We start from the raw sequence: 43,008 nt of genomic DNA, 5'->3' as shown, positions 1-43,008 counted from the left end.
CGAAAACCTGGCAAAGTGATGTAGAAACAAGCCATCGCTTGATTGAAGATGAGTTCTATGCCCGAGAAGAATTTACGAGCTATTTTGACTTCTTATGTAAAGCTGCTCAGTATCAGGAGTATTTTAATACCCAGCGGTATAACCGCTACAAAGAAGGTTCTCCACTGGATATATTGCAAGCAATCGAGCCAGCTATAGACAGTGGTGTCTTATGTTTGAAACCTGTCATTATTGACAACCTCTATGGGATGTACAAAGATGTCTTTAGAGCTTTGGCTGCTTAATCCTTGGGGGGGGACCATCTCCCTTCAGATCTCAAATTTAACAATTCTTTGCCAAGTTACTATCTCTCGTTCTCTCTCACCTCTTGATTTTTTTTGTTGATCCGTGTACATAGAACACATCATCTCGAAGGGGAGCTTTTATCCTAAAGCTGAGAGGAAGGTGGAAACCTTCGACCCTTTGAACCTGAACCGGATAATACCGGCGGAGGGATACGGGATAGGTGCAAAAACAAGACCACTTTTGGTGCTTTTTTGTGATGATACATCCCTCCGAACACGGAGGGATTTTTTTGCCCTCCGAAGATTTTGGTGATTCCCGTTAGTCTTTGAAAGGGGTATAGCTTACAGGTAAGGGGCCCTACCCCCCCCCAGGGCTCCCATGTATGTTTACCTGGCCTTTACAGAACCTTGCCGAAGCTAAGGGAATACAATCCTATGGAGGTAATCTGATATGTCTACAAAAAGGAAAGACCCCCTCATCAGTGCACTCATTGTGGAAGAGTATCTGGCAAAATTGAAAAAGGTGTTAGAAGTAGATGTGGCTATTGCAGGGGCAGGCCCCAGTGCCCTTAGCCTGGCAGGGGTTCTTGCAAAAAAAGGATGGAAGGTTCTTGTTCTCGAGGCAAAAAATGAGCCCGGTGGTGGCGTGTGGGGCGGAGGTATGATGTTTAATGAACTGGTTCTGGAAGAAGAATTACAGTCCTTTCTGGAGGAACAGGATATCCGGTACACAAAGAAAGAAGACTTCCTGGTGGTGGATTCGGTTCATTTTGCCTCAGCCCTTATTTATCAGGCCACTAAGGCAGGGGCTGTCATTTTAAACAACGTGTTTGTAGAAGACCTGGTGATGTATGAACAGCGGATCAACGGGGTGGTGATTAACTGGCTTCCGGTAATAAAGGAAAAGATGCAGGTGGATCCTCTGAGTATCGTGGCCTCCTATGTGGTAGATGCCACGGGGCACCCAGCCCATTTAGTACGCCTTCTTTTAAAACGAAATATTCCTGTCGGTTCCCCCACAGGGGACATTCATCCACTCCAGAAACAGGATAACGAGGATAGAACATCGGCAGCGTTTCGGGCCCTCATTCCTCAAGAGATGCCTATGGACGCGGAAAATGGAGAACGGCTTGTGGTAGAACACACCGGCGAGGTCTATCCCGGTCTTTATGTGACGGGGATGGCCGCGGTAAATGTGGGCGGCGCCCCCCGGATGGGCCCTATTTTTGGTGGAATGATTCTCTCGGGATTAAAAGCTGCCAAAATGCTTGAGGCAGCCTTAGGGAAAGGAGGTTCCCGTGACCCAGCTTGAATCGGCCTGTAAATCGATTCTTACAAAAGAAATGGAAATCTGTGCGGCCACAGAACAGGTTCCTCCTGCCCTTGTTCTGAAAAAACTTCAAACGGGACAGGCCGTGCTCCCTAAAAACAAGCGGCATACTCTGGAGCGGCCAATGGTAATTGGCGAAGGTTTCTCCGTAAAGGTGAACGCCAACATCGGAACCTCCCGGGGGTATTCTTCCCTGGAAGAGGAACTTGCAAAGATGGAAGTAGCCATCGAAGCCGGGACGGATGCCCTTATGGTGCTTTCTACCTGGGGGGACTTACAGGGACTGCGCCAGCGTATCGTGGAGCGCAGTCCCGTTCCTGTAGGTTCTGTTCCCATCTATGATGCGGCGGTTAAGGCCTACAGTCAAGGGAAACGGGTTATCGATTTTTCGGAAGAAGATTTTATCGAGATGGTTCGGACCCACGCAGAGGATGGGATTGATTTTATGACCATCCATGCGGGAATAACCCGGCGGGTATTGGATTGCCTCGGTGGGTTGCGCCAGGGGGCTACCCATCATCGGTATCGTAGATATATCCCGATGGTCAGTCGCGGGGGTGCCATTCTCGCTGGCTGGATGCGGCAAAACAAACAGGAGAATCCCTTTTATCGTCATTTTGATGAGATTCTTGATATCGCCAAAGAATACGATGTGACCCTAAGTTTAGGAGATGGCCTGCGGCCAGGGGCAATTCACGACGCCACCGATCAGGCCCAGCTTGAAGAACTGTTTGAACTGCAGCCCCTTGTTGAACAGGCCTGGGCCCATGGTGTCCAGGTTATGATTGAAGGACCGGGCCATGTTCCCCTTGATGAAATAGAAACCAATATAAGAGTCATGAAAAAGATAGGAAAGGGAGCCCCCATTTTTGTCTTGGGTCCTCTTCCTACCGATAGAGGGGTGGGATACGATCATATCGTTGCTGCCGTAGGGGGTGCCCTCGCAGGTTTTTATGGGGCCGACTTTCTTTGCTATGTCACTCCTTCAGAACATGTGTCTCTCCCTGGTGTAGCCGAAGTCCAGGAGGGGGTTATAGCAGCCCGCATCGCCGCCATCATTGCTGATGTGGCCAGGCATCACCCTCGAGCCCTTGCTCTAGAAAACCGAATGGCCCTTGCCCGGTCCCATCTCGACTGGGAAGAAATGTTTGCTACAGCCATCCACCCTGAAAGGGCCCGCAAATATTATGAGGAACGGCCCTATCAAGAAGAGGGCTGTTCTATGTGTGGTCCCTTTTGTGCGATACGGATAGGGGAGTCTTTGGGGAGCTAACATTAGGGTACTACAGCGGCCCCGTTATTCTGCCTTTATCCGCAGGGCAGCGCTTCGCCGGTGGGCCTCCAGGCCTTCCGCCCGGGCAATCCGTTCGGCCGCTTCATAGGCTCGAGAAACCGCCTTTCCTTCGGTGCATCGGAGGGTCGTTTGGGTTTTCAGGAAGTGCCGAACCGAAAGCCCGCCGGTAAAGCGGGCGGTCCCTCCGGTCGGAAGGGTGTGGTTTATCCCCGCCGAATAGTCCCCCAACACCTCTGCGGTCATGGGCCCAATGAAAAGGGATCCGTAGTTATACAGCCCTTCAACCCAGGACTCAGGATCGGACACATGGAGTTCCAGGTGTTCAGGGGCAATCAGGTTGGCTATCTCCTGGGCTTCCTCTTTACTGGAATAGATCACCATGAGCCCCCCCTTCTGTAAGGAAGCCCGGGCAATATCGGCCGTCGGGAGGGTCTGAACATGCTCTTCTAACGCCTGGGATATCTCTTCCGCCAGTTTCTGAGAAGGAACCAGCAGTCGGGCCCGGGCATCGGGATCATGTTCTGCCTGGGCCAGGAGATCCGCCACAATAAGAGAGATGGATGAAGGGTTCCCCCCTTTAAAAGACTCCCCCTGGCGAAGGGTTCCCGGAGGAGTCCCCACCGGGCCTTCCCCTTTTTTTGTGTCAGCTGCTTCTGTTCCATCCCAGATAATCAGCACATCCGTGGGGCCCGCCACAAAATCAATGCCCACCCGCCCATACAGCAGGCGTTTTGCCGCCGCCACATACTTATTCCCCGGTCCTACGATGAGATCCATCCGCGGGATATGCTCCGTTCCCCGGGCAAGGGCCGCAATAGCCTGGGCTCCGCCCATGGCATACACCCCCTGAGCCCCGGCCAGGGCGGCGGCGGCCAGAATACGGCGGTCTGGCAGTCCAGCCTTGCGGGGAGGAGAAACCACAAAAATCTCAGGGACCCCCGCCACCACCGCCGGGATAACCCCCATCAGCACCGTCGATACCAGGGGAAAGCGGCCCGCGGGCACATACACCGCCGCCCGACGGACGGGAATCACCCGCTGGCCCGCCATAAGGCCTTCGCCGAGGGGAACTTCAAAATTCTGGAACTGGGAGCGCTGATATTCCGCAAAGGCCCGGATCTGGGCCGCCGCAAAGGAAAGACTTTCAAACAGATCCGGCTCTTCCTGTTGAAGTTTGGCAAGGGCATCCTGCAGTTCCCCGGCAGGAACCTGCCATGAAGAGGGCACAAGGCCATCAAACTGAGCGGTATATCGCTTTAGGGCCTCTTCCCCATTCACCCATACATCTTCAATAATTTTGATAACCCTTTCGTCTACCCCTGGATCAAGTAGGGAAAAATCTCCCTCCTGTTCTACCCGCCAGTACTGACGAAATTCTTCAAGGCCACAGATACACCTCATCGGATTTCTATGCCTCCCCTACTCTGTATACTCTTTTAAGGCCCGAACCAAGGCAGCCATTTCTTCGTCCGTACCTATGGTGATCCTCAGGTATTCCCGAATGCGGGGAGCATCCCAATATCGAACCAGGATACCCCGCTCTCGAAGGTAGGCATACACCGCCCCAGCTCCTGAAGAAGCCTTCCCGCTGGGGGGACAGGCAAAGATAAAGTTTGCCGCCGAAGGAAGCACCCTATAGCCCAAACCCTCTAAAGACTGGACAGTCCACCGTCGGGTCTCGATTATTTTCTTATTTGTATCGTCATAGTAGGCCTGATCCTCTATCGCCGCCTGGGCCCCTGCCAGGGCAAGCCGGTCCAGCGTATAGGAATTAAAGGAATCCCTGATTCGCCGTAGGCCTTCGATAAGGCCCGGGTTCCCCATCGCGTAGCCCACTCGCAGCCCCGCAAGGGAACGGGATTTGGACAGGGTATGAACCACGAGGAGATTATCCAATTCCACTACCGCCGAAACAACACTTTCGGCCCCAAAATCCACATAGGCCTCATCCACGAGAAGCACCGCCCCCTGTCGCTGCTGAAACAGGGCCAGGGCCCTCACATCCCGGGCAGGGAGCGCCCGTCCCGTGGGGGCGTTGGGATTAGCCAGCACGATGCCCCCGTTTGGTCTCTGAAACGCCTCGAGGGGAATAGAAAAATCCTCTGCCACGGGGATAGTCTCGTAGGAGATTTCCCACAAATTCGCATAGACCGGATAGAAACTGTAGGTTACATCAGGGAAAAGCAGCGGCGCCCGGGTGGGCACAGAAGGGATCTTAAGACCCTCTTCCTCGGAAACAAGGGGATGTTCTCCAAAGAAGGCCCCAAAGGCGAAGGCAAGAATTTCGTCCGATCCATTGCCGACAAACACCCATTCAGGCCCTGGCAGGGCATACCGTCGGGCAATGGCTTCCCGCAGGGCAAGACAGGTGGGATCAGGATAGAGTCTCAGTGTGTCCGTAGCGGCCTTACCAATCGCTTCCAGAACCCGGGGAGAAGGAGGATAGGGGTTCTCGTTGGTATTCAGTTTGATGTACCGTCGCTCCCGGGGCTGCTCTCCCGGAACATAGGGAGCAAGACTCCGACAGCGGACGTTCCAGTAGGGACTTTCCATAGAACAGGACTCCTTATTTTTTGTGCCTTCTTTCCAGCTCTCGCAGCACCTCCGCCACGGATACGCCGGCACGGCTCATCAAGACCGTGGTAAAATACAGGAGATCCGCCACTTCCCAGACAATTTCCTCATGACTCTGGGCAGTACAGACCTCTTCGGCCTCTTCACGGACCTTGTCTCGCACCAATTCATCATCTAGACTGGCGGTGTACGAGCCTGGCCGGGGATTACGCAACCGTTCTTCAACGATAGACTGCAACAGTTCCCAGGTGTACCGTTGATCCCCGAAGCAGGACCAGCTTCCCCGATGACAGGTAGGGCCCACGGGGGCAACGGTGGCCAGAATGGCATCCCGATCGCAGTCGGCCCGCATGCGGATAAGATCAAGGGTGTTGCCGCTGGTTTCTCCCTTCATCCACAGGGTATTGCGACTGCGGCTGTGGAAACACAGCTTATTCCGTTTAAAGCTTTCTGCCACCGCTTCCCGGTCTGCATAGCCGAGCATCAGTACCTGGCCGTCCGGCGCCTGGGCTATCACCGGCAAAAGCTCCCCCTTATCCCAGGCAAGGCTTGCCACAAAGGCGTCGGCCAGGCCCACCTTTCCCGTATACAGGGCCATCCCGAGTTGCACGTCACAGCCCAGGCGGGAGAGGGCTGTTATTTCTTCAAGGCTCTGGACTCCTCCGGCGACCGTCACCTCGCACCGGACGGCCTGTTTCAGGGCCCGGACGGCCTCCAGATCTATCCCCGTCATGGTGCCTTCCCGTTCCACACAGGTATACAGGAGTTCCCCCGCGTAGGCCTGGACCGCCTGGGCCGTTTCCACAAGGGGAAGCCCCGTGGGGGTCTTCCATCCATCCACCACAATTTCTCCATTTCGGGCATCCACCGCAACGATAATCTTTTCAGGGCCAATCTTCTTTGCCAGCTGTTCTAAAAATTGATGGTTTACGCCAAATTCGCCCCCCTCCTTTCCGGCCCCCTTCCGTTCGGAAATACGGAACGCCACCGATCCAACGATGATTTTTTTGGCGCCGAGGCTCACGAGTTCCTTTGCCTGATCTACCGTTCGGATGCCACCTCCGACCCGGCAATCTCCGAGGGGAAGCAGTTTTTTAAGAAGCGGGCGGTTATCCCCCTTTCCCATGGCCGCATCCAGATCGATCAGGGCGATTTCTCCATATCGATCGAATTCCCTCGCCAGGGCTTCCGGGTCGTCCCGCTCAAGGACAAGTTCCTGGCCCTGCCGCAGTTGCACAACCTTTCCATCTTGAATATCAATTGAAGCTACTACCATCGAATGATTACTCCCTTCTGTTGCACATAGGTTTTTATGTCCTGAATGGTGGTCTTTCCAAAATGGAGCATGCTCGCCACCAGGGCGGCGTCGGCATTCCCCCCCTGGGGATCCAGGGCGGCCACAATCTGATCCAGCGTTCCTGCGCCCCCACTGGCAATCACCGGCACCGGCACGGCCTCCACAATCCGGCGGGTCAATTCCAGATCATAGCCTGCCCCCGTTCCATCCGCATCGATAGAATTAAGGAGTATTTCTCCCGCCCCCCGTTCTACCGCTTCGATGGCCCACTGAATGGCGTCGATCCCCGTATCTTCCCGGCCCCCCTTGGCAAAGGCGTGCCAGCGGGGTTCATCAGAAGCAAGCTCCCCTTCACGCTGGCTCCCGGGGAGGACCACCCGCTTTGCATCGATAGAAAGGACCACACACTGGCTTCCGTACGCCCGGGACATTTCGGTAAGGAGCCCCGGATTCCGCAACGCCGCGGTACAGACCGATACCTTATCGGCCCCCGCTTCCATGGCCCGATGCATATCCTCAAGGCTTCGAATGCCACCGCCTACACAGAGGGGAATAAATACCTGCTGGGCTACCTGGCGAACCACGTCCATGAGGGTATCCCGGCTTTTGTAGGAAGCCCCAATATCCAGGAAGGTGAGTTCATCGGCTCCCTGTTCGTAATAGCGCCGCGCCAGTTCCACCGGGTCCCCCGCATCGCGGATACCTTCAAACTTTACGCCCTTCACCACCCGCCCATCATCCACATCGAGGCAAGGGATAATCCGTTTAGCAAGCATCCAGGGGCCTCCTCCCTCTTAACGCCGGGAAATCATTCCCGGGACCCATACACACAGCAAGCACTGTCCTTCGCATTATATCCGGCCCCCTCCTTGAGCATAGTGACGTAACCAGCCATCCAGCAGAGCAAGCCCCAACGGTCCCGACTTTTCCGGATGGAATTGCACAGCCGCAAGGGCACCCCGCTCAATGGCAGAACAATAAGGAAGATAATAGTCTGTCCAGGAAGCAATAACCGAAGGGTCCTGGGGCTCCACATAGTAGGAATGGATAAAGTAGTAATACCCTTCCGAGGGGAGCCCCTGAAACAGGGAAAGGCCCCCTCTTTCTTTATTGGTCCGGGCCGTATTCCATCCAATCTGGGGAACCTTTCTTCCCGGAAAGCGTTTTACCTTACCCGGGATAAGCGAAAGGCCCCGGACTTCTTTTCCATCCACCGGAGGGGCTTCATCACTTGTTTCGAAAAGGAGTTGAAGCCCAATACAAATACCAAGAAAGGGCCGATCCCGGCTAATCCACTCCTGAATCGCCCCTGCATATCCAGACTGATTCAGGCTTTCCATGGCGGTCGCAAAGTGGCCATCTCCGGGGAATATAAGGGCCGTAAAGGGGGGACGATCCGAGAGGAGTTCCTCCGGGCCCCGGACAAAACGGGCGGCATACCCCAGATGGGCCAGGGCATTCATCACCGACCCCAGGTTTCCGGCCCCGTACTGCAATACCCCAATCATGCCAGGACCCCCTTGGTAGAGGGAATCCGATGTTGTTCCCGGGGATCAATCGTAACCGCTTCCCGCAGGGCCCGGGCGGCGGCTTTGAACAGGGCCTCTATTTTGTGGTGATCACTGCGGCCCCGGAGGATATCCAGGTGGAGTGCGCAAGCTGCGGTGCTTACGAACCCCTGCCAGAAATCGGTCACCGTATCGGTCTGGAAGGAGGCGCCCCCCGATACCAGGGGAATACCGCTGAGGGCCCCTTCGAACACCAGGTAGGGCCGACCGCAGAGGTCCACCGCCGCCCGGGCCAGGGTTTCATCCATGGGATAGAGACAACTGCCCACCCGCCGGATGCCCCCTTTATCGCCCAGGGCCCGGGAAAAAACCGTTCCCAGAACGATGCCCAGATCTTCCACCAGGTGATGTTGATCCACCTCAAGATCCCCCCGGGCACGGACCGTGAGGTCAAACAAACCATGCCGGGCAAAGGTGGTCAGCATGTGGGTCATAAACCCAATGGGACAATCGATTTCCGCCTTACCTTCGCCATCCAGATTAAGGCTTATGAAAATATCGGTTTCACCGGTTTTCCGATTCCATTCCGCCGTTCGAGCCATGGACACCTCCCTTTAATAAAAATCCAGCTTACCTTTTGAATCAAAATAAAAACTCCTCTGCCAGACAGAAGGAAAGCGACCGCTCTCTTCTATTAAGGAACCACCTTTCGTAGTTCATACTCTACAATATCGGTAGCCCCCAGTCGTTTTAGTTTGGGAATTAAAAGGGGAACCTCCTGTTTGTTCACCGCAATCTTTACCGCATAGCCATCATCTCCATAAAGGGGAGCGATCGTGGGACTCCGCATGGCAGGAAGCCCTGCCACCAGTTCCGGAAACCGAAGTTTGGTGACATTCATCTCGAGCATCACCTTTTCTCGGCCATCTAGTACCGCATGGAACAACATGGCCAATTCCTCAATCTGGGAGCGCTTTTCGGGATCTTCCATCGCCTTAGGAGAGGCCACAAAACGGGTACTGGACTCCATGATGGTACCAATAATTTTAAGACCATTATCCTTTAAGGTTTGGCCAGAGGAGGTATTGTCCACAATCATGTCCGCATCGTCGGGGGGGAATACTTCGGTGGCCCCATAGGTCCGGAGTATACGGTATTGATAACCCTGGGCATTCAGCCATTCCTCGGCAAGGTGCACATACTCGGTGGCAACCACGATTTTCTTGTTCCTCAGCGCCCGGTCATCCATCTCATGGGGAACCGCCGCCACGATACGGACCCTATCAAAGCCCAGGTCCATTACCTCCACCACCTCGGATTGGGTCTCTTTAATCCAGTCGATACCCGTAAACCCCGCATCATGACTCCCCAATTCGAGGAGTTCCCCCACATTCTGGGGCTTCATCACCTTACCATCAAGCCAATCCGCTCCAATGGAGGGACGATAGGTCCGGTCAGACAGGGTTATCGGTATGCCCGCTTCGGCAAACAGCTTTGCCACATTATCGTAGATCCTTCCTTTAGGGATAAGAATCCGCAGTTTTCCCATTCTATAACTCCTTCCTCTTTCTTCAACAACCTAACTTCTTAACAAGAAGCTTGTCCCTGGCGGAAACCCGTTATACGCATCCCCCGGGGATATAAAAAAAGCCGTAGACCCATAGAGTCCACGGCTTATAAGTACCACCGGTACCGTCCCAGACGGATAGGACCCTATGCATCTCCCGAGAAAAAAGAATGATGATGGTGATGATGGCAGTTCCTGATCATAAGGGTCCGTTTCATACAGAGGATTCTATACATATACGAATAACCTGTCAATAGCTGTATAATTATGCAGCCCATATACAAAAAACAGAAAGACCTCTGGCCTGGCGACTTTTTTCTAAAGATCCCCTGCGAGGACAACTTTATTCCGACCTGTTTCTTTTGCATCCCTGAGGGCTCCGTCTGCCCGTTCCAGAAGCATCTCCAGAGTAGTACCATCTCGGGGAGCCAGAGCTATCCCTACGGAGGTATGAATCTGTATAAAATTGTGAGGGGTCTCTGCTGGCGGGCTGGCTTTTTCCGGATGGATTGGGTCCTGGGCCCCCTCCAGGGCTGGAAGAAGGATCTTTAAGGATTCTACCATTTTTCGCAGCCGTTCTCCGAGCACCCGGGCGCCCCTGGCATCCGTATCGGGCAAAAGAATAGCAAACTCATCCCCCGCAAGGCGGGCGGCCACATCCGTGTCCCGGAGCACCCGCGTAAAAGAACGGGCCACCTCTTGAATAACCAGATCGCCCATTCTGGACCCAAAGTGTTCATTCACCTCATGGATGCGGTCTAAATCTACCATCACTACCGCTAAAGACCGTCCGCCTCCAAGGCCATGGGAAAGGCGGTTCCGAAGGTTTTCTTCGAAGAAACGGCGATTATACAATCCCGTAAGAGGGTCGGTAATTGCCCGGTGACGAGCGGCTTCGCCCCAGCGGACAAGGTCATTTAAATACCGGGAAGACTCATCAAGCCAGCAGCTCATCACCTTTCCAATAGAAGTAAGGAGCTTCAGAGATATCATGGGATGCTCAAACACGAGGCGAAAAAAATCGATTCCCTGCAGCACCAACAGATCCGAATCTTCCAGGGCGGTACAGGTGGCAGAGCGCCGTTCCTGTTCTATGACTGCCATCTCGCCAAAGAATTCGCCGGGGCCAAATTCATGGATCGTCCGGGGATGTTTTCCTCCCTGCTGGATGGTAGCGGCAATTTTCCCTTCCAGGACAATAAACATCTCTTTTCCTTCTTCCCCTTCGGTAAAAATTACCTCTCCCTTTTTAAAATGACGGCGCTCAAGAAAGGCCAGTACCGCGTTGAGTTCTAGGTCCGTAAGGGTAGAAAAAAGGGGGCATCCTAAAAGACGCCGATAAGGGAGAGGAATATCAAGACCCATGCAGAGTTCCTCTGATTTTTAAGAACCTTTCTTTTTTGTATTCCATCGCAGGCCCCATACTCATAAAACTTAACAGGGAAAGGCCGGGTAGACCCCATTGCCCCCCTCCTGCCAGCGGTTCATAAGTGTATCATACACCGTTTGGGCATACTCCTTCCACAGAGCAGGGGAATCTTTTTTTTCTTCCCCCCATAGTCCATACACCACGGTGGCAGAAAAAGTAAAGGTAGTACCATCGGGCAACCCAACAGGAGGAATCTGGAGAAATCGCTGGTAAAGCTCTTCCGCCATACTCCGAAGGATAGTGGGGGAACAACCGGGTAAAACCAGGGCTGTTTCATTGCTCTTAAGGCGTAGGGCCCAGCCTTTACCGTAATTCCGCACGAGGTATTGCAGAAGGGCCGCAATTTTTACCATCGCCTCGTCCCCCGCACTATGACCACAGGAGTCCACCAACACCTTAAAGCGGTCCGGCTTTGTCATGATAAGCCCCACGGGCATACTGAGCATCTGGGGGAGCTCTTCTTCAAAAAAGGTCCGGTTCCATAAACCGGTACCGGGGTCCTCAAAGGCCTGTCGTTGCAACTCCTGAACCCAGGGGACATTTCGAGAGATAAGCCGCTGGGTTGTTCGAATTCGATTTGCAATCATCGCCAGAGACTGAAGGAGAACTCGAGCCATGGTAGAAGGATACTGACGGGTAATGTCCGCAAGGGAAAAGCGGGCCGCGGGGAAACAGATCAGATCCGTCTCTTCTACCGTTTCTGCAAAGGCATCATACCGCCCCTGACGGGCAAAATCAAAATCTCCCACCGTATCCCCCGCCGTAAAAAGGGCGAGTTCTTCCTCTCTTCCCTCCTTTCGTTTAAACACCCGTACGGTTCCCCGAATAAGGATATAAAAACGGGTTGCCGTCTCACCGGGAGAAAAAAGGGTAACCCCCGGTGGAAGGGTAAGTTCCTCTGAAAGGGTACACACACACTGAAAATCATCGGGTAAGAGTCGGACAAAAAGTTCTGTTTTTTGTAACAACTGTTCCCCTGCCTGAGATACCATAAATTCATCATATAGTAAATTAAAAATTTTAAGTAGAGGGATGGTCGAATTTTCATTCTTATGTTTTTCCTGTTCCCTAGTTTCTGAAAAAATGATACAATAGATGCAGTAGCATTACATAAGGAGGATTTCCTCATGGCGTTTTCGTTAAATACCTATCCTATTGTGTACCGGGCTCGATATACTGCCACTGGCTGGCAAGAAGAATATCTTGAAAAACCCCATAAAACCCCTCAGGAAGAAGAAAACCTCCCCGAGGCAGAACGGGAAAAGCTTGCGAATAGCCGAAATTACTATGATGATATGCCCCTGGTTAACTATACCACCCAGTATGGGCTTGGCTGTTTCGAAGGGCTTAAGGCGCTTCCTCAAAAAGACGGAGGGCTTGCCATTTTCCGCCCCGACCAAAACGGCCGCCGTTTTTCTCGTTCCATGGCGGGGCTCCTGATGCCAGCCTTTCCGGAAGACCGATTTTTACAGGCTGTTACAGAGGTGGTGCGAAGAAACGCAGCCATTGGTTTTCGCCCCCACTACAAAAAAGAATGGGAAAAAGATAGCTTCATGACCGCCGACTCGATATATATCCGTCCCTTTAGCTATGCAGAGGGGGGCATCGGGGTGGCTCCATCGAAATTTCCCTACGTCATGGTGATTACTACCCCTGTGAGCGCCTACTTTTCTGCTGAACGGAGCCGGGCCACTACTACCAATCGCATCCGGGCCACCCCCAATGGGACTGGCTGGATAAAAGCCGCAAGCAACTACGTTATTTCTACCCTGGCTAAGTACGAGGCAAATAAGGCGGGCTTCATGGAGTGTATCTTTTTAGATGCCCGGGAACAAAAGTACCTCGAAGAGGGTTCATCCTGCAACATTTTTGTGTACTTAAAGAGCGGGGAACTGGTAACCCCCGAATTGGGGGACACCATTCTTCCTGGTATCACCCGGGCCAGCGTGATAGAACTGGCCCGCGACATGGGAGTGCGGGTAAGCGAACGAAAGCTTTCTATAGAAGAGGTTCTTTCAGAAGGGGCCGAATGCTTCGTCACCGGCACGGCGGCGGGGGTAACCCCTATCGAAAGCCTCCACCACCAGGGAAAGGAAGTCATCTTTAATGGAGGCAAGGTGGGCGAGCTTACCGCTACCCTGCGGGATACCCTTAAGGGGATTCAGTACGGCACCCTTCCCGATACAAAGGGCTGGATGCTGCGGGTGTAAGCCTCAAGGATTGTCAGGGAAAATTGTCAGGCGGCGCCCTCCGAAAATGGAAGGGGCCGCCTTTTCCTTTTTTAATAGAGCGAGCCCGGAATGTGGTCTTTCAAGAACCGAAAGACCGCGGGGAACCACAGTTCCGGGTGGACTGCGGCGGATTTTGCATGAACCGCATCGGGAACTATAAGGAGTTCCGTGGGTCCCACTGCGGCCTGTTTTCGTGTCTGGGCCATGTGCTCAGACATCCAGGTAGGAACATAGGTGTCCTCTTTTCCATGCACAAGCATGATAGGGAGGGGACTCTGCAAGATGGCATTCTGCGGCGAAGCATCTTCCAGCCGATAGCCCCTCAAAAAAGAAAGAAGGACATTAACTCCCCAATGAATAGGGGGGATGAGCAGCGCCGGTATATGGGAAGCCTTAAGACGTGCGTCAAGTTCTTCCGCCGCAGAACTATAGGGACAATCCGCAATGATGGCCTGAACCTTCCACTGTTCCGGGGAGGTCCCCTGCGGTGCCGCAAGGGGGGCATACTGCAGTACCGTGGCAGCCCCCATGGATTCCCCCACTAGAACCAGGGGGAGCCTCTGGTTTCCCATCCGTTTTTTGAGCCAGGCTACCACATCATCTACCACATATTTTTCATGGTATCCAAACGAAGGACATCGCTGAATCCCCTGGGGGCTCGCCCCATGAGCGGGAAGGTCGATGGCCAGAACAATCCATCCTTCTTTCAGGAAGCCCTGCATGTATTTCACCATGCCGTACCAGGTCCAGGTAATTCCATGCACAAAGAGGGCAACCCCAGCCACGGACTTTTTTGCCGGGGAATATTCCTGTGACCCCTGGGGAATGGTCCGCGGGTCGAGGTAATGCCCTCGTACCACGCTCTGACTATAGGGGGAAAAAATTTCTACCTCTTCCCAGGGCAAGGCAAAAATAGCCTCCGTATATTCCCCCTCTTCGAGCCCCCAGTTTTTACAGTATTCAGAACTCCGGATACGGGGATGAAACATCGCCCGATAGGAATATATCGAAAGGCCCAGAATAGAACAGGCCACCAGACCCCCAAGGATAAGGATCGTTGCCATCACACTCGTCATACCGGTACTCCTCATTGCTGTTTACTGTAACGCACCTCTCCAAAGGGGTCAAGTTTAACGCCCCCCATATTGAAAGGGAAGAAGTTTATGATTAGATTCAAAGGTATGAACCTTTTTGATGCTATCGCTCAGCGATACAGTGTTCGTTCCTTTCAGGACCGGCCGGTAGAACGGGAAAAATTGCTTTCTATTTTTTCAGCCGTCCGGCTTGCGCCATCGGCCCGAAACGCCCAGGAATGGCGCTTTATCGTGGTTACCGACCCTGCCCTGCGGGAAGAGGTGGCCCAGGCGGGGGGACAGCCCTTTTTGCGGCAATGTCCCGTCATTGTGGTGGCCTGCGCGGTAACCGATCGGCGACTCATGCGGTGCGGCGAAATGGCCTATCCCATCGATGTGGCCATTGCGATAGATCATCTTACCCTCGCCGCTACCGCCATGGGACTGGGAACCTGCTGGATCGGCAGTTTTGATCCCGAACCGGTCCGAAAAACCCTCGGGATTCCGCCAGAGGTTCCGGTGGTGGAATTGGTTGCCCTGGGCTATCCGGCCGGGGAAGGACCGGCTCCGCAAAATAAGAGTCGCCTTCCCCTGGAAGAGATCCTCTGGGAAAATGGCTGGCAAAAACCATTCCGATAAGCCGTGGCCCCCAAAGGGGGCTTGGAAAAGAGGTAAAGGGGAGACCTCCGTTTTTTAGCTCGCCTTATCGAGCGGTGGTCCGTCGTTGTCGGTATCATCATCCCGGAAGGGAGACTCAGAAGAAGCAGAAAAGGCTGCGAGATCAAGCAGATAGCGAACCTTATTCAGGGCAGAAGGAAGGGCCTGTCGCAACGGCAAACGATGCCCTGTTTCAGCGGGCATAATACCAAGGGCGAGGGCAGTATAATCGGCCATAACGGGGGGCACTCCCCTAAAGAGGGAAAGGAGGGTCTCTTCTCCGTAGGTTACACCTTCGTACCCCTCCTGATATTTACAGGGCCTGAACCGGACCCGGCCTTTCTTGTCCCGATCTCCCGCATAGGCAAAGAGCCTGCAGATCAGGGGACGACCCTCATACACCGTACAATGATAGGGGTTGGCGGAATCCGCCAGGAAACAGCCGGAAGAAGGTGTTTCGAACGAAAGAGTCCCAAGTCGTTCCCGTTGATTCTTGAACATCCATACCGCCAGGTACAGGGCCTCTACTTCCAGCACATCCGGCTCAAAGGTTTCGCAACATCGGCCACATCCCGGGGGACAGCGAAAGGGGCTCTTTTCCTTCCAGGTTTCTTGAGCCCTGGTTATCTCTTCATACAGGGCATGCAGGGCCAGAACACTTTCCGCCACCAGGCTTCCTTCGAGCCCGGCTGGCAGTATTTTTTTATATCCCTTGGGTTGCAATACATCCATGCAGCACACCACCATACAAGCGCTTTGTTTACTTACACAACGATCTTTTCAGCGGAGGGTAGCTCATTTTTACCTGAAATACCCCTTCCTCGTCTAGCGAGCAAGGGGTATGCATCATCATTTTTTACCCATCAGGGAAGGGAACCCATCAGGTCCTCTCCAATAAGCTTCTGCCCTAACTGACGACGGGCAGCCTCTACGGCGGCTTCATCATTTCCCGCCACGGTACTGGCCTGTTTTACGGTAGAATACAGGAGAGCCCCCGTGCTCAGTTCCACAACCTTTACTTCCGCGGAAACGGTGGCAATCTTCTGGGTGCCATCGGCCCGTATCCCTGCAATGCGGGTGGTCCCATAAATAAAGCGATCCGCTTTGCCAGTTAAGGTTTTCCTGGCCAGGGAAAGAATCGCCGTATCGTCGGACCCCATAATTTGTTCGGCCGAAAGGGGGGCAACGCTCAGCCTAAATCCATTGCCGGTAAGACTTTGCAAAAGGGCACTGTTGGTACTCTTTATCTCTCCTTTCCCGTCCTGGTTGATATCCACAATAAGAACCGCCGTGGGAACAGTCTTGGCCCGGGATATGACGGTGTACTCAAAGGTAACCCGTTTGGCCGCAATAGCATCCTCTAAACTTGCTACCAGGTTCTGATATTTATCCGGGATACCGTAGAGGGCTTCCATCTCCGCCGAAAGGTCGAGTCGCATGGTAAGCTGGGCCTTTCCAACAAAATCCGGCCGGGGATGATCAAAAAGCACTTCCCCCCGCTCGTTGCTCAAGAGCTTTTGAGTGCGGGTTACCATTCTGCCATTTGGCTGGCGGCCCTGGTAACTTACCAATACCGTAACCCCCGCCAGGGGTTTTCCACTCACCAGCACCTGGGCTTTAAAAGGCTCGGCGAAGGTTCCACCTGAGCTTGTCTCGAGGCGGTCATTCAGTTTCCGCACCTCCAGACGGGCAAGGGCTTCTCGGGCATTGTTAAGGTTCCGTTCAAGTTTGATCGCCGCATTATCGATGTTTGCCCCTGAGGCGGCTACCGCGGCGGTGATGAATTTCCGAACCGCCCCAATCACATCCCCCGCAGCAAGGAGTTCCTGCCCTTCCCGTTCGGGAACCGCCACGGCATCGATCTTCTCCTGGAACACCGCCTGGATTCGTCGCTTTTCTGCCTCCAGATCCTTGGTAAGATAGCGCCCCAGGATGTAGACCGTTACGCCATTTGGTTTTTTCAAGACGTATCGTTCTGCTACCTGGAAGCCACTCATGCGACTCGTGGAACTTTGTTTTACGGTTTGGACCAGTTCTGCCTGAAAACTATCCAGGGTTGAACGGGCAGTGGCGGTGGACTCCGCGGTCACCGTGACTCCAATATAGCGCATTATTTCTGCCACGAGGCTTGCAGTTGCCGCCTCGGTAGCCTGAACTTCTCCGTTCACGGGGCCATCCGCATATCCCACAAAGAAGGTGTATCCATCTCTGGGGGCCGGAGTCTCGATGGTCCAGGCTGGCGGCGGAGCGACCTGACTCTGAGAAGAGGCCGGCGCACTCGCACAGGAAAAAACCACAAGGGCCCATGCCCACAGGATTGCCTCTGAAATCAACCGTATCTTCGTATGTCTTTTCATGACCTTTCCTAAAAAAAAGGGCGGTTCCTCTTTCGATAGAACCGCCCGGGTGTACGCTTTAATGTAGCCCTGGCAACGCCCCGGGAGCTACATCACTACCGGCTTAGAAGCCCTCGTAGAAGGCCTGTTTTACCCGATCCACCGCGGTCTGCTGTTCCTTGGTAAGGGGTTTGTCAGGCTTTACCCCATTCAGGACAGCATCGATTTGCTGTTTAAGGGTATCCTTGTTGATAACCACCAGCACATAGTAATCGTACACTTCCCGGTCAACGGTTTTCCCATCCGGTTTAAAGTACCGCTTAAGTACCCAGAAATCTGCCTCTTTGCGGGCCCCGGAATAACTTGCATCGCTGGCGGCCTTTACCACGTTTTCAAAGTAGCGGCCATATTCGTCATCGGGGCTCCCTGCCGCAGCACCGGCGAAGCGGGCCTGTACCCGAGTAGATACCATTCGGGCAATTTCCTGAGTCACCGAGAAGCCCGTGGCCCACTGTTTCAGGGCATTCAAATTGGTACCGTTATCTTCTGCCACAAAGCAGTAGAAGTCCTTATATTTGGGAAGAGCCTCTATATCGCTCAAACCACCGCCGTTCATGTACACTTCAAGCCATTCGGGGATAGTTCCACCCAGGGCCATAGTTTTGTGATCTACTACCACATAGTTTGGCCCCTTTTGGGGAACTTCCGCCGGCTTTTCTGGAGTGGCGGCCGGTTGACTGGCACACCCTATGAAAATCCCTACCGCCAACACAGCTAATACTGCGAATACTAACCGTTTCACGCTCTACCTCCCTATACCTCTATTTAATTTTTAGAACCTCAGGGGTTCTTTTATAAACGTACCACAGAGAAGACCATTTTTCAGGGCCAATCAAACGGAGAACTTTTTCTCCTCAGACCCCTTATGGTCCCCATATGTCGGCCCTCCGAAAGTTTTAAGTTTCCGACGAGCCATTCTTTTTACTTAATGTTAATTCCCCGTGTTAAAAGTTATAGTTTTTCCCCGGGTGTATACCCAATAGGCATTTTCCATTCCCGGAGTCTTTTCAAAGGCACTATAACAGGCATCTTCCAAATCAGAAAGAGAACCAAAGAAGTATACATCCATAATCGTCTGATCCGCCGCGCTGGGCCCCATCACAATTTCCCGCACCCGGCTGCGGAGATTCCTCCGGAACGTAGAAACGGCCCGGGAATCGGGAGTTTTCTGAATAATAACCTGATAGCGAATCCCGTTTGCGTAACGGTTCCTGAGAACATTCACCGAATCCCGTACCACCCGTCCCATAAGCTGAGCAGTCCCCGCCGTTAAAGCATTCAGGAGCGCATCCTCCTGGGAAGAGGTACTCACCGAGCGATCGGTCCGGTATGTTACTGACCCAAGGAGTTCCGCCGTAGAAGGATCATACATGTTGGCCGTAAAATTCGCTTCCCCATAGTGACGATTGTTCTCTGTAAAGGACCGGGGACTACAATCTAGTTCGACGTATATATCGGCCCCCAGTTTCTGCGCTATGTACTGAACAAGGGACATAGAAGCCCCTACTTCTGCTTCGTAGGCAGATCGCTGGTCTTGCATATTCTTAACTAGTTGGTCATATTGCACCACATCGTAGCCCTGACGTAACAGGTATTCATTCCCCTTGGTTAAGATGGACCGTTTCTGGAATTCCGAAACCTGGGCGCCCTCTTTCATGACCACCATGTATTTAAGCCGTTTCAGATAATTTTCAAAAAACTGTTTTTCCCGTGGGGTAAGTTCTGCTGGTGGCTCCACCGGGCCGGTATCCTGGGTGGTAAGGCCAGTGCTTGTGCCGCTTTGCGCCGTTGTTGCCGTATCGGTAGCAGCGGCCTGGGCATTCGACTGGGCGGTTCCATTGCTAGAGGCGGGCCGTTCCCCGGTAATTAACGACTCGGCCCTCTGGCGGGCATCCGACTTAGGAGCAGTTTGACCGCTTCCCGAGGAAGCAGGTTGCTGTTCTGCAGAAGCAGGGGAACTTTCCGGCGTACTCACACAGGAAAGAAATCCCACAAGCAGTATCCCTGCTCCCATCCAGAGTATCTTTTTATACATTGGTATTCTCCTCCCTCGTTGTTATCAAATTGTATAACAGCGCCAGGGATTTTTCAAATAGAGGTTTTATTTTTTTATTTATTTTTCGTAAGAAAGCCCAAATTCATCTACTATCACTACAGGGAAACTGGGGATAGGCTCTGATCCTTCCTCAGAAGAAGGGCCTTTTCCTGAACCAAGAACCACCTGCCCTGCCATTTCTTGGGTCGCTTTGTCTGGTTTTGTAAACAAAAGATAAGAAGAAGCATCGTACCATTGACATTGAAGCAGGACCGTCTCTCCTTCTTCTGAAGGAGGAATTTCGACTCCGAGAGGGCTCCCTTTCTGTTTATCCAGGGAAGAATTGTTTTTATAACTTACGGTAATCCGTAACTCCGATATTTCATCGATTACCGTATCCGAGGGAAAAGGAATGCGTAGTTCTTTTTTTTCAGAACCATACATCGCTTCTACAATCAAGGCTGCTTCTTTAAACCGAAGGGTCATTAAAAGCATTCCTTCTTGAATTGTCGCCCAGATCCCTTCTACATCTTTACTATAAGGAGAGAAGCGCCACTGGTAACGATGCGACACCGTTTCTTGCTTCTTTAGATAGGAAGTCGTATCGAGTACATATCGATCCTGGGATCCTATCACCATCCCATAGGAATTTCCCCGGCCTTCCCACCGGGGCTCTGCCTGCCCAGAAGAAGAACGCCAGAGAGGCTTTTTTGTAACCGCATCTTCTAAATTCCCCTCAAAACGAGAAAGAACTTCATAGGGATAGTCCCTATCCTGTAATCCAGGCTTGGTTGCCTTTTTAGAAACAAACACACTCATCTTCTGGGTAAGGTAGGGGGGATTCGTTAACCCCATTTTGAGAGGATGCTCCGGATATATCCGGGCCGTGAGGACCACCGTTCCTTCCTTACTGGGGGTTTGCCAGAAGAAAGCATGTTGTCCACCCTCTATATACCCCTCAGCTATTTTAGTGGTTCCCCCATACCATTCTATGTACGGAGTAAGTTCCTTCCCCGCACTAAATGAAGTGTTTATCAAAATAGGAAACTCCGGAGGAACCATGGGATAGGCAGAACCAGTGCCAGGAGGATAGGTTCTGATACTTTTAACAGCAAAATTTTCCTTCCCAAGATAATAAAAATCATATTGAGACGTACCAAGGGCACCTTCTTCCCCCTCCACCACACAGACCATGCGATACGGCCCCGGAAGGAGAGTAAGCGGAAGAGAAAAGGGAGAAAAAGAAAAGGATTCAACCGAAGAAATAGCCCCTTCTTTTTTCTGGGTCATACTACTCGCATTTACGGGATAGGTTAGGGTGTCCCCTATCACCTTGTTTTTTGTATCAGTAATTTGAATTGTCACTCCCCGCATCGAAGCATCAGAAAGATTAAGAGAAACCAGTGAAGGAGTAATAAGAGTACCTTCCCGGATCAACCACCCTTCTGCAGAGAGGGGTGCCTCATACTGCATAGTAACTTTATACGCCGGATCTGTGGTCAGAAAGTCCAAGGTCTCTCCACAGCCAACGAGAAATAGAGAGAAAGAGAAAAACAGAAAATCTCCAAAATCTCTAATTTTTTTCATTTCCAATTTACTATTATAAACTATTTAATCATTTTTTTCCATATAGAAGACTAAAAATTGGTGGGTTAACAGGCCAGATACTGAGGTAGGTACCCGGTGGCAACATTTCTTCGTTCAGTATAAAGCTGAACTTGCATAATGGGTTTGTCCCTGAAACAGTCTAATTTCTTAAAACCCTCATTTCCTTCTTAATAAGGGTACACAGTTGATGACAGGTATACCAAATTCAACGAACCATTGCCAGCGGCTAAAGAAACGGGTACAATAGCCCCATGCGCGCCACTCGGGCAATCATTCATCTAGAGCATTTTAAAAAGAATCTTGAAGCGATTCGCCAAAAAATTGGTCCCCATCCTTTTATATGTCTTCCCGTAAAGGCCGATGCCTACGGCCATGGGGCCGTTCGAATAGCCATCGCGGCGTTACAAATGGGGGTAAAGTACCTGGCCGTGGCCTCAGTCCAGGAGGGTATAGAACTACGCCAGGCGGGCATCGTAGCACCCATTCTCCTTTTTTCTCTCCCCATTCCCGAAGAAATCCCCGATTTGGTACGGTACCGTCTTACCCCTCTTGTCTCGGATGGAGAATTCTGCGATGAATTCGCCCGCCATGTGGCAACCACCGGGGAATGCCGGCCAGTCCATCTTAAAATCGATACAGGAATGGGTCGTATTGGCTGTCAGACCCAGGAAGCACCATCATTGGTACAACGGATTCATGCCACGGGGGTACTTCGCTTAGAAGGAACAGCCACCCATTTTGCGGTGGCCGATTCCCTTTTGCCAGAGGATATTCAATACACCCAAAAACAGATTCGGGCATTTAAAGAAGCAATCGAGCGCATTCGAGATAGGGGCTACGATCCGGGCATCCTCCATGCGGCCAATTCTGGAGCGGTAGTTCTCCACGAAGAGGCCTATTTTGACATGGTTCGTCCCGGCCTTTTAGCCTATGGATATCCACCGATAAAAGAGCGGGCAGGCTCAGTGCCTGTTCGGCCAGTAATGGAGCTTCAAAGCCGGGTCGTGTTTATAAAAAGGGTTCCTCAGGGCACATCCATCTCCTATGGGCGAACCTGGCAGGCTCCGCAGGATACCACCATTATTACTATCCCTGTGGGATATGCCGACGGCCTGGTACGGGGCCTTTCGGGGAAATTTTCTGTGTTTATCCGGGGGGCTCTGTACCCACAGGTAGGTCGCATTTGCATGGATCAATGCATGGTTGATGTGGGGCCGAAGGCCACCATACAACGTTGGGATGTGGTAAGCATCTTCGGGGGACCCCTACCCTGTCCAAGCGCCGCCGATCTGGCGGAACAGCTCGGCACCATTCCCTACGAAATCACCTGTGGTATTAACAAACGGGTACCCCGGGTGTATGTGGAATGAACCGGATTACGGCATTCAACGCTGATCCCTCTTTTGAAACACAAGAGGAGAAGCTGAACACCATATGCAAGGAGTAAAGATACCTATGAAGGCACCGCAAACCCTCCCCCTGCTCTCCGACATCGAGATTTCCCGACGCGCCCCCATTCAGCCTATTGAAACAATCGCCCATCAGCTAGGAATTCCCCGCGACATGGTAGAACCCTATGGCCGATACAAAGCCAAAATCCGATTAGAAGCCATTTCAGAACAAAGGGAAGCCCATTATAAAGGGCTTCAGGGAAGGTTGCAGGATGGTTCACCACAACGAAGGGCCCACTACATTGATGTAACTGCCATTACCCCCACTCCCCTCGGGGAAGGGAAAACCACCACCACCGTAGGCCTGGTACAGGGATTGGGATTCCTGGGGAAAAAGGCCGTGGCAACCCTGCGGCAACCCTCGCTGGGCCCCACTTTTGGGATAAAGGGGGGCGCCGCCGGGGGCGGTTACAGCCAGGTAATCCCGATGGAAGACATAAACCTGCATCTTACGGGGGACATCCATGCGGTGGCGGCGGCCCACAACCTTTGTGCCGCCGCTATCGATGCCCGGCTCTACCACGAGAATCGCTGGTCCGACAGTTATTTTGAAAAAATAGGCCTTTCCAAACTGCACATAGACCCCACTCGCATTCTCATTGGCCGGGTGGTGGACATGAACGACCGAGTACTTCGACACGTGACGATTGGCATGGGTTCCCCGGAGGATGGGCCCCTGCGGGAAAGTCATTTTGATATTGCCGTGGCCAGCGAGGTAATGGCCATCCTTGCCCTGGCCAAAAACATAGCGGACCTCCGGCAACGGATTGGTAAAATGGTAGTAGCCTACGATACCAAGGGGAAGCCCCTGACCGCCGAAGATTTCGGTGTGGCGGGAGCCATGACCGCCCTTCTGCGGGATGCCATAAAGCCCAATCTCCTTCAGACCCTGGAAGGCCAGGGAGCCTTTATCCATACGGGGCCCTTTGCAAACATCGCCCACGGCAATTCATCTATCCTGGCGGATGAACTGGCCCTGCAGTATGCGGACTACGTGGTAACAGAAAGTGGCTTTGGGGCCGATATGGGGTTTGAGAAATTTGCGGATATCAAATGTCGAACCTCGGGCTACACCCCCGATGCGGCGGTTCTTGTCTGTACCGTCCGGGCCCTGAAGGTCCACGGGGGAGGACCGGCGGTGGTGGCCGGGAAACCTTTGTCCGATGTATATAAAGAAGAAAATCTAGAATTGCTCAAAAAAGGCCTGGTCAATCTGGAAGCCCACCTGCGCATTGTCCAGCGCTTTGGGATTCCCGCGGTGGTTGCTATTAACGCCTTCCCCACCGACACGGAAGCCGAATGGGAATGTATTCGAGAGGCCGCTCTCAGAGCAGGAGCCTTTGACGCCGTGGTAAGCCACCATTGGGGCCGGGGTGGCGAAGGGGCCGCAGAACTGGCCGCGGCGGTGGTACGGGCCTGCGAGACCCCCTCAACGTTCCGCTTCCTGTATCCGCTGGAGTGGTCCCTGGAACAAAAAATAGAAACCATCGCCCGGGAAATTTACGGTGCCGATGGGGTGGACTACACCGACAAGGCCCGCGAGGAACTAGAACACCTGGAAAGCAAAGGCTACGGGAACCTTCCCATCTGCATGGCCAAGACCCAGTATTCCCTTTCCCACGACCCCGAATTGAAGGGCGCCCCCAGGGGCTGGCGTCTTCCCATTCGGGAGCTGCGCCTTGCGGCAGGGGCAGGTTTTGTCTATCCCCTGTGCGGGGACATCACCACCATGCCGGGGCTCCCCAGCAAACCCTCTTTTATGAACATCGATATTGATGAACAGGGAAACATCCAGGGACTGAGCTAGTATCGTCGGGGCCTCCCGAAAAACAGGGCCCAAAAAGTAGGCAGCCTTTCCTAATCATTATCTGTGGAGGAAGGAAGGGGGCCTGGCCTATTGCTCCCTGATGAAGAGAGATAAAGGGGGGCCCCACTTTTTTCCTCCCTAATGGAGACATTTTCCTCTCTGATGCAGAGATACAGGTCCGCCGGTCCTTCCCCCTGGAGAAAGAGAGGGAGCGCTTTTTTCCTCCCTGATTAAGAGAAAAAGGGCCGTCGGTCCTTCCATTCCAAAAAGCCAGGGGACTACAGGACAACTAAAACCCTGGCATATCGTAGAGGCCCCCCGCATTTAGCACGTCGGTCCAGCCCGCGTTTTTAAGAAGCTTTGCGGCCAGGGCACTGCGAGAACCGGAGGCACAATACAGAACCACAGGACGGGTCTTCGGCTCCAGTTCCGAAAGACGCGACATAAGCTCATGAACAGGAATATTGATGGCCCCCGGATAGGCCTCATCCATGAATTCGTCCACGGTACGAACATCCACCACCAGGGCGCCCGCTTTAATTTTTTCTTCAACTATGTTGACAGCCATCTTACACTCCTCTCTTATCATTTCGTTTATCATTTTGTTGGTACGGCCTGTACGGCCGCTTTTCTAAAAGGCCAAGGGCCTCGAATTTTGGTGGGGTTTTTCTCTCCCCCACGAGGCAGGCGGAACATCGTCCTGAGGCTCCGCCTTCATACACTACGTTACGCTTCAAAAGGCACCGAATACCGGAGCGCCGCCCACCCTCCGGATATGCTTGCTACCTGGGACCACCCTTTTTGCAGGAGAATTCGGGATGCCAGGTGCCCTTCAAAGCCACCGGCAGAGATAAACCGCACCGGCCGATCCCGGGGAATCTCTTCGAGCCGATCCCGCAGTTCATCTAAGGGGATGTGCAGGGCCGAGGCCATATGTTCCCGGGCGTATTCCCCATAGGTACGAACATCCACCAGAAGGGGCCGCTGCGATTCCTCTCTGGCAAGCTCCTGGACCACCTCGGATACCGATATGGTGGGGCTATACCCATCAAGACTATTCTGGGCCACAAAGGCCGCCATGTTGATAGGATCATTCGCCGAAGAATAGGGAGGGGCATAGGCAAAATCGAGTTCCCCCAGATCATCAATAGAAAGGCCTGCAAAAAGCGCTACTGACAGGGCATCGATCCGTTTATCCGCACCGGCCTTTCCGTAGGCCTGGGCGCCCAAGAGCTTTCTGCTCCTTTCATCGAAGACCAGGGTAAGCAATAGATCCTCCGCTCCCGGATAATAGGTGGCGTGGTGGGCCTTCTGAATGGTGACTTCCCGGGCGGAAAAGCCCATCCGTCGGGCCGCCGCCAGAGAAAGCCCCGTAAGGGCGGCGGTTTCGTCAAAGACCTTAACCACCGACGTTCCCAGGGCACCCCGATAGGCCCGTGGCGCAGGATGCTCCTTCGGAAGGGAGGCCTGGTCTTGAGAAAGGGCCGAATTCCCGGCGTGGAAAGCCGCCGCAGCGGTGTTTCCCCGGGCGGCGGCCCCTTCCAGAGCAGTTCCCCTTACACGGGCCACCATGTTCGTAGCCGCAAGCCGCCCCTGCCGGTTCGCAGGCCCCGCCAGGGGAATCCGGACCTTTTCTCCCGAAACACGGGAAACAATCTCCACCATATCGCCGGCCGCCCAGATCCACGGGTCAGATGTCTGGAGATACTCATCCACCAGCAGGGCTCCCGTGGAACCAAGGGCAAGGCCCGCATCCTTTGCAAGCTCCACATTGGGCCGAACCCCCACCGACAGCAACACCATATCGGCGGGGACAATGGTTCCATCATTTAATTGAACCGACCCCTCCTGAATCGCCGCGACTCCCCGGGACACATATACCCGGGCGCCGGCCTCTTCAAAGCGTTCCTGAATTTTCTTCCCGTACAGATAATCCATCGGCGGCATCAGATGGTCCGTCAGTTCCACAATGGTTACCGAAAGGCCCCGCTGGATAAAGGCTTCTGCCGTTTCAAGCCCAATAAAGCCCCCACCGACTACAACGGCTGTTTTAGGATTTTTCGTTTTAAGGAACGCAAGAATCCGATCCATATCGGGAATGGTCCAGAGCTTAAAAACATGGGGAAGCTCCACCCCCGGTAAGGGCGGAATCACCGGCGTGCCCCCCTGGGCAAGGAGTAAGGCATCGTAGGGGACTTCTTCAAGTTTATCGGGGTCCGACCCTGGCTGGGTGCTACGGACCTGCACTTTTTTAGCGGCCCTGTCAATGGTTACCACCTCTGTCGAAAGCCGGACGTTCACCCGATACCGGCTGAAAAACCCCTCCGGCGTCTGGAGTAAGAGCTTACTCCGCTTTTCGATATCCCCCCCAATATGGTAGGGCAACCCACAGTTAGCAAAAGAAACATAGGGACCCCGTTCAAGGAGCACTATTTCCGCATCCTCATCAAGCCGACGGATCCGGGCTGCGGCGGTAGCCCCCGCCGCCACACCGCCCACAATAACGTACCGATTATTCGCCATAAATCGCTGGATCTCCTCTGTAAATATATAATAAAATATATATAATTTGATATATATAGTCAAGGTTATTTCATTTATTGACCCAAATCAGAATAGAGCGTATATTCAGGTAATTAGTATTGAGAGAAGGAGTAACCATATCGATGCCATATAAGAAGTATGTTCATATGCAAGAACAGGAAGAAGATACCGATCAGGAAGCACAGAACATGCCGGGACCGGATCCACTCCTGGCACGGATGCTCAAGACCCGGACCATTCTTCTGTCAGGAGAAATAAACAAGGAACTGGCAGAACGAACGATCCGCCAGTTGTTGTTGCTGGAAGACATGGGAACCGATCCTATTCGGATTTTCATCGACTCCCCCGGCGGCGATGCCGATGCGGGATACGCTATTTTCGATATGATCCGTTTTGTGAATCCCCCCGTATGGACCATTGGGATGGGCCTGGTCGCCAGTGCGGCCGCCCTGGTGTTGCTTGCGGCCCCCCGGGAACGGCGGGTAGGACTTCCGAACAGCCACTATCTCATTCATCAACCCCTGTCGGGTATCCGGGGAGTGGCCACGGATATCGAAATCCATGCCCGGGAAATTGAAAAACTCCGGGAACGGATAAACCGGCTTATCGCAGACGAGACAGGACAACCGGTAGACCGGGTGGCCCGGGACACAGACCGGGATTTCTGGATGAATGCGGAAGAGGCCCTTTCGTACGGACTTATTTCCCGAATTATCCAGAACCGCAAAGATTTAGAATCGTAACGCCCAGGGGCTTATAGTGTAACCAAAGGATGATTCAAAATGTTATATACGCATAACTTTCACAAGGTAGGATTTGAAGGATGACAAAATATCTCATCACCATAAGTGTGTTCTGGTGCGCCGTGCTCGGCGTTCTTCCTGCCCAGCAGGAGGTTCCCGTTCCGGCGATGGTTTTTGTGGAAGGGGGGACCTTCTGGCAAGGGAGTAAAGAGGCTCCCTACAGTTCAAACGAACGGGCCCATCGAACTACCCTTTCTTCATTTTATATTTCCCAAACGGAGGTTACCCAGGAATTGTGGACCGCCGTAATGGGAACCAATCCTTCCCGTTTCTCCGGCAAGGATCGACCCGTGGAAAATGTAAGCTGGCTCGATGCGGTTAAATTCTGCAATGCCCTGAGCGAACGTCACGGCTATACCCCCGCGTATACGATTTCTGGATCGACGGTAGAGTGGAACCGGGAAGCCAATGGCTACCGACTACCCACCGAGGCAGAATGGGAATATGCAGCCCGGGGGGGTATAAAGGGGGCCATCACTGAGGAACCCCTTACCCGTTCACCCTACTCAGGCGGTTTTGATATAAACCAGATCGCATGGTATGACGCCAACAGCGGGAAAGCCTCCAAACCGGTGGCCACCAAAGCTCCCAACGAGCTGGGTATTTACGACATGAGCGGCAATGTGTGGGAATGGTGCTGGGATTGGTATGGCGAATATCCCAGCGGCGAGGTAACCAACCCCACGGGACCGGAGAAATCCACCGGCTACCGGGTATTGCGGGGAGGGGCCTGGTTTACGCCGGCTAAGCTTACCAGAACTACCTACCGCTACTGGAACACCCCCACCTTTAAAAGCAATTCGGTGGGCTTTCGTATTGCCCGGAATGCGGATGAAGAGATCCGGCTTTCCCTTCCCGCCGAGTTATCGGTAGACCCCTATCAAATCCTGTCGGCACCGGTAAAACATCCGTAAGAAGATTGAATCCAGGGGAAACACCCCGGTCGGCGGCGGCCCAGGAACAAGAACAAAGATCCTCGGGGGACTCTGGGAATGACGGTCTTTGATGACAGAGGGGCGGGCGGCGGCCCTGGAACAAAAGCCTCGGGGGCTACGGTAATGACGACCCTTGATGAAAGAGGGAGCGGCGGCGGACCCTTATCAGGATGGCCCTGAGGCAACCCCTCCGCTATTCGGCCAGGGCCACAGCCATGCCGGCCCGGGGGATTAAAAAAAGAGCAGGGGCGCCTGGAGTTGTCGCCCTTGAAGAGAGACCAGGGGAGCCTGGGGCTGTTGCCCCCTTGAAAAGAGACAAGGGTGCCTAGAATTGTCACCTTTGAAAAAAACCAGGGGTACTCATAGGCCCCTTTTTACAGGGTCTGGAGTTTTTCCACCACCTCCGAGAGAAGGGGCAGGAGTTGTTTCTTTCGGGAAACCATATCCTGTAGGAGATACACCCCCTCTTCTACCTTTGGGAAGGGTAACAGGGAAACAAAGGCCCTATCACCGGTAACAAAAAAGAGGGAATTGAGTTCTGTCACGTCGGTCACCATAAGGCCACTGAACAGGGCCTTTTCGGCCTTCCGCAGCCCTTCCAGTTCCTGGAGAATTTCGCCCTTTCGGCGTACCAATTCTTCCGGTGCATCGGTTTCGACCTGACTCACCGTAAAGTGCAGGCTCCCCTCATCATATTCTTTCATATCCATCCGAATAAGTTCATCCGCCGGCCGGGCATTAATCGTACTGGACGCAGCCATAAGGTCCTGCCCCAGGCTTTGAATATCCAGCCCCGTAATCGAAGCCAGGTATTCGGCCGCCTCCAGGTCCACCGGGGTGGTGGTAGCCGACTGGAGTACCAGGGTATCCGCCAATATTCCACACAGAAGGATAGAAGCGGTCGGCCGATCGAGCGGAATCCGTTCTTCCCGATAGCGGTTGGTAATCAGGGTACTCGTGGCACCCACGACTCGATTGATAAAGGTGATAGGATAGCGGGTAGAAAGATTTCCCAGCCGGTGATGATCGATAACTTCTAGAATACGATAATTTTCTATGCCTTCGATAGCCTGACTGGGCTCGTTATGATCCACCATAATCACCTGAACCTGGGGTTCTTTGATAAGATCCCCCTCAGAAAGGATGCCCACTACCTGGCTCGCATCGTTTACCACCGGGACACAGCGGGAGATAGACTGGCTCAGGGCTTGCCGAACCCGACGAACCGGCTCCCGTTCATGGACAGGGGCCACCGACTCATCCCCCATAAATCCCACCGGGGTAGAATAAATGATAAGCAAGGAGGTAGAACTTGTATCAAAGGGGCTTATCATCACAGAAACCCGACGGGCCTCTGCCAGGGCTATCAATTCCTTATCGATGGTATTGCCGTTGGTAATGATAAGGGCCCGAACCCGCCGTTCGATACAAAACCGCTGGATATCTTCCCGATCCCCCACAATCACCAGGGCATTTTCGGGGACCTCCGCCTCCAGGTGACGTTGAAAGGTGTCTCCCGCCAGGGCCGCCACCACCACCGGAGAAGGTCGAACGTCCTTCTCATCAAAGAGGGTAAGGGGCTGAGCCCGGAGGGTAGTCAGTAACAATTGGATAGACGTCGGAATCGCCGCTTTTTTATGGGGATTGATTTTTTTAAGGATATAACGGGCGAAGGCATTGTAATGCAACAGGCTTCGATAGGTCCCGTCGGCGTTCACGATGGGAAGCACCTTAAGGCCATCCTGTTCCATCCGTTCCAGGGCCTCCCAGAGAGAAATATCGGCCGTCACCGTCACCGCCGGTTCTGAGAGATAGTACCCCACCTTTGGGATAAGGTCTGGCAAATACTCCGGAATGGGCACCCCGAAACGAGTAAAAATATATTCCGTTTGGGGATTGATTTTTCCCGCCCGGGCAGGTCGATAGTTCGTAAACCCCTGCAATTGCTTAAGCCGGGCATAGGCCGCGGCGGACACCACCGAATCCGTATCGGGATTTCGATGACCAAGAACATACACTATGGATTCCATACACTCCGTATCCTTATCCCTGAATGGTTTTGGCACTATACAAGCTGATACTGGGGCCCTCAAAAAGCATCGTGCCATCCGGATAGGGTTTCCCATGGGAAACCAGGGCTTCCCCTTTCTGAAGGGCAGCCTCCAGTAGAGGCGGGGTCTTTATGACGGCGCTTTTCCAGTCAGAACCTGCCTTTCCCCCCGGGCTAAGACGAATAGGCCGCCGCCGCAGGTTGATAAGTCCCTGGATAGTACCACAGCGGCTAAAGAGATGGTAGACCTCGCGTGCTAAGGCCTGAACACCGTATTCATAGCCCGCAAGCCTTTCGTACAGAGAAAGGACGCGCCCCGTAAAATCCAAATCCTCCGGGGTAAGCCGGCGGGGGTCGTCGGAAACCATGAGCTGGCTGCCAAGGCAGAAATTGACCAGGGCGATAAGTTCCTTCTCGTTCCAGGAAAGGCTACAATTTTCGGAGCGAAAGAAAATCACGTCCGGGTCGTTTAAAAAAAGGGTCCCGTTCAGGTAGGAGCGGCCGATGGTATCCAGCAGGTTTACCCGGGCGGCGGGGCGGCCTACGTGGCCAATAAGGCGTACCTTGGGCCACTCCCAGTGTTCCCGGGTATCCGCCCCAATACGGGAAAGGGGGAAATAGGGATAGGACTGCCCAAAGGGAACGCCGCACCCAAGGTACGCCACGGGCCTGCCCCTGCCGTCCTGAACCCGGCGGGTGAGGATCTGGCAGGCCCGATGGTACCACTGGTAGGCCGCCCCGCCGCCGCCGAAAGCCCCGTGTAAGAGCCCCGCATACATGAAATCCAGCTTAAGATACCGGAAGCCCCATCCATCAATAATGGTGTCCATGAGCTGCGAAAGGTAGGCGAGCACCTCCGGCAGGGAAAGATCGAGGGTATAAAACCTTCCATCCCACTTGTCGTTAAAGCCCGCCACCACGGGATCGCCCTTTTCATCCCGCAGAAGCCAGTCGGGGTGTTTATGAAACAGCTCCGCCCGCCGGGTTACCAGGAAAGGGGCTATCCAGAGCCCGGGGATATAGCCCCGCTCCTCAATGTCCTGAGCAAGGGGCTTTAATCCCCGGGGGAATTTTCGCTCATCAATCTCCCACTGACCCACCGCCCGTTCCCATCCATCATCAATCTGAAAAACAAGGGGACGGTTTTTATCCAGATAGTATCGTTTAATGAAGTTATCGTTCAAAGAGAGATCTTCTAAGTCCTGACGAATAAGGGCTTCGTCGATGTGGGTGTAATGGTTATACCAGGACTCATAGCCCCCCGGCAAAGCATCCGGGGCAGTAAGGAAGGCAAGGGTATGAAAATTATGGTCCTGGCGGTACAGGGAACGAAGGGTATCCTTCAACAAAAAATAATCAGGAGCAAAAAAGAGGGAGAGCTCCGCAAGAATATCGCCGGCTTTCCAGGTTTTTCCCCTGGCAAAGATCTCTATAGAAACCCGCCGGGCCCGGGGACATATCCGGTATGTGGTAGGGGGGAAACGACTGCCTTCTTTACTAGCCAGAACCACATACTGAGAGCCCCTTCGAAAATACACGATCCAGTGTCCAACAATCTCTCCTCTGGCCGGAGCATCCCCATCCCGATTGGTAAAGCGTATCAGTTCCGGCACCACCGCAACCTTCCGGGGAAGCACCTCTCCCGGCCCCAATTCCCATCCCGCCGACCAGGACTGCCAGCCCCCTGGATGCACCACCAGCTCCCGGGAATTGGAGAAAAAATCCGCTGCCCCTTCTAATTCCCTCACCCAGGAAGCTAGTTCATCATAGGAAAAACTATCCAGGAGATGACCATACTCATCTACCGTGTGTTCTCCTGTGGCCATATATTGAAGGGTGATTCTTTTTTGATCTGAGCCCACGTCTTTCGTCATAAGTCTTTTTATATTAGGTATTTCCATTTTTTCCTCCTTTCTGGTAGTATACACGGGGAAGATAAAATCCTCAATGTTAATCAGGAGAAAAGAATATACCCATGATACAACTCGTGGCTTTTTTAGGGAATCCTGGCAAAGAATATGAGAAAACCCGTCATAATGTGGGCTGGCTTTTGGCAGAGCGACTTTCTTTTTATGGTGACCTTTCCTGGCAACGGAAACACCAGGGACGCCTGGCCATCCTCGAAAAGGAGAAGCTGCTATCTTTAACAGAGAAAAACACCGGTATACCAGAGGGAAAAACTGGGGGCGGCATTTCTCAATCCCAAAAGGGTCCCTCGCCGGCCACGGGCGCCCATCATACAGCGGGTACCTCCCAGGCCCATTCTGCCGCCAGCCCTACCAGCGGGGGTTCAGATATAAAAGGCACCCTTCCTTCCAGGATTTATTTTCTTTTTCCTGAAACGTACATGAATCTTTCGGGGAAATCGGTACGAGCGGTGGCGGATTTCTATCGGATTCCCCATAGCGAAATTCTCGTGGTCCACGATGAACTTGAACTTCCCTTTGGAACCATCTCACTCAAATACGGTGGAGGGCTTGGGGGACACAATGGGCTGCGGTCGTGCCGGGCCGAATTAGGAACCGCCGATTTCTGGCGCCTGAGAATCGGCATTGGCCGACCGGAACATCAGGATATCGCAGGGTACGTGCTTTCTCCGTTTACCCGGGAAGAATCGCAACTCCTTGCCGACATACTCCAGCAGGTAGCCCGTCTTCTCGAGGCGTTGCTTACATCTGGCCCCGAACAGTTTGTACCCGAGTGGAATAAAAAGAAGGTAATTTCGGTATAGAAACCAGGGGGCATAAATAAAACGAGGTACCTGCTGGGGCTTTCAGTATCCACTCCAGTACCAAACAGAACAAAAACAAAGAGAAAATCATTTGCTTTCTCCCTGTCCATCTTTTATATTTTTATAGCAGGAGGAAGCCTATGAACAAAACTGGTTCTGGCTCTCTGTCAAGCATCGAAAAAAGCCTTACACTACTAGAAGAACTTTCTTCCCTCGGTATTGATTACACCAGGATAAAGGACCTCTGGTCCCGGATTAACGAGGAATTGGCCGAGGCAAAGGCGGCCTCGGAGGACCTCGCGGTCCTTAAGTCCCGTATCGCCCTCATGGAGGGGAACCACCAGGAAGTACCCATCCAGGACCAGGTAGATTTAGCAAAGGCCCACCAGGTCCTGGAGCGAGAACTGGGGGACCTGTTGTTCGCTATCATCGATGTATGCCGTTTGCTTCAAGTGCATCCCTGCACAGCCCTTGAGGCCGCCAACAAACGGATAGAGCGCAGCCTCGACTATGTCCGCACCTACTGCAGCAAAGAAGGGCTGTTCCCCGCCCTGTTAGATCCTAAAACCCTGGAAAAACTCTGGCAGGAAGGACAGCGGATTACCTACTTGAAACACAAGGCGCCCCCTTCCCCAGAGGGGGAAAAGGTTATTCCCTTCTCGGCGGATATCCGGTAAGGGAGAGAGAAACCGGCCTTTCTATTTCTGATGGGGGCTGGTGGCCCCCTTGACTGAAGGGGCCCCTTCCCTTCCTAATGATTTTATGAAAGAACCATCACACGAACATACCCAGACAGCCTTTGGGGAACTCTATCGTATCATTCAAACCCTTCGGGGACCTGGCGGGTGTCCCTGGGACCGGGAACAGAGTCCCGAAAGTCTGCGGGGAGCCCTTATCGAAGAAACCTACGAGTGCATCGAAGCCATCGATACAAAAGACACTGCCCATATTCGAGAAGAACTGGGAGATTTGTTTTTACTCGTTACCATGATTGCCTACATGCACGAACAGGACGGGGCCTTTTCGGTGGCCGAAACCCTGGAGGAAATTGGGGCAAAACTGGTACGGCGACACCCCCACGTCTTTGGTGAAAGCACCGCCCGCACCAGTGCGGAAGTCCTGGATCAGTGGGCCCGCATAAAGGTTGAACAGGAAGGCCGGGCCCCGAAAAACTCTCTTCTGGACGAGGTTTCCCGGGCCCTTCCACCCCTGGAACGGGCCTACAAATTACAAAAGAAGGCCGCTAAGGTGGGCTTTGACTGGCCTCAGCTGGAGGGGGTGTGGGAAAAAATCCATGAAGAAGAGGAAGAGGTGCGGGCCGCCATGGCGCACGCCAGCCAGGCCCCCAGCCCTGAACAGCAGGGTCAGCTGGAAGAAGAGTTGGGGGACCTTCTTTTTGCGGTGGTAAACCTCTGCCGCTATGTGCAGGTAGACCCTTCGGTGGCGTTGCAGCGGGCCAACATCAAGTTTACCGAACGCTTTAAAGCGGTGGAACGGGGCATGAAGGCCCTGGGGCTCCCGATGGGGCAGGAACATCTTGCCACCATGGACCGCCTCTGGAACGAAACGAAGGGCTAGTCCACCAGCGGTACCTCTGGCCCGCAGTTTTGTCGCCCCCGCCGGCAGCATCCTTGACTCGCAGCCCCAGACCCTCCGTACAGGGGGCAACGTTCTGGCTACGCGGCATTCCTCCCTGGGGGCGATGCCCTAGCCAGGGGGCGCCTCTCAGAAGAGGCGCACTTTCATTTTTTAACAGAGAAAAAACCGACCGCATTGCGGATCAGGTCAAGGGGCGCAACCGGCACGACATCCCGCTCTTTTTAATAGGCCTTTAGGATCTCCAGGATTCGTTCTTTTTCGATGGTCCTGAGAAAGTTTGCAAGCCGCGGGCCCTGGTCTTTCCCTATCAGGGCCTGGTAGGCTGCCCGGAAAAGGGTTTTCCCATCCATGTTGTGTTTTGCCGCCACCGCATAAATGGCCTCCCCACAGGTTTTATCATCCGGGAAGGTTTCGATTCGCAGGACCACATCGTCCCGGAGGGAACGAACTGCGGCAAGTTCTTCGGGGCTGAGATCCGCCCGTTCTCCCGCAGGCCGCAGTCGATAGCGGAAATCCTCGGGGGCACATTCCTGAATCCAGTACCAGGCGCATTCACAGCGGCGCCGGAAGGCGGGGATTTGTTCTGGCTTTATGTCAGGCAAGCGGGCGAGTACCTTTTCGATGTCCCCATCCGCAATCTGGAGCAGGTTACAGAGATGGCGGAAGGGTACCTGATAGGCCATCATTGGCGGCATGCCGGGCTGTACCTGGGAAAGCTCGTAAATGCGCCGTTCCTTCAAGAAGGTTTCTTCGTCCTTTGCCTGTTCTACCCCCCAGGCGATTCGCTCGGTCCTATCATAGTCTTCGTAGATTTTAATCACATCCAGGTCGAAGGAAATAGAAAACTCCGTGTTGGGACGGGTCCCCGCAAAGAGGTAGCGGGTCACCTCGGGGGTATACACCCGAAGCACATCATACAGGTCAATGACTTTTCCCTTGGAGCTACTCATTTTGCCGGGGGTACCCTTAATGCCGATGAAATCATAACGGAAGGTTACCGGTGGCTGCCAGCCATACACATCCTGGACCACATGCTTGGCCGTATCAAAGGAACCGCCCTGACTGTGATGGTCCTTTCCTGCGGGTTCAAAATCCACCTTTTCGTAAGCCCAGCGCATGGGCCAGTCCACCCGCCAGCCGAGTTTTACCCCCTTCGCCGTGCGGAGATCCACCGTTTCGGTATTTCCACAGCTAGTACAGTGATAGGTAAGACCCCACTGGCCATCCCAGCCATCTATCTCGGTGGTATCCCGGTTACAGGAATGGCAGAACACGCTCACGGGCCACCATTCCCCTTCTATCTTATGATCCTCGTCCCGATATTTATCCAGAATCTGCCGCAGGGTCTCCCGGTACTCCAGGGCTCGCCGTATCCCTTCGGCATACATCCCCGCCCGATAACGCTGGGATTGGTACAGGTACTCCGGTTCTATTCCCACCACAGGTAGAATGGACTCTACATCCCGTTCATGATGACGAGCATAGCTTTCGTCCCGTCCCCAGGGGTCGGGCACCATAGTAATAGGGAACCGAAGGTATTGGGCCAACAGTTCCTGCTGGGGCATATTCAAGGGAACCTTCCGAAACACGTCGTAATCGTCCCAGGAATATATAAAACGAACCTTTTTTCCCCGATCCCGCAAAGCCCGAACCACGAGGTCCACCGAAATAATCTCCCGAAAATTTCCGATATGCACCGTTCCCGAAGGGGTTATCCCGGAAGCACAGGTATAGAGCTCTTTTTCGCCCTTTTCTCGAATAATCTTTTCTGCGGTTTGATCCGCCCAATGCACGCTGAGTCTATCCATAACAGGGGGATTATACCGAATCAGGGGGAACTCGACAATGGGAAAGAAAATTCTACGACCGCCCCGTTATCGGTATACCACTGGAACTGGCCCTTGAGTTGTTCCATAAGGCCCTTCATCAGAGTAAAACCGAGGCCCCCCTTTGTCTGGGGAGAAAAGTCCTCGGGGAATCCCGGGCCGTTGTCTCGAATCTGGATTACAAATGATGGGTTCTGACGGGAAAGCAGGACCCGTATCATGCCGGTCCTTCCCGGGGAAGCGCCGTATTTTACCGCGTTCATGGTTGCTTCAAAAACCGCCAGGGCACAGGGGATGGCCCGAACCATATCAAGCTCGCAGTCATCCCCTTCAATCTGTACCTCTATCATTTTCGAAGCATGGGATGCTACCAGGTATTCAAGCAAATCGGTAAGATAATTTTTAAGGGAAATAAATTCCAGCGAACTAGATTGGTAGATCTTTTCATGAACCAGGGCCATGGTTTGAATCCGGAGGGTACTTTCTTCGATAAGGGCCGCATCTTCGGGGGCCACGAGGCTATCAATCTGTAAATTAAGAAGGCTCGAGATAATCTGCATGTTATTTTTTACCCGGTGGTGAATCTCCCGGAGTAGTATTTCCTTTTCCCGCAGGGATTGCTCCAGGGCCCGATTCGCCGCGGCGTATTGTTGCTCCCGTTCCTCGACTTTCCGGGACATGATATTAAAGCTTTCTATAAAGCTATTTAATTCTTTAAAGGGGGTGGGATGCATAATTTGCCGGTAGGTTCCCTCCTGGACCTGACGGGTTTCCTTTTCCAGAAGAGAAATAGAATGGAGCAGCTTCCGACCTAAAAAAGCACCGGTGATAGTCGCAAAAACCAGGGCCAGCAGTAATCCTACAAGGGTAATAAATAAGACCTGGAATTGGGTAGCAAAGGCATGGCGAACCGATTCGGAGATAATAACAAACCAGTCGGGTCCGGGAATAAAGCGGACCGAACTGATGATTTCGGTTCCCAAAAAGGTATGACGATAGGTCCCTTTTCGTTCCCGCTGAGCCCAGGAAAAAAGATCCGTATCGGCGATAGAAAACTGTTGTGTCACAAGCCGCTCATCCTGATCGGCAATCACATTACCGTAACGGTCCACCAGGGAAAGGTACACCCTATCCTGCACCATCGCCGCGGGGAGCTTGGAAAGCCAGCCCAGGTTAAGATACCCCGCGATCACCCCTCCGGTGACCCGGAATGCGATAACGAGGGAAGGATCGCCGGTGATGGGAGAAATAAAGGTCCGGGAAAACACTGGTACCCCATTCTTTCGGCCCAGGGCCTGGCTAAAATAGGGTTGGGAGGAAAAGTCAAAACCCTCGTACCTTCTTTCATGGGGAACCGCCACCCGCACCGTTCCCCCCTCATCCAGGAAAAAGGCGCTTTCAAAAATACCACTGCCGATGAGACTTGCTTCGAGAATGGCACACTGGCCTTCTTCCAGGGTAGGCAACCGCCCCAAAAAGGTATGGTACAAGAAACGGCCCGCATCTTGAATCGATTGTTCCATCATAACCGCCACACTTGCGACGATAACCTCGTTTTTTTGCAGAACCGTTTTCTGAATTCCTCGATTTATGGACACCAACACTGCCACCGAAATACTGACAAGGGGCACAATGATTACCAGGGCAAATAAAAAAACCAGGGTTTTACGAAAGGATGCGGTCATGTTTCTCTTCTCATATTATCTTTTAGAAGTGACAAATTGTCCATTCCGTACTTCCAGAATATGCAATTCCGTCACCGGGTCCCCATAGGGATCAAAGGAAATTTTTCCCTGGGGTCCCTGAAATTCTTTTATCTGTAGAATATTTTCTTTTATGTGACGGGCACTTCCCCGTTTCAGGGCCTCCACCAGGATCCGCCCCGCCAGGTACCCTTGAGAAGCGGCAAAATCCGGCGAAACTCCATATGTTTCTAGATAGCGTTCTTTAAAAGTAAGCCATTCCGGATTTGTCGCAAGCGGATTAAAGGGGACACAAAAGCGCATTCCTTCGACGGCGGCTCCACCATTTTCGATAAGGGCCTGGCTCATCCCCCACCCGGTTCCCAACAAAGGCACGGCCAGGCCAGCCCTTCGCAGGTGCTGGGCCAGGAGGGCTGTATCAATACTGGTAGTTATGAGAAGGATTACCTCTGGTCGATGCTGCCGGGCCGCTTCCACTATCGATTGATGGGACTTTTCTTCCCTTGGGACATATCGGAGCGACTCCACCCGGGCAGATTCGTTCTTTTCTTTACATCCTTCTTCATAGGTTCTTATAAAATTACGGACTATGGTACCTGAAAAGGCCTCATTCGAAGCATCAAACACCACAAGGGCCCGGTGGTAGCCCTCCTCTACCGCAAGAGAGGCAAGGGCCTGGGCCTCCTGGGTACTGGGGGCCACCACCCGCAAGAACATATCATCTTTACCGCTCAGGTCAGGGGTGCTCACGGTGGGACTTATCAGAGGAATTGTCCCCCCATTTGCCTCGGGCACAATAGCCATGGCCATACTGCTCGTCATGGGCCCCACAATAGCCACCACATGGGAGGCTACCAGCCTCTTATAGGTCCGACGGGCTTCTTCTGGATCCTGCCTGTCATCCTCTGCGATAAGTTGAAAAACAACACCGGCCATTTCTTTGTTCTTGTTTGCCTCCTCCAGGGCAAGCCGAAGCCCATTGCGGCCTGCAATACCCAGGTCCGCATAATACCCCGAAAGGCCCCCGATAAAGCCAATCTTTACCGTTCGGAGCCCACAACCAACCAAAAGGAGTATGATACCCCCCAATCCCAGGTACAGAAAAAAACGAACGACTTTTTGATGGTACCCGCACTTTTCTTTTTTCATTATCGGCATACGCTCCTTGTAGTATGATAGGGATAGCAGGGCCAAATCCCAATCGCCGAAATCCTGCCCTGCGACAGGATAAATTCAGACCCTTCTGTAATCATAGTATAGTCTTTCACTTTTTTAAAATATCAATTTTCTCTACTTTCTCCAATATCTCCAACAGTGAGAAAAACAGAGAAAAAGAAAAGCGCTCCCCAGAGACGGGGGATCCGCTTACCATAGATCCTTATAGAGGGCGATAAATTCTATCGGTGAATACACGGGCAATTTAGCTTCTACATAGTCACTGGTGTTTCTTGTTACAATACCGTCGCATTGGTTTCGTACCGCCGCAAAATATTGAAGGGCATCTTCAAAGTCATTAAAACTAGAGGCTAAAGCATCGACGACATCCGCCTGTTCAACAGAAATAACGGTAAGATACTTTATGATTTCCGATATAAACTTCCTTGCCTTTCTATCGCCACCGGCCTTTCTTAATACATAATAAAGATTGGTAATTTCATTAGAGGTTACAAAACCAAGGGCTTTGTAATTTTCCAGGAGGCTAATACCAGTTTGCTTGCCTCAACAAAGGGAACGCGGGCAAAGGCCACATCAAGGAGCAGGTCCGTATCAACCAGGATTCTCCGGATCATAAAAATTTCTCAGATAAGGCTTCTTCTAATTGTTCTCTATACTCTTTGCCATCATCAGGAAACATACCAACAAGCCCCTCGGTTATGGGAGCCGTAATCGAGGTTACCCCTGGATATCCTCCATGAAGATGTACTATGGTACGCAGATAGTCTTCCACAATACGAGAAAGACTTGCCTCCTTCTGATAGGCAAGCTTCTTTGCTTCTGTAACAACCGAACTATCCATTGTTAACGTAAGCTTACCCCGCATACAACACCTCACCCGTATAATATACCAAAAAACTACGTATATGTACAGATAAGATTATTTTTTGATATAGTAAGGAACAATCTTCTCTTTGGGCTATCCCCACAGGTATACCGGCCCCTTTCCCCGCCCGGGGGCACTGCGGGCCCCTGCCAGCTCAGGCTGCACAGCCCACCCCCATAAAAAAGGGCCCCCGAAGGGGCCCTCTCCCATAGGAACATGGCTAACATTTCCAACGAGATTTTTCTTTATGCCCGTACTTCCAGGGGGTCCTGAATCACCACCCCCTCTTGATACAACACAAGCGGGTCCAGATCGATACAATGTTCCGGGTCATATGAACCATCCAGGGTCCACGCAAGGGTATGATTCAAAACAGTACAATTTTCTCGATAAAATTTCTTGTCCTCCAAAACTTTAAAAACCCCTTTCCCTACCAGATGACCCACATTATATTTTTTTATAACCCCATTATTAAAGTATATAACCACATCATAATTATCCTGAGGAAGCACCTGAATCACCTGTATCATATCCGTTCCCCCTATTCTAAAGGTAAAATATGAAGGATCTCCCTGTTTTCTTTTGCCCGATTCCAGTTATTAAGTAGTTCTCCCCTATGCAACGTTACCCATTTTTCCACCAGCTGAAGTTGTTTTAATGGGAAAACCCCTTTTAATACACTTCCCTCCAGAATATGAACCATAATATGGAATCCATTATACTCCGCATGAAAATGAGGCGGGACATGGTCATTCCAATACATATAAATCTTGATACCATAAAATTCACTTATAAGGGGCATTTTTCGCATACCTATTACTTTTTTAGTATACTTCTTTCTTTTAGATTTTGTATAGTTTGCCTCATCATTACCATAGAAAGCCCTCTCTCCCCCGCACCATTAGCTTCCCCCCTTTCCCCGCCCGGGGGCACTGCGGGCCCCTGCCAGCTCAGGCTGCACAGCCCCATACACATAACACACACACATAAAAAAAGGGCCCCCGGAGGGGCCCTTTTTACTTATTAGGCGTTTACCTTAGAACCAGTATTCAAGCCGAACGGGGACAGCCCAGTCAAACTTGGAACCACTGGCAAGCCCCTGGGTTCCCTGGAAACCAGCTCGGACATACCCATTGCCATAGCTCAGCCGGAGATAGGCACCACCCTGGATCTCGCGGCTTGCTTCCACGAGGGCGTTAAAGAAGCCGAATTCAGCCCCGATAGAGTAGGGGTCGGTCAGCTTGTAGGTAAGCTGGGCAGAGAAATCAAGGTCCGTATCCTGGCTGTTTCCAAAGGCGGTGAAGAAGCGGCCCATAACCCCAAGGGCATCGGCGCTGTAGCTTACCGCACCGGAAGCGCTGTGCTGGGCCTTACCAAGGGCAAACTTAGCACCCACATCCGCATTGAGGTTTTTAACAGCGGTCAGCTGGAACGCAACCTGCACAAAGCGAGCATCATCATTATCGGAACCAAGGTACTGTACCCGGGCAAGCCCCACATCCGGAATGGTGTAGCCCGCACCGGCCTGGACGTTCTTCATAACCACTTCGGCGGTTTTATCTTCATCCTTGGTATTGGGATCAAGGGCAGCTCCTATATAAAGGCCTTCCACAGGGGTCAGGTTAATAAGGGTTCCCATCGTAGGATAGAAGCGCTTGAAAATCGCATCTTCATCACCCGCAGAACCAATAAGCTGGTGCCCGCCGAGCTTACCCCGGAGCTTATCCCCCTGGACTTTCCCGAGTTCAATGGTGAGCATGTCATTGATCTTTGCCCAGATCTTGGCCTGATCACCAACACCAAGGGTATTACCACCATTCGAATCGATGTTCAGGTTAAAGCCCATGTTGTCGGACTTGCCCGCGAAGTTAATACCAACCCGGGCTCCACTTGCCCAACTGGGACCGCTATACATTACTACGGTGTCATTGGTGGTGTTGGACCCCGTAATAAAATCGATCCGTCCCCAGCCGCCGACGGTGATCTCAGCAAACGCCATGGTTCCCACCAGGGACAGCACAAGGAGAAATACAAGAGCCTTCTTCATGTTAAGAATCCTCCTTAAAATGACAAGGGGGAGCAATCTACGATTGCCAGGTTCCCCTTTATCTTGTTCCTAGTATATCAGCCGATTTTTAAAGCTGTCAAGTTCTTTTTCTGGATAATTCATGGTGTGTTAAGAGACATGGTACCCCCCTGGGCCTACCCCGATCCAACGGATAGGGATAGAATAGG

39 protein-coding genes, 1 pseudogene and 1 riboswitch are annotated in these 43,008 nt (G+C 52.8%); of the genes and pseudogenes, 12 read left to right on the top strand and 28 right to left on the bottom strand.

The features are described from left to right. The 3 genes and pseudogenes from C5O22_RS13515 to thiC form a co-directional block, all read left to right on the top strand. Positions 1–284, top strand: a pseudogene (locus C5O22_RS13515) (helix-turn-helix domain-containing protein); the annotation flags it as partial. A 118-nt stretch (positions 285–402) separates the two neighbouring features. Next, a riboswitch (TPP riboswitch) is annotated at positions 403–513 on the top strand. 222 nt (positions 514–735) lie between these two features. Next, positions 736–1,596, top strand: coding sequence for a sulfide-dependent adenosine diphosphate thiazole synthase (locus C5O22_RS08560; RefSeq protein WP_132780917.1), 861 nt, complete (start codon positions 736–738; stop codon positions 1,594–1,596). Next, positions 1,583–2,887, top strand: a complete 1,305-nt coding sequence (gene thiC / locus C5O22_RS08555) for a phosphomethylpyrimidine synthase ThiC (protein WP_132780915.1) — start codon at positions 1,583–1,585, stop codon at positions 2,885–2,887. Before C5O22_RS08560 ends, thiC begins: the two co-directional genes overlap by 14 nt. 24 nt (positions 2,888–2,911) lie before the next feature. Here thiC and C5O22_RS08550 read toward each other — a convergent pair whose 3' ends face one another. From C5O22_RS08550 to C5O22_RS08510, 9 genes are all read right to left on the bottom strand, one after another. Continuing rightward, complete coding sequence (locus C5O22_RS08550) at positions 2,912–4,309, bottom strand: histidinol dehydrogenase (protein WP_132780914.1); 1,398 nt, start codon at positions 4,307–4,309, stop codon at positions 2,912–2,914. Positions 4,310–4,327: 18 nt separating this feature from the next. Then, on the bottom strand, positions 4,328–5,461 hold the full coding sequence (locus C5O22_RS08545) for a pyridoxal phosphate-dependent aminotransferase (protein WP_132780912.1): 1,134 nt from the start codon (positions 5,459–5,461) through the stop codon (positions 4,328–4,330). Between the two features lie 13 nt (positions 5,462–5,474). Further along, entirely contained in the window at positions 5,475–6,758 is a 1,284-nt protein-coding gene (gene hisE / locus C5O22_RS08540) for a phosphoribosyl-ATP diphosphatase (RefSeq protein WP_132780910.1), read from the bottom strand. Further along, positions 6,752–7,555: an imidazole glycerol phosphate synthase subunit HisF gene (hisF, locus tag C5O22_RS08535; RefSeq protein WP_132780908.1), complete on the bottom strand. Its 804-nt coding sequence runs from the start codon at positions 7,553–7,555 to the stop codon at positions 6,752–6,754. The genes hisE and hisF overlap by 7 nt, the downstream gene beginning before the upstream one ends. A gap of 75 nt (positions 7,556–7,630) precedes the next feature. Beyond that, positions 7,631–8,287 carry an imidazole glycerol phosphate synthase subunit HisH gene (gene hisH, locus C5O22_RS08530; protein ID WP_132780906.1) on the bottom strand — a complete coding sequence of 219 codons (657 nt, stop codon included), beginning with the start codon at positions 8,285–8,287 and terminating at the stop codon, positions 7,631–7,633. Next, entirely contained in the window at positions 8,284–8,889 is a 606-nt protein-coding gene (gene hisB / locus C5O22_RS08525; protein ID WP_132780904.1) for an imidazoleglycerol-phosphate dehydratase HisB, read from the bottom strand. The genes hisH and hisB overlap by 4 nt, the downstream gene beginning before the upstream one ends. Before the next feature lie 92 nt (positions 8,890–8,981). Further along, on the bottom strand, positions 8,982–9,836 hold the full coding sequence (gene hisG / locus C5O22_RS08520) for an ATP phosphoribosyltransferase (RefSeq protein ID WP_132780902.1): 855 nt from the start codon (positions 9,834–9,836) through the stop codon (positions 8,982–8,984). Between the two features lie 336 nt (positions 9,837–10,172). Further along, positions 10,173–11,219 (bottom strand): GGDEF domain-containing protein, encoded by a 1,047-nt coding sequence (locus C5O22_RS08515; RefSeq protein WP_132780900.1) that lies wholly within the window; start codon positions 11,217–11,219, stop codon positions 10,173–10,175. Between the two features lie 69 nt (positions 11,220–11,288). Beyond that, the gene (locus C5O22_RS08510) at positions 11,289–12,275 is read right to left on the bottom strand and encodes a diguanylate cyclase domain-containing protein (protein WP_132780898.1); all 987 of its coding nucleotides are present in this window, start codon (positions 12,273–12,275) and stop codon (positions 11,289–11,291) included. 135 nt (positions 12,276–12,410) lie between these two features. Between C5O22_RS08510 and ilvE the strand changes: the two genes are divergently transcribed. Continuing rightward, a complete protein-coding gene (gene ilvE, locus C5O22_RS08505; protein WP_132780896.1) occupies positions 12,411–13,493 on the top strand; it encodes a branched-chain-amino-acid transaminase in 1,083 nt (360 codons plus the stop codon). Between the two features lie 71 nt (positions 13,494–13,564). Here the strand turns inward: ilvE and C5O22_RS08500 are convergent, their stop codons facing one another. Further along, on the bottom strand, positions 13,565–14,590 hold the full coding sequence (locus C5O22_RS08500; RefSeq protein WP_165910467.1) for an alpha/beta hydrolase: 1,026 nt from the start codon (positions 14,588–14,590) through the stop codon (positions 13,565–13,567). A gap of 87 nt (positions 14,591–14,677) precedes the next feature. On the opposite strand from C5O22_RS08500, the gene C5O22_RS08495 reads away from it, so the two are divergent. Then, a complete protein-coding gene (locus C5O22_RS08495; protein WP_243692915.1) occupies positions 14,678–15,226 on the top strand; it encodes a nitroreductase family protein in 549 nt (182 codons plus the stop codon). A gap of 54 nt (positions 15,227–15,280) precedes the next feature. Here C5O22_RS08495 and C5O22_RS08490 read toward each other — a convergent pair whose 3' ends face one another. The 5 genes from C5O22_RS08490 to C5O22_RS08470 form a co-directional block, all read right to left on the bottom strand. Beyond that, positions 15,281–15,991 carry a YkgJ family cysteine cluster protein gene (locus C5O22_RS08490; protein ID WP_132780892.1) on the bottom strand — a complete coding sequence of 237 codons (711 nt, stop codon included), beginning with the start codon at positions 15,989–15,991 and terminating at the stop codon, positions 15,281–15,283. A 116-nt stretch (positions 15,992–16,107) separates the two neighbouring features. Then, positions 16,108–17,601 (bottom strand): hypothetical protein, encoded by a 1,494-nt coding sequence (locus C5O22_RS08485; protein ID WP_132780890.1) that lies wholly within the window; start codon positions 17,599–17,601, stop codon positions 16,108–16,110. A 103-nt stretch (positions 17,602–17,704) separates the two neighbouring features. Then, the gene (locus C5O22_RS08480; protein ID WP_132780888.1) at positions 17,705–18,382 is read right to left on the bottom strand and encodes a hypothetical protein; all 678 of its coding nucleotides are present in this window, start codon (positions 18,380–18,382) and stop codon (positions 17,705–17,707) included. Positions 18,383–18,571: 189 nt separating this feature from the next. Next, on the bottom strand, positions 18,572–19,675 hold the full coding sequence (locus C5O22_RS08475; RefSeq protein ID WP_132780886.1) for a DUF6175 family protein: 1,104 nt from the start codon (positions 19,673–19,675) through the stop codon (positions 18,572–18,574). 78 nt (positions 19,676–19,753) lie between these two features. Next, positions 19,754–21,148 carry a hypothetical protein gene (locus tag C5O22_RS08470; RefSeq protein WP_132780884.1) on the bottom strand — a complete coding sequence of 465 codons (1,395 nt, stop codon included), beginning with the start codon at positions 21,146–21,148 and terminating at the stop codon, positions 19,754–19,756. Between the two features lie 386 nt (positions 21,149–21,534). On the opposite strand from C5O22_RS08470, the gene alr reads away from it, so the two are divergent. After that, positions 21,535–22,653, top strand: a complete 1,119-nt coding sequence (gene alr, locus C5O22_RS08465) for an alanine racemase (RefSeq protein WP_132780882.1) — start codon at positions 21,535–21,537, stop codon at positions 22,651–22,653. A gap of 85 nt (positions 22,654–22,738) precedes the next feature. After that, a complete protein-coding gene (locus tag C5O22_RS08460) occupies positions 22,739–24,541 on the top strand; it encodes a formate--tetrahydrofolate ligase (RefSeq protein ID WP_132780880.1) in 1,803 nt (600 codons plus the stop codon). 289 nt (positions 24,542–24,830) lie between these two features. Here C5O22_RS08460 and C5O22_RS08455 read toward each other — a convergent pair whose 3' ends face one another. Together C5O22_RS08455 and C5O22_RS08450 are read right to left on the bottom strand one after the other, a co-directional pair. Beyond that, positions 24,831–25,109: a rhodanese-like domain-containing protein gene (locus C5O22_RS08455; RefSeq protein ID WP_132780878.1), complete on the bottom strand. Its 279-nt coding sequence runs from the start codon at positions 25,107–25,109 to the stop codon at positions 24,831–24,833. A 158-nt stretch (positions 25,110–25,267) separates the two neighbouring features. After that, on the bottom strand, positions 25,268–27,064 hold the full coding sequence (locus C5O22_RS08450; RefSeq protein WP_132780876.1) for an FAD-dependent oxidoreductase: 1,797 nt from the start codon (positions 27,062–27,064) through the stop codon (positions 25,268–25,270). Between the two features lie 167 nt (positions 27,065–27,231). Between C5O22_RS08450 and C5O22_RS08445 the strand changes: the two genes are divergently transcribed. After that, positions 27,232–27,828 carry an ATP-dependent Clp protease proteolytic subunit gene (locus tag C5O22_RS08445; RefSeq protein WP_132780921.1) on the top strand — a complete coding sequence of 199 codons (597 nt, stop codon included), beginning with the start codon at positions 27,232–27,234 and terminating at the stop codon, positions 27,826–27,828. Between the two features lie 80 nt (positions 27,829–27,908). Beyond that, positions 27,909–28,802 (top strand): formylglycine-generating enzyme family protein, encoded by an 894-nt coding sequence (locus C5O22_RS08440; protein WP_132780874.1) that lies wholly within the window; start codon positions 27,909–27,911, stop codon positions 28,800–28,802. Positions 28,803–29,197: 395 nt separating this feature from the next. Here C5O22_RS08440 and C5O22_RS08435 read toward each other — a convergent pair whose 3' ends face one another. Further along, positions 29,198–30,853, bottom strand: a complete 1,656-nt coding sequence (locus tag C5O22_RS08435) for a putative manganese-dependent inorganic diphosphatase (protein WP_132780872.1) — start codon at positions 30,851–30,853, stop codon at positions 29,198–29,200. A gap of 13 nt (positions 30,854–30,866) precedes the next feature. Further along, on the bottom strand, positions 30,867–32,774 hold the full coding sequence (locus C5O22_RS08430) for a glycoside hydrolase family 36 protein (RefSeq protein WP_132780870.1): 1,908 nt from the start codon (positions 32,772–32,774) through the stop codon (positions 30,867–30,869). Positions 32,775–32,848: 74 nt separating this feature from the next. On the opposite strand from C5O22_RS08430, the gene pth reads away from it, so the two are divergent. From pth to mazG, 3 genes are all read left to right on the top strand, one after another. After that, complete coding sequence (gene pth, locus C5O22_RS08425) at positions 32,849–33,604, top strand: aminoacyl-tRNA hydrolase (RefSeq protein ID WP_132780868.1); 756 nt, start codon at positions 32,849–32,851, stop codon at positions 33,602–33,604. A gap of 140 nt (positions 33,605–33,744) precedes the next feature. Further along, the gene (locus tag C5O22_RS08420) at positions 33,745–34,281 is read left to right on the top strand and encodes a nucleoside triphosphate pyrophosphohydrolase family protein (RefSeq protein WP_132780866.1); all 537 of its coding nucleotides are present in this window, start codon (positions 33,745–33,747) and stop codon (positions 34,279–34,281) included. An 85-nt stretch (positions 34,282–34,366) separates the two neighbouring features. Beyond that, on the top strand, positions 34,367–35,182 hold the full coding sequence (gene mazG, locus C5O22_RS08415) for a nucleoside triphosphate pyrophosphohydrolase (protein ID WP_132780865.1): 816 nt from the start codon (positions 34,367–34,369) through the stop codon (positions 35,180–35,182). A 242-nt stretch (positions 35,183–35,424) separates the two neighbouring features. Here mazG and lysS read toward each other — a convergent pair whose 3' ends face one another. The 9 genes from lysS to C5O22_RS08375 form a co-directional block, all read right to left on the bottom strand. Then, on the bottom strand, positions 35,425–37,011 hold the full coding sequence (lysS, locus tag C5O22_RS08410) for a lysine--tRNA ligase (RefSeq protein ID WP_132780863.1): 1,587 nt from the start codon (positions 37,009–37,011) through the stop codon (positions 35,425–35,427). Positions 37,012–37,031: 20 nt separating this feature from the next. Then, positions 37,032–38,714 carry a sensor histidine kinase gene (locus C5O22_RS08405; protein ID WP_132780861.1) on the bottom strand — a complete coding sequence of 561 codons (1,683 nt, stop codon included), beginning with the start codon at positions 38,712–38,714 and terminating at the stop codon, positions 37,032–37,034. A 15-nt stretch (positions 38,715–38,729) separates the two neighbouring features. Continuing rightward, positions 38,730–39,881 carry an ABC transporter substrate-binding protein gene (locus tag C5O22_RS08400; RefSeq protein ID WP_165910465.1) on the bottom strand — a complete coding sequence of 384 codons (1,152 nt, stop codon included), beginning with the start codon at positions 39,879–39,881 and terminating at the stop codon, positions 38,730–38,732. Positions 39,882–40,097: 216 nt separating this feature from the next. Then, positions 40,098–40,385, bottom strand: coding sequence for a PIN domain-containing protein (locus C5O22_RS13775; protein WP_347812560.1), 288 nt, complete (start codon positions 40,383–40,385; stop codon positions 40,098–40,100). An 11-nt stretch (positions 40,386–40,396) separates the two neighbouring features. Beyond that, positions 40,397–40,522, bottom strand: coding sequence for a hypothetical protein (locus tag C5O22_RS13755; RefSeq protein ID WP_279432195.1), 126 nt, complete (start codon positions 40,520–40,522; stop codon positions 40,397–40,399). Then, complete coding sequence (locus tag C5O22_RS08390; protein ID WP_132780857.1) at positions 40,519–40,773, bottom strand: DUF6364 family protein; 255 nt, start codon at positions 40,771–40,773, stop codon at positions 40,519–40,521. The genes C5O22_RS13755 and C5O22_RS08390 overlap by 4 nt, the downstream gene beginning before the upstream one ends. A 245-nt stretch (positions 40,774–41,018) precedes the next feature. Further along, the gene (locus C5O22_RS08385; protein ID WP_132780855.1) at positions 41,019–41,303 is read right to left on the bottom strand and encodes a DUF2442 domain-containing protein; all 285 of its coding nucleotides are present in this window, start codon (positions 41,301–41,303) and stop codon (positions 41,019–41,021) included. A gap of 11 nt (positions 41,304–41,314) precedes the next feature. Next, complete coding sequence (locus C5O22_RS08380; RefSeq protein WP_207895368.1) at positions 41,315–41,584, bottom strand: DUF4160 domain-containing protein; 270 nt, start codon at positions 41,582–41,584, stop codon at positions 41,315–41,317. A gap of 225 nt (positions 41,585–41,809) precedes the next feature. Continuing rightward, positions 41,810–42,820 (bottom strand): hypothetical protein, encoded by a 1,011-nt coding sequence (locus tag C5O22_RS08375; RefSeq protein WP_132780853.1) that lies wholly within the window; start codon positions 42,818–42,820, stop codon positions 41,810–41,812. Between the last annotated feature and the right edge of the window lie 188 nt (positions 42,821–43,008).

It is taken from the genome of Treponema sp. J25, assembly GCF_004343725.1.
GTDB lineage: Bacteria > Spirochaetota > Spirochaetia > Treponematales > Breznakiellaceae > J25.
Note: the sequence above shows the minus strand (reverse complement) of the source record. Positions and strands in the feature narration are given on the sequence as shown.

What these genes read in the sequence shown, in the direction of transcription:
- C5O22_RS08560 (WP_132780917.1), top strand. Translation starts at nt 736, where the DNA reads ATGTCTACAAAAAGGAAAGACCCCCTCATCAGTGCACTCATTGTGGAA.
- C5O22_RS08550 (WP_132780914.1), bottom strand. Translation starts at nt 4,309, where the DNA reads ATGAGGTGTATCTGTGGCCTTGAAGAATTTCGTCAGTACTGGCGGGTA.
- C5O22_RS08545 (WP_132780912.1), bottom strand. Translation starts at nt 5,461, where the DNA reads ATGGAAAGTCCCTACTGGAACGTCCGCTGTCGGAGTCTTGCTCCCTAT.
- hisE (WP_132780910.1), bottom strand. Translation starts at nt 6,758, where the DNA reads ATGGTAGTAGCTTCAATTGATATTCAAGATGGAAAGGTTGTGCAACTG.
- hisF (WP_132780908.1), bottom strand. Translation starts at nt 7,555, where the DNA reads ATGCTTGCTAAACGGATTATCCCTTGCCTCGATGTGGATGATGGGCGG.
- hisH (WP_132780906.1), bottom strand. Translation starts at nt 8,287, where the DNA reads ATGATTGGGGTATTGCAGTACGGGGCCGGAAACCTGGGGTCGGTGATG.
- hisB (WP_132780904.1), bottom strand. Translation starts at nt 8,889, where the DNA reads ATGGCTCGAACGGCGGAATGGAATCGGAAAACCGGTGAAACCGATATT.
- hisG (WP_132780902.1), bottom strand. Translation starts at nt 9,836, where the DNA reads ATGGGAAAACTGCGGATTCTTATCCCTAAAGGAAGGATCTACGATAAT.
- C5O22_RS08515 (WP_132780900.1), bottom strand. Translation starts at nt 11,219, where the DNA reads ATGGGTCTTGATATTCCTCTCCCTTATCGGCGTCTTTTAGGATGCCCC.
- C5O22_RS08510 (WP_132780898.1), bottom strand. Translation starts at nt 12,275, where the DNA reads ATGGTATCTCAGGCAGGGGAACAGTTGTTACAAAAAACAGAACTTTTT.
- ilvE (WP_132780896.1), top strand. Translation starts at nt 12,411, where the DNA reads ATGGCGTTTTCGTTAAATACCTATCCTATTGTGTACCGGGCTCGATAT.
- C5O22_RS08500 (WP_165910467.1), bottom strand. Translation starts at nt 14,590, where the DNA reads ATGACGAGTGTGATGGCAACGATCCTTATCCTTGGGGGTCTGGTGGCC.
- C5O22_RS08495 (WP_243692915.1), top strand. Translation starts at nt 14,678, where the DNA reads ATGATTAGATTCAAAGGTATGAACCTTTTTGATGCTATCGCTCAGCGA.
- C5O22_RS08490 (WP_132780892.1), bottom strand. Translation starts at nt 15,991, where the DNA reads ATGGTGGTGTGCTGCATGGATGTATTGCAACCCAAGGGATATAAAAAA.
- C5O22_RS08485 (WP_132780890.1), bottom strand. Translation starts at nt 17,601, where the DNA reads ATGAAAAGACATACGAAGATACGGTTGATTTCAGAGGCAATCCTGTGG.
- C5O22_RS08475 (WP_132780886.1), bottom strand. Translation starts at nt 19,675, where the DNA reads ATGTATAAAAAGATACTCTGGATGGGAGCAGGGATACTGCTTGTGGGA.
- C5O22_RS08470 (WP_132780884.1), bottom strand. Translation starts at nt 21,148, where the DNA reads ATGCAGTATGAGGCACCCCTCTCTGCAGAAGGGTGGTTGATCCGGGAA.
- alr (WP_132780882.1), top strand. Translation starts at nt 21,535, where the DNA reads ATGCGCGCCACTCGGGCAATCATTCATCTAGAGCATTTTAAAAAGAAT.
- C5O22_RS08460 (WP_132780880.1), top strand. Translation starts at nt 22,739, where the DNA reads ATGAAGGCACCGCAAACCCTCCCCCTGCTCTCCGACATCGAGATTTCC.
- C5O22_RS08455 (WP_132780878.1), bottom strand. Translation starts at nt 25,109, where the DNA reads ATGGCTGTCAACATAGTTGAAGAAAAAATTAAAGCGGGCGCCCTGGTG.
- C5O22_RS08450 (WP_132780876.1), bottom strand. Translation starts at nt 27,064, where the DNA reads ATGGCGAATAATCGGTACGTTATTGTGGGCGGTGTGGCGGCGGGGGCT.
- C5O22_RS08445 (WP_132780921.1), top strand. Translation starts at nt 27,232, where the DNA reads ATGCAAGAACAGGAAGAAGATACCGATCAGGAAGCACAGAACATGCCG.
- C5O22_RS08440 (WP_132780874.1), top strand. Translation starts at nt 27,909, where the DNA reads ATGACAAAATATCTCATCACCATAAGTGTGTTCTGGTGCGCCGTGCTC.
- C5O22_RS08435 (WP_132780872.1), bottom strand. Translation starts at nt 30,853, where the DNA reads ATGGAATCCATAGTGTATGTTCTTGGTCATCGAAATCCCGATACGGAT.
- C5O22_RS08430 (WP_132780870.1), bottom strand. Translation starts at nt 32,774, where the DNA reads ATGGAAATACCTAATATAAAAAGACTTATGACGAAAGACGTGGGCTCA.
- pth (WP_132780868.1), top strand. Translation starts at nt 32,849, where the DNA reads ATGATACAACTCGTGGCTTTTTTAGGGAATCCTGGCAAAGAATATGAG.
- C5O22_RS08420 (WP_132780866.1), top strand. Translation starts at nt 33,745, where the DNA reads ATGAACAAAACTGGTTCTGGCTCTCTGTCAAGCATCGAAAAAAGCCTT.
- mazG (WP_132780865.1), top strand. Translation starts at nt 34,367, where the DNA reads ATGAAAGAACCATCACACGAACATACCCAGACAGCCTTTGGGGAACTC.
- lysS (WP_132780863.1), bottom strand. Translation starts at nt 37,011, where the DNA reads ATGGATAGACTCAGCGTGCATTGGGCGGATCAAACCGCAGAAAAGATT.
- C5O22_RS08405 (WP_132780861.1), bottom strand. Translation starts at nt 38,714, where the DNA reads ATGACCGCATCCTTTCGTAAAACCCTGGTTTTTTTATTTGCCCTGGTA.
- C5O22_RS08400 (WP_165910465.1), bottom strand. Translation starts at nt 39,881, where the DNA reads ATGAAAAAAGAAAAGTGCGGGTACCATCAAAAAGTCGTTCGTTTTTTT.
- C5O22_RS13755 (WP_279432195.1), bottom strand. Translation starts at nt 40,522, where the DNA reads ATGATCCGGAGAATCCTGGTTGATACGGACCTGCTCCTTGATGTGGCC.
- C5O22_RS08390 (WP_132780857.1), bottom strand. Translation starts at nt 40,773, where the DNA reads ATGCGGGGTAAGCTTACGTTAACAATGGATAGTTCGGTTGTTACAGAA.
- C5O22_RS08385 (WP_132780855.1), bottom strand. Translation starts at nt 41,303, where the DNA reads ATGATACAGGTGATTCAGGTGCTTCCTCAGGATAATTATGATGTGGTT.
- C5O22_RS08380 (WP_207895368.1), bottom strand. Translation starts at nt 41,584, where the DNA reads ATGCGAAAAATGCCCCTTATAAGTGAATTTTATGGTATCAAGATTTAT.
- C5O22_RS08375 (WP_132780853.1), bottom strand. Translation starts at nt 42,820, where the DNA reads ATGAAGAAGGCTCTTGTATTTCTCCTTGTGCTGTCCCTGGTGGGAACC.